At 71.9% G+C, this 56,862-nt stretch carries 51 protein-coding genes and 1 pseudogene (2 of these 52 running past the window's edge); 24 read left to right on the top strand and 28 right to left on the bottom strand.

Annotated features, from left to right (window positions below; translation table 11 throughout):
• From BOSE127_RS01900 to BOSE127_RS01890, 3 genes are all read left to right on the top strand, one after another.
• On the top strand, positions 1–76 hold the 3' end of the coding sequence (locus BOSE127_RS01900; protein WP_159556088.1) for a DMT family transporter. 830 nt of this gene lie to the left of the window's left edge; the window shows 76 of its 906 coding nt (coding positions 831–906); its start codon lies off the left edge, out of view; it ends in the stop codon at positions 74–76.
• Positions 77–196: 120 nt separating this feature from the next.
• Positions 197–1,783 (top strand): long-chain-fatty-acid--CoA ligase, encoded by a 1,587-nt coding sequence (locus BOSE127_RS01895; protein ID WP_140448815.1) that lies wholly within the window; start codon positions 197–199, stop codon positions 1,781–1,783.
• Positions 1,784–1,825: 42 nt separating this feature from the next.
• Positions 1,826–2,695, top strand: a complete 870-nt coding sequence (locus tag BOSE127_RS01890) for a UbiA family prenyltransferase (RefSeq protein ID WP_159556087.1) — start codon at positions 1,826–1,828, stop codon at positions 2,693–2,695.
• Between the two features lie 9 nt (positions 2,696–2,704).
• Here BOSE127_RS01890 and BOSE127_RS01885 read toward each other — a convergent pair whose 3' ends face one another.
• The 5 genes from BOSE127_RS01885 to BOSE127_RS01865 all read right to left on the bottom strand — a co-directional run bounded on the left by BOSE127_RS01885 (position 2,705) and on the right by BOSE127_RS01865 (position 8,010).
• Positions 2,705–3,898 carry an FAD-dependent oxidoreductase gene (locus BOSE127_RS01885; protein WP_159556086.1) on the bottom strand — a complete coding sequence of 398 codons (1,194 nt, stop codon included), beginning with the start codon at positions 3,896–3,898 and terminating at the stop codon, positions 2,705–2,707.
• 57 nt (positions 3,899–3,955) lie between these two features.
• Positions 3,956–5,230 (bottom strand): acyltransferase family protein, encoded by a 1,275-nt coding sequence (locus BOSE127_RS01880; protein WP_159556085.1) that lies wholly within the window; start codon positions 5,228–5,230, stop codon positions 3,956–3,958.
• Positions 5,231–5,597: 367 nt separating this feature from the next.
• Positions 5,598–6,896, bottom strand: coding sequence for an NAD(P)/FAD-dependent oxidoreductase (locus BOSE127_RS01875; RefSeq protein WP_017886975.1), 1,299 nt, complete (start codon positions 6,894–6,896; stop codon positions 5,598–5,600).
• A gap of 103 nt (positions 6,897–6,999) precedes the next feature.
• A complete protein-coding gene (locus BOSE127_RS01870) occupies positions 7,000–7,548 on the bottom strand; it encodes a dihydrofolate reductase family protein (RefSeq protein ID WP_017886974.1) in 549 nt (182 codons plus the stop codon).
• 21 nt (positions 7,549–7,569) lie between these two features.
• Positions 7,570–8,010 carry a hypothetical protein gene (locus tag BOSE127_RS01865; RefSeq protein ID WP_159556084.1) on the bottom strand — a complete coding sequence of 147 codons (441 nt, stop codon included), beginning with the start codon at positions 8,008–8,010 and terminating at the stop codon, positions 7,570–7,572.
• Positions 8,011–8,092: 82 nt separating this feature from the next.
• Here BOSE127_RS01865 and BOSE127_RS01860 point away from each other — a divergent pair, with 82 nt between their 5' ends.
• Together BOSE127_RS01860 and BOSE127_RS01855 are read left to right on the top strand one after the other, a co-directional pair.
• Positions 8,093–8,866, top strand: a complete 774-nt coding sequence (locus tag BOSE127_RS01860; protein ID WP_159556083.1) for an alpha/beta fold hydrolase — start codon at positions 8,093–8,095, stop codon at positions 8,864–8,866.
• Complete coding sequence (locus BOSE127_RS01855; RefSeq protein WP_228499901.1) at positions 8,863–9,618, top strand: esterase/lipase family protein; 756 nt, start codon at positions 8,863–8,865, stop codon at positions 9,616–9,618. Before BOSE127_RS01860 ends, BOSE127_RS01855 begins: the two co-directional genes overlap by 4 nt.
• A gap of 63 nt (positions 9,619–9,681) precedes the next feature.
• On the opposite strand, the gene BOSE127_RS01850 is transcribed toward BOSE127_RS01855, so the two are convergent.
• The 4 genes from BOSE127_RS01850 to BOSE127_RS01835 all read right to left on the bottom strand — a co-directional run bounded on the left by BOSE127_RS01850 (position 9,682) and on the right by BOSE127_RS01835 (position 13,505).
• Complete coding sequence (locus BOSE127_RS01850) at positions 9,682–10,689, bottom strand: LacI family DNA-binding transcriptional regulator (RefSeq protein WP_159556082.1); 1,008 nt, start codon at positions 10,687–10,689, stop codon at positions 9,682–9,684.
• 75 nt (positions 10,690–10,764) lie between these two features.
• Positions 10,765–11,793, bottom strand: coding sequence for a Gfo/Idh/MocA family protein (locus BOSE127_RS01845; protein WP_017886970.1), 1,029 nt, complete (start codon positions 11,791–11,793; stop codon positions 10,765–10,767).
• Entirely contained in the window at positions 11,790–12,812 is a 1,023-nt protein-coding gene (locus BOSE127_RS01840; RefSeq protein ID WP_159556081.1) for a Gfo/Idh/MocA family protein, read from the bottom strand. The genes BOSE127_RS01845 and BOSE127_RS01840 overlap by 4 nt, the downstream gene beginning before the upstream one ends.
• Before the next feature lie 39 nt (positions 12,813–12,851).
• On the bottom strand, positions 12,852–13,505 hold the full coding sequence (locus BOSE127_RS01835) for a CatA-like O-acetyltransferase (RefSeq protein WP_159556080.1): 654 nt from the start codon (positions 13,503–13,505) through the stop codon (positions 12,852–12,854).
• A gap of 41 nt (positions 13,506–13,546) precedes the next feature.
• Here BOSE127_RS01835 and BOSE127_RS01830 point away from each other — a divergent pair, with 41 nt between their 5' ends.
• Complete coding sequence (locus BOSE127_RS01830) at positions 13,547–14,104, top strand: YbaK/EbsC family protein (protein ID WP_071250695.1); 558 nt, start codon at positions 13,547–13,549, stop codon at positions 14,102–14,104.
• Here BOSE127_RS01830 and BOSE127_RS01825 read toward each other — a convergent pair.
• The 7 genes from BOSE127_RS01825 to BOSE127_RS01795 form a co-directional block, all read right to left on the bottom strand.
• Positions 14,085–14,453: a VOC family protein gene (locus tag BOSE127_RS01825; RefSeq protein WP_056071006.1), complete on the bottom strand. Its 369-nt coding sequence runs from the start codon at positions 14,451–14,453 to the stop codon at positions 14,085–14,087. The two genes, BOSE127_RS01830 and BOSE127_RS01825, sit on opposite strands and share 20 nt — an antisense overlap.
• Before the next feature lie 19 nt (positions 14,454–14,472).
• The gene (gene hrpA / locus BOSE127_RS01820) at positions 14,473–18,324 is read right to left on the bottom strand and encodes an ATP-dependent RNA helicase HrpA (RefSeq protein WP_071250693.1); all 3,852 of its coding nucleotides are present in this window, start codon (positions 18,322–18,324) and stop codon (positions 14,473–14,475) included.
• A 39-nt stretch (positions 18,325–18,363) separates the two neighbouring features.
• Positions 18,364–20,196, bottom strand: coding sequence for a thioredoxin domain-containing protein (locus tag BOSE127_RS01815; RefSeq protein WP_159556079.1), 1,833 nt, complete (start codon positions 20,194–20,196; stop codon positions 18,364–18,366).
• Positions 20,197–20,287: 91 nt separating this feature from the next.
• Entirely contained in the window at positions 20,288–20,818 is a 531-nt protein-coding gene (locus tag BOSE127_RS01810) for an AAA family ATPase (protein ID WP_017886963.1), read from the bottom strand.
• Positions 20,819–20,822: 4 nt separating this feature from the next.
• Positions 20,823–21,890 (bottom strand): NAD-dependent epimerase/dehydratase family protein, encoded by a 1,068-nt coding sequence (locus BOSE127_RS01805; RefSeq protein ID WP_159556078.1) that lies wholly within the window; start codon positions 21,888–21,890, stop codon positions 20,823–20,825.
• 105 nt (positions 21,891–21,995) lie between these two features.
• Positions 21,996–22,856 (bottom strand): sulfurtransferase, encoded by an 861-nt coding sequence (locus BOSE127_RS01800; RefSeq protein WP_159556077.1) that lies wholly within the window; start codon positions 22,854–22,856, stop codon positions 21,996–21,998.
• A gap of 274 nt (positions 22,857–23,130) precedes the next feature.
• Positions 23,131–24,672: an MFS transporter gene (locus BOSE127_RS01795; RefSeq protein WP_159556076.1), complete on the bottom strand. Its 1,542-nt coding sequence runs from the start codon at positions 24,670–24,672 to the stop codon at positions 23,131–23,133.
• A gap of 170 nt (positions 24,673–24,842) precedes the next feature.
• On the opposite strand from BOSE127_RS01795, the gene BOSE127_RS01790 reads away from it, so the two are divergent.
• Positions 24,843–25,505 carry a TetR/AcrR family transcriptional regulator gene (locus BOSE127_RS01790; protein WP_017886959.1) on the top strand — a complete coding sequence of 221 codons (663 nt, stop codon included), beginning with the start codon at positions 24,843–24,845 and terminating at the stop codon, positions 25,503–25,505.
• A 112-nt stretch (positions 25,506–25,617) separates the two neighbouring features.
• Here the strand turns inward: BOSE127_RS01790 and BOSE127_RS01785 are convergent, their stop codons facing one another.
• The gene (locus BOSE127_RS01785) at positions 25,618–27,249 is read right to left on the bottom strand and encodes a dolichyl-phosphate-mannose--protein mannosyltransferase (protein ID WP_159556075.1); all 1,632 of its coding nucleotides are present in this window, start codon (positions 27,247–27,249) and stop codon (positions 25,618–25,620) included.
• A 131-nt stretch (positions 27,250–27,380) separates the two neighbouring features.
• Here BOSE127_RS01785 and rsmI point away from each other — a divergent pair, with 131 nt between their 5' ends.
• The 4 genes from rsmI to rsmA all read left to right on the top strand — a co-directional run bounded on the left by rsmI (position 27,381) and on the right by rsmA (position 31,688).
• Positions 27,381–28,202, top strand: a complete 822-nt coding sequence (rsmI, locus tag BOSE127_RS01780; protein WP_017886957.1) for a 16S rRNA (cytidine(1402)-2'-O)-methyltransferase — start codon at positions 27,381–27,383, stop codon at positions 28,200–28,202.
• 134 nt (positions 28,203–28,336) lie between these two features.
• On the top strand, positions 28,337–29,905 hold the full coding sequence (gene metG / locus BOSE127_RS01775) for a methionine--tRNA ligase (protein WP_042541212.1): 1,569 nt from the start codon (positions 28,337–28,339) through the stop codon (positions 29,903–29,905).
• Positions 29,902–30,834 carry a TatD family hydrolase gene (locus tag BOSE127_RS01770; protein WP_017886955.1) on the top strand — a complete coding sequence of 311 codons (933 nt, stop codon included), beginning with the start codon at positions 29,902–29,904 and terminating at the stop codon, positions 30,832–30,834. The genes metG and BOSE127_RS01770 overlap by 4 nt, the downstream gene beginning before the upstream one ends.
• Positions 30,835–30,836: 2 nt before the next feature.
• Entirely contained in the window at positions 30,837–31,688 is an 852-nt protein-coding gene (rsmA, locus tag BOSE127_RS01765) for a 16S rRNA (adenine(1518)-N(6)/adenine(1519)-N(6))-dimethyltransferase RsmA (protein ID WP_017886954.1), read from the top strand.
• 137 nt (positions 31,689–31,825) lie between these two features.
• Here the strand turns inward: rsmA and BOSE127_RS01760 are convergent, their stop codons facing one another.
• A complete protein-coding gene (locus BOSE127_RS01760; protein ID WP_159556074.1) occupies positions 31,826–32,566 on the bottom strand; it encodes an SDR family oxidoreductase in 741 nt (246 codons plus the stop codon).
• A gap of 101 nt (positions 32,567–32,667) precedes the next feature.
• Here BOSE127_RS01760 and BOSE127_RS01755 point away from each other — a divergent pair, with 101 nt between their 5' ends.
• The 3 genes from BOSE127_RS01755 (at position 32,668) to BOSE127_RS01745 (ending at position 35,667) form a co-directional block, all read left to right on the top strand.
• Complete coding sequence (locus tag BOSE127_RS01755) at positions 32,668–33,510, top strand: helix-turn-helix transcriptional regulator (protein WP_071250668.1); 843 nt, start codon at positions 32,668–32,670, stop codon at positions 33,508–33,510.
• A gap of 120 nt (positions 33,511–33,630) precedes the next feature.
• Positions 33,631–34,941, top strand: a 1,311-nt coding sequence (locus BOSE127_RS01750; RefSeq protein ID WP_159556204.1) for a carboxylesterase family protein, incomplete at its 5' end; no start/stop codon positions are given.
• A gap of 285 nt (positions 34,942–35,226) precedes the next feature.
• The gene (locus BOSE127_RS01745) at positions 35,227–35,667 is read left to right on the top strand and encodes an NUDIX hydrolase (RefSeq protein ID WP_017887763.1); all 441 of its coding nucleotides are present in this window, start codon (positions 35,227–35,229) and stop codon (positions 35,665–35,667) included.
• A 9-nt stretch (positions 35,668–35,676) separates the two neighbouring features.
• Here BOSE127_RS01745 and BOSE127_RS01740 read toward each other — a convergent pair whose 3' ends face one another.
• The 3 genes from BOSE127_RS01740 to BOSE127_RS01730 form a co-directional block, all read right to left on the bottom strand.
• Positions 35,677–36,393: a hypothetical protein gene (locus BOSE127_RS01740; protein WP_071249937.1), complete on the bottom strand. Its 717-nt coding sequence runs from the start codon at positions 36,391–36,393 to the stop codon at positions 35,677–35,679.
• Positions 36,390–36,569 (bottom strand): hypothetical protein, encoded by a 180-nt coding sequence (locus BOSE127_RS01735; RefSeq protein ID WP_159556073.1) that lies wholly within the window; start codon positions 36,567–36,569, stop codon positions 36,390–36,392. The genes BOSE127_RS01740 and BOSE127_RS01735 overlap by 4 nt, the downstream gene beginning before the upstream one ends.
• A gap of 82 nt (positions 36,570–36,651) precedes the next feature.
• Positions 36,652–37,020: a VOC family protein gene (locus tag BOSE127_RS01730; RefSeq protein ID WP_031260093.1), complete on the bottom strand. Its 369-nt coding sequence runs from the start codon at positions 37,018–37,020 to the stop codon at positions 36,652–36,654.
• A 54-nt stretch (positions 37,021–37,074) separates the two neighbouring features.
• Here BOSE127_RS01730 and BOSE127_RS01725 point away from each other — a divergent pair, with 54 nt between their 5' ends.
• Both BOSE127_RS01725 and BOSE127_RS01720 read left to right on the top strand, forming a co-directional pair.
• Positions 37,075–37,716, top strand: coding sequence for a nucleoside/nucleotide kinase family protein (locus BOSE127_RS01725; RefSeq protein ID WP_159556072.1), 642 nt, complete (start codon positions 37,075–37,077; stop codon positions 37,714–37,716).
• A gap of 94 nt (positions 37,717–37,810) precedes the next feature.
• Positions 37,811–38,644: an SDR family oxidoreductase gene (locus BOSE127_RS01720; protein WP_082046845.1), complete on the top strand. Its 834-nt coding sequence runs from the start codon at positions 37,811–37,813 to the stop codon at positions 38,642–38,644.
• A 1,392-nt stretch (positions 38,645–40,036) separates the two neighbouring features.
• Here the strand turns inward: BOSE127_RS01720 and BOSE127_RS17275 are convergent.
• From BOSE127_RS17275 to BOSE127_RS01695, 6 genes and pseudogenes are all read right to left on the bottom strand, one after another.
• A pseudogene (locus tag BOSE127_RS17275) lies at positions 40,037–40,582 on the bottom strand (ArnT family glycosyltransferase); the annotation flags it as partial.
• A 361-nt stretch (positions 40,583–40,943) separates the two neighbouring features.
• Complete coding sequence (locus BOSE127_RS01715) at positions 40,944–42,221, bottom strand: MFS transporter (protein WP_159556070.1); 1,278 nt, start codon at positions 42,219–42,221, stop codon at positions 40,944–40,946.
• Positions 42,218–42,892, bottom strand: a complete 675-nt coding sequence (locus BOSE127_RS01710) for an HAD hydrolase-like protein (protein ID WP_159556069.1) — start codon at positions 42,890–42,892, stop codon at positions 42,218–42,220. Before BOSE127_RS01710 ends, BOSE127_RS01715 begins: the two co-directional genes overlap by 4 nt.
• 101 nt (positions 42,893–42,993) lie before the next feature.
• On the bottom strand, positions 42,994–43,689 hold the full coding sequence (nucS, locus tag BOSE127_RS01705; RefSeq protein WP_017887754.1) for an endonuclease NucS: 696 nt from the start codon (positions 43,687–43,689) through the stop codon (positions 42,994–42,996).
• A 46-nt stretch (positions 43,690–43,735) separates the two neighbouring features.
• Positions 43,736–43,927, bottom strand: coding sequence for a hypothetical protein (locus BOSE127_RS01700; RefSeq protein WP_071249931.1), 192 nt, complete (start codon positions 43,925–43,927; stop codon positions 43,736–43,738).
• 25 nt (positions 43,928–43,952) lie between these two features.
• Positions 43,953–44,603 (bottom strand): hypothetical protein, encoded by a 651-nt coding sequence (locus BOSE127_RS01695; protein ID WP_159556068.1) that lies wholly within the window; start codon positions 44,601–44,603, stop codon positions 43,953–43,955.
• Positions 44,604–44,834: 231 nt separating this feature from the next.
• On the opposite strand from BOSE127_RS01695, the gene BOSE127_RS01690 reads away from it, so the two are divergent.
• The 6 genes from BOSE127_RS01690 (at position 44,835) to BOSE127_RS01665 (ending at position 52,877) form a co-directional block, all read left to right on the top strand.
• The gene (locus BOSE127_RS01690) at positions 44,835–46,199 is read left to right on the top strand and encodes a purine-cytosine permease family protein (RefSeq protein ID WP_042538008.1); all 1,365 of its coding nucleotides are present in this window, start codon (positions 44,835–44,837) and stop codon (positions 46,197–46,199) included.
• A gap of 142 nt (positions 46,200–46,341) precedes the next feature.
• The gene (locus BOSE127_RS01685) at positions 46,342–47,898 is read left to right on the top strand and encodes a hydantoinase/oxoprolinase N-terminal domain-containing protein (protein WP_159556067.1); all 1,557 of its coding nucleotides are present in this window, start codon (positions 46,342–46,344) and stop codon (positions 47,896–47,898) included.
• A complete protein-coding gene (locus BOSE127_RS01680) occupies positions 47,895–49,076 on the top strand; it encodes a DUF917 domain-containing protein (RefSeq protein WP_236559479.1) in 1,182 nt (393 codons plus the stop codon). The genes BOSE127_RS01685 and BOSE127_RS01680 overlap by 4 nt, the downstream gene beginning before the upstream one ends.
• Positions 49,073–50,197: a DUF917 domain-containing protein gene (locus BOSE127_RS01675; RefSeq protein ID WP_071248827.1), complete on the top strand. Its 1,125-nt coding sequence runs from the start codon at positions 49,073–49,075 to the stop codon at positions 50,195–50,197. The genes BOSE127_RS01680 and BOSE127_RS01675 overlap by 4 nt, the downstream gene beginning before the upstream one ends.
• 65 nt (positions 50,198–50,262) lie before the next feature.
• On the top strand, positions 50,263–51,357 hold the full coding sequence (locus BOSE127_RS01670; RefSeq protein ID WP_052481693.1) for a DUF917 domain-containing protein: 1,095 nt from the start codon (positions 50,263–50,265) through the stop codon (positions 51,355–51,357).
• A complete protein-coding gene (locus tag BOSE127_RS01665) occupies positions 51,354–52,877 on the top strand; it encodes a helix-turn-helix domain-containing protein (RefSeq protein WP_159556066.1) in 1,524 nt (507 codons plus the stop codon). The genes BOSE127_RS01670 and BOSE127_RS01665 overlap by 4 nt, the downstream gene beginning before the upstream one ends.
• Positions 52,878–52,889: 12 nt before the next feature.
• On the opposite strand, the gene BOSE127_RS01660 is transcribed toward BOSE127_RS01665, so the two are convergent.
• Entirely contained in the window at positions 52,890–54,140 is a 1,251-nt protein-coding gene (locus BOSE127_RS01660; protein WP_159556065.1) for an MFS transporter, read from the bottom strand.
• Between the two features lie 105 nt (positions 54,141–54,245).
• On the opposite strand from BOSE127_RS01660, the gene BOSE127_RS01655 reads away from it, so the two are divergent.
• On the top strand, positions 54,246–55,385 hold the full coding sequence (locus BOSE127_RS01655) for a substrate-binding domain-containing protein (RefSeq protein WP_159556064.1): 1,140 nt from the start codon (positions 54,246–54,248) through the stop codon (positions 55,383–55,385).
• A 284-nt stretch (positions 55,386–55,669) separates the two neighbouring features.
• Positions 55,670–56,862 carry the 5' portion of a KAP family P-loop NTPase fold protein gene (locus tag BOSE127_RS01650; RefSeq protein WP_159556063.1) on the top strand. It continues 871 nt past the right edge of the window, so the window shows 1,193 of its 2,064 coding nt (coding positions 1–1,193); its start codon is at positions 55,670–55,672; its stop codon lies beyond the right edge, outside the window.

The following is a 56,862-nucleotide window of genomic DNA, read 5'->3' as shown; positions in this document are numbered from 1 at the left end:
CGTCGTGCTGCTCGGGATCGCCCTGGCGTCCGGGGTCCTGGTGTGCCGGAAGGTCCCCGCGCCGACCGCTGCCTGACCGGACACCCGTGTGGCGACCGCCCCGGACGGGTGTCGTCGGGGCACGCGCGACGCGGCAGGACGAGCCGTAGGATCGGCTGCGACGACGACGAGGTCGTCGACGACGACGGAGACCGGCATGCACGACACCCACACCACCCGCGCGACCGCATCGGTCGCAGCGATCCTCGCCGAGTCGGCGGCACGGTACCCCGACGACGTCGCCGTCATCGTCGGCGACGTCCGCACCACCTACGCCGAGCTGTGGGCCCAGACCCTGTCCTACGCCGGAGCGCTCCGTGCGCGGGGCGTCACCGAGGGGTCGAAGGTCGCGATGCTCGTGCCGAACGTCGCGGACTTCCCCCGCGTCTACTACGCCACCCTCGCCCTCGGCGCGGTGGCCGTGCCCGTGCACGCCCTGCTGAAACGCCGCGAGATCGAGTACGTCCTGCGCGACAGCGGGGCCACGTTGCTCGTCTGCGCCGCACCGCTGCTCGGCGAAGGTGCTGCCGGCGCCGAGCTGGCCGGGGTCGACGTGGTGACCGTGCTCGCCCCGGCGCCAACCGGCGACCAGTCCGCGGCCGGCCCCGACCGGCTCGAGGCCCTGGCCGCGCAGAGCGAACCGCTCGACACCTACGTCCCCAGGCACCCGTTCGACACCGCGACCATCCTGTACACGAGCGGCACCACCGGCCAGCCCAAGGGCGCCGAGGGGTCGCACTTCGCACTGCTCGAACAGGTCAACACCAACCTGATGACCACGTTCGACATGCACCGCGGCGACGTCCTGCTCGGCGCGCTGCCGCTGTTCCACACGTTCGGGCAGACCTGCACGATGAACACCGGGTTCCGCGCCGGCGCGACGCTGGTCATGCTGCCGAAGTTCGACGGCGACTCGGCGCTCGCCGCGATGGTCGAGCACGGCTGCGGCATCTTCATGGGCGTCCCGACGATGTACATGGCGCTGCTCGACGCCGCGACCCGGTCCGAGGCCCGTCCGACGCTCCGGTACGCGATCTCCGGTGGTGCCTCGCTGCCGCTGGCGGTGCTCGAGCGGTTCGAGCAGGTCTTCGACGCCCCGATCCACGAGGGGTACGGCCTGACCGAGACCTCGCCGGTCGCCACCTTCAACCACGTCGGACAGCCGCCGCGGCCCGGCACGATCGGCACGCCGGTGTGGGGCGTCGACGTCGAGATCGCCGACCCCGAGGTCCGCGACGCGATCGTCATGCTGCCGCACGGTGCGATCGGCGAGCTCGTGATCCGCGGCCACAACCTGATGAACGGGTACCTCGACCGGCCCGAGGACACCGCAGAGGCCATCGTCGACGGGTGGTTCCGCACCGGCGACCTGGGCACGAAGGACGACGACGGCTACCTGACGATCGTCGACCGCACCAAGGACATGATCATCCGCAACGGCTACAACGTGTACCCCCGCCAGGTCGAGGAGGTGCTCGCCACCCACCCCGACGTGGCGATGGCCGCGGTGTTCGGCGTGCCGCACGCGGTGCACGGGCAGGAGATCGAGGCGGCGGTGGTGCTGCGCTCCGGCGCGACCGTCGAGCCGCAGGTCCTGGTCGACTTCGTCGCCGCCGAGATCGCCGCGTACAAGTACCCCCGGGTCGTGCACGTCCTCGACGCGCTGCCGCTCGGCCCGAGCGGCAAGGTGCTCAAGCGCGAGCTCGTCGACCGCTTCGGCGTCGAGGTGACCGCGGTCCCGTGACCGGCCCCACGACCGCGCAGGAGCGATCCGTACGCTGACCGGGTGACCGCCAGCAGCGCCCCGTCGACCGCACGACTGCTCTTCGCGTCGTCGCACCCCGGGCCGACCGTCACCGTGACCGTCCTCGCCGCGGTGGTCGCCGCCGCCGTCGGACACCCGGTGTGGCTCGTGGCCCTGGTGGCGCTGACGGTCGTCGCCGGGCAGCTGTCCATCGGGCTGGCGAACGACTGGATCGACGCGGACCGCGACCGGGCCGTCGGACGGCGCGACAAGCCCGTGGCCCGCGGCCTCATCGCCGTCGGCACCGTCCGTACCGCCGCGTACGCCAGCGCCGGGATCGCCGTGGTGCTCTCGCTGTTCCTCGGGCCGGTCGCCGCGGTCGCGCACCTCGTGCTGGTCGCCGCCGGGTGGGCCTACGACGCCGGCCTGAAGCGTTCGGTGTGGTCGGTGGCGCCGTTCATCGTCGCCTTCGGGCTGTTGCCCGTCGTGTCCGTCGCGGCCGGGCCCGAGGGACAGTGGCCGACGTGGTGGGCGATCGCGACGGGGGCCGTCTTCGGCATCGCGATCCACTGCACCAACGTGCTGCCCGACCTGGTCGACGACGCCGCCACCGGTGTCCGGGGGTTCCCGCACCGGCTCGGGCTCCGCGGCGCGGGGATCGTCGCGTTCGCCTCGCTCGTCGTCGCGGCCGCCCTGGTGCTCGGCGGACAGGTGCTCGGTGACGACCCGGTGCGGGGCGTCGGGGTCGTGCTCGCGGTCCTCGGTGCCGTCGTGGTGCTCGTCCTCGCCGTCGTCGGCGTGCGGCTGGTGCTCGCGGGACGGGCGTCGCGCACCCTGTTCCGGCTGGTCATCGCGTCGTCGCTCGTGCTCGTCGTCGAGCTCGGCTTCGCGGGCGCGCGACTCGTCGCCTGACGTGAGCCGTCAGGCCCAGCGCATCGCGTAGAGCCGGGCCAAGCCGTGCGCGGTCGGCAGCGACAGGGCGGTCCGGAGCAGCGCCTCCCGTCCGGTCGTGCTGACGGGGCCGAGCGGACGACCGAGCGCCATGTTCGCCTCGGCCTGGCGAGCCGCACGACGGGCGGCTGCCTGGCGGCGGGCGGCGTAGCCCGGCCACGGCCCGGCCGTGCCGGTGCGGACCGCTCCGGCGAGCAGCGGCGCCAACTCGGCGGCGTCGAGCCACCCGAGGTTCATGCCCTGCCCGCCGATCGGGCTGATCTCGTGTGCGGCGTCCCCGACGAGCACGACCCGGCCGGCACCGACGCGGTCGGCCGTGCGGCGACGCACCCGGAAGCCGCTGGTCATCGAGCAGGTCGCCGGGTCGGGGACGACACCGGTGCGCTCCGCGACGAGTGCCGCGAGACGGGCGACGAGCGCGGGGTCCGGGTCGCCCGTCGCGCCGCGTTCCGCTGCGGCGAACGCTGCGTCGTCCGGCACCAGTGCCACGTACCGGCGACGCGCGCCCGGCAGCGGGAAGGACTCGACCACGCCGTCCGGGCCCACGTCGACCAGCGCGGCGGACCGGGCCGACGGAGCCTCGGGGTCGGCGAAGTCGCCCATCACGTAGCGGTCCGGGTACTCGCGTCCGGTCGTTCCGATGCCGAGCAGGTCACGGACGACGCTCCGAGCGCCGTCCGCACCGACGACGAAGGCCGCACGGACCGTCACCACGTCGCCGTCCGGCCCGGTCCCGGTGGCATCGACGTGGTCGGTGTGCCGGGTCAGGGCGGTCAGGGCGGTCCCGGTACGCAGGGCCTCCGGCGCACCGGTGTGGAGCCGGTCGCGGAGCAGGGACTCGGTGCGGTGCTGGTCGAGGGTCGCCACGTACGGGTGGGTCGGCGAAGCCCGGTCGAAGCGCAGCGTGCCGAGGGTCCGACCGCGGCTCCTGGCCACCCCTGCACGGACGAGCGACGCCTCGGCGAGCACCGCGGTGTCCAGGCCGATCGCGGCGAACGCGTCGAGGGACGGCGGGTGGATGCCGATGGCCCGCGAACCGGTCGGCGGCTCCGCGCGGCGTTCCCACACCCGGACGTCGACGCCCCGCGCCGCGAGGAGCGCCGCCACGAACAGCCCGACGGGTCCGCCGCCGACGACGAGGACGTCCGTCCGTTCCGAGTGCACGGGGGCGAGCCTACGGTCGGCGTGCGCCGGGGCACTCAGTGAGCAGAAGACGTCGGGTCAGCGCGCCGTACCCGGCGTCTTCTGCTCACTCGACGGCGCGGGCGCGGGCGCACGCACAGGTGCGGCCGCAGGCATCGGCGCGGATGCGCTGCGTGCCGCACGAGCCCGCGCGCGGAACCGCTCGACGGGCACCTCGACGGCGTACGCGGCACCGATCGACACGATCACCACGGCGCCGACCAGGCCGACCGTGCCCCAGGGGCCGATCGCGAAGGTGCCGAGCAGCGCGATCACCAGCGGGTGCCAGAGGTACGCCGAGTACGACACCCGGCGGCCGAACCACGACACCGGCGTCCACCCCAGGGCCGCGGACACGGGGGACCGGACCGAGACCAGGCCGCCGATCGCCACCGCCGAGACCAGTCCGGTCGCCGGCAGCACGATCCCGAACGTCGACGCGTGCTCGGTCCAGTCGTCGTCGATGCCGAGCAGCACCGCGACCAGCAGCACGAGGCCGACCCAGGTCGCCAGGTGCCCCAGGACCCCGGCGGCCCGCACCCGCACGCGTTCGTCGTCGAGCAGCAGGGCGAGTCCGCAGCCGATCGCGAGCGGCACCACCCCGAGCACGGGCGAGAAGTAGACGTCGGGCGTGGTCCCGCCGCTCGGGGTCCGGTAGCTCGCCCACGACACCGCCGACGCCCCGACGACCAGGACGCCGAGCCCCGCGAGGAGCCAGCGACGCCGCACCCTGAGCGCGGCCAGCAGCACCAGGACCGGAGGCCACACCAGGTAGAACTGCTCCTCCATCGACAGGCTCCACGTGTGCGCGAAGACGCCCTGCGAGGTGTCCCAGAAGGCGCGGAACAGGTTGCCCGTGTAGGTCAGCGCGATGAACGCCGCTTCGCCGGAGTGCAGTGACGCGCCCTTGTAGTCACCGGCCCAGTTCCAGAGCAGCAGCCCGACCACGACGAGCGCCAGCAGCGCCGGGTACAGGCGCAGCAGCCGCTTCACCCAGAACGAGCCGAGGCGCACCCGCCCGGTGCGGCGCCGTTCGCCGAGCAGCAGCGTCGTGATGAGGAACCCGGAGAGCACGAAGAAGACCGTGACCCCGATGAAGCCGCCCTCGAACTGCGGCACGTGCAGGTGGTACAGGACGACGACCAGGATGGCGAGCGTCCGGAGTCCGTCGAGCGCGGGCGCACGGTGCGTCAGCGGGGGCGGCGGAGCCTCGGGCGCACCGGTTCCGGCGCGTGCCGGGGCGGCCGTGCGGTGCTGCGGTCGCGCCGATGTCGGCGCGTCCGTCGGCGCGTGCGTCAGCGTCGTCGTCGCCATGGTCCCTCCGCGCGCTGCTCGGTTGCGTGTCGCCGACCAGGGTGCCTCTCGCGGGTAAGAGGAGGCTCAACGAGCGGGGTGTACCAGGCTCGTCAGTGTCGACGCCGAACGTGCGGACCGTCGCGCTGCGCGCACAGCGACCATGTCGCTGTCGTACGACGGCGACATGGTCGTTCCGCGTCGGCGCCAGCCCCGCGCACCACGCGTCGGCCGGGAGGCCCGTGGCCAGCCCGCACCGCGCCTCCAGACCGTCGCGCCCAGCGTCCACCGCACGCACACCGTGAGCAGGAACGGTCGGGTCCGACGTGCGGACCCGACCGTTCCTGCTCACGAAGCGAGCGCGCGAGCGCGCGAGTGGACTCGGCGGCTACTCGGCCTTCTGCAGCTGCCAGGGGTCCGGCTCGCGGTCGCCGTTCGGGCGCACCGGGCGGACGTCGCCGACGATCGGGATCGAGCGCTTCCGCATGAACCACACGTAGCGGACGAAGAAGTGCGTCAGGGTCGACATCCGGTTGCCGGCGCCGAGCAGGCTCGTGATGTGCACGAACACCCAGGCGAGCCAGGCGACCGGGCCGACCATCGTGATCCCGCCGCGCAGCTGGGCGACCGCGGCGTTCGTGCCGATCGTCGCCATGGTGCCCTTGTCGAAGTACTTGAAGCGCTCGGTGGCCTTGCCCTCGAGCAGGCGCACGATCTGCCGAGCCGAGTGCCGGCCGCCCTGCAGTGCGGGCTGGGCGAGCTGGGCGAGGGCGTCGTCCTGCGCGGCGATGTCGCCGGCGGAGAAGATGCGCTCGGCGCCCTTCACGCTCAGGTCGTCGTTCACCTGGATGCGGCCCCCGTGGGTCTGCGGCAGGCCCCAGCCGGAGACCTCCTTGTGGGCGGCGACACCGGTCGCCCAGACGACCTGCGACGCGGGGATGAACTCGCCGTCCGCGGTCATCACGCCGTCGGGCTTGACCTCGGAGACGCCCGTGTTCAGCCGGAGCACGACACCGCGCTTCCGCAGCACCTTGGCGGCGTAGCGACGCAGGCGCGGGGCGAACGGCTTGAGCAGCTCACCACTGCGGTGCACGAGCGTGATGGAGATGTTGCCCCGCTCGATCTCCGGGTACGCGCCGACGAGGGCCTGGTCGCGGAGCTCGGCGAGCGCGCCGGCCATCTCGACGCCGGTCGCGCCGCCGCCGACGATGACGATGCGGATCTCGTCGGGGCCCTGGTTCGCCGCCGCCTCTTCGAGTCGGGTGAACAGCTCGTCGCGGATGCGGAGCGCCTGCGAGCGGGAGTACATCGAGTACGCGTACTCGTACGCGCCGGGGGTGCCGAAGTAGCTCGTGTTCACGCCGTTGGCGAGGATCAGGTAGTCGTAGTGCAGGTGTTCGCCGTCGGACATCTCGGCGATGCGCTCGTCGGTGCGGATGCCGGTGAGCAGGCCGTGGCGGAACTCCGCGTTCGACTGCCGGGCACGGAGCGAGCGCAGGAAGTACGTCACGTCGCCGGCGTTCAGGCCGCCCGTCGCCACCTGGTACATCAGGGGCTGGAACATGTTGTAGACGTGGCGGTCGACCAGGGTCACCCGGACCGGCGCGTCGGCGAGCTCCCGCATGGCGGCCACACCGGCGAATCCACCGCCGACGATGACGACGTGCGGGCGGGTGTCCTGGGTCATGCTTGCTCCGGTGTTCCTCGGGTGCGTGTGGTCACCCACGAGGGTACGCGCGGTTCGGCAGGGCGCATGACGGGCAGGGGCCGGGAGGCCCGTGGTGGGTCCGTCAGGCGTCGAACCGCCCGTAGGTGTTCAGCACGTTCCCCTTGCTCGTCACGGTGCTGTCGACCAGACGCAGGCGCGTGGGCGGGTCGGTCGGCTCGAAGAGCCGCCGGCCACGGCCGGCGATCGCCGGGTGGATCATGAGCTGCAGTTCGTCGAGGACCCCGGCGAACAGCAGGCTGCGGACGAGCGTGACACTGCCGCACACGGCGATGTCGGCTCCGTCGCGCTGCTGCAGGTCGCGGACGAACGCGGGGACGTCGCCCGGGATCCGGGTGCTGTTCTGCCAGGTCAGGTCGTCGCCGAGCGTGGTGGAGGCCACGTGCTTCTCGATCGGGTTGATCCACTGCCCGAAGGGGTCCTCCGGGTGGGCTGGCCACCACTCGGACCACTCGAGGTAGCTGTTCCGGCCGAGCAGCACGGTGTCGGTGCGGGCCGTGAAGGCACCCATCGCGGCACCGAGCTCGGCGTCGAAGCTGTCGTACTGGAACTCGTAGGGGTCCTGCACGACGCCGTCGACCGACGTGAACAGACCGGCAGTGGTCTTCCGCATGGTCCGGATCGTACCCGCCGGTCAGCTCCCGGTGCCGTTGCCCGGGAACCGGTCCGTGCCCGGCACCCGGGTCGTGGACTGTGACCGATCGGCGCCGATCGCGTGGCCGACGGCGAACCCGACGCCGCCACCGACGAGCAGCGCTGCGAGTGCGACGACGGCGGCGAGCACCGGCCAGAACCACGGGGGCTTCGGGCCGGTGCTCCGGCGGTCGCCCGTGGTTCCGGCTCCGTACCAGGGGGTGGTGCCGTTCGGGGCGCCGGGGTTCCAGGCTCCGGTGTCGGCGCGGTACGGCTGCTGCTGCTGCGGCTGCTGCTGCGGCGGCTGTTGTTGCGCGAGCGCGGGCCCGTCGAGCGTGGCGGTCGACGTCGGGGTGGCGTCCCAGCCGGTCGGCGTCGTCGCCCGGTTCGCCGGGACGGAGCCGTCCGGTTCGTGGCCGTGGGTGGGAGTGGTGTCGCTCATGCCAGCACTCCACACGGCCCGGCTGTGGGCAGCCGATGACCAGGCTGACCCGGTGCTGCGAACCGCCGCGTAGCCTCGGCTCGTGCGCGCTGCTGTGGAGACCGTCCGGATCGACGGGCTGCCCGTGCGCCTGCACACCATGCCGTCGCGCGGGCCGCTCCGCGACGAGGCCGACCCCACCGTCGTGTTCGTCCACGGCATCGGGATGTCACACCGGTCCTTCGCCCGGTCGCAGCGCGCCGTCGCCGCCGAGCACCACACGATCAGCGTCGACCTGCCGGGGTTCGGCTGGTTGCCCGCGGCCGGTCGGCGGCTGTCGATCGAAGAGCTCGGCGACGTGGTGGTGCGGGCCGTCCGACACCTGGTCGACGATGACCTGGTGCTCGTCGGGCAGTCGATGGGCACGCAGGTCGTCATCGAGTCCGCCCGCCGTCACCCCGACGCCGTCACGGCGATCGTGCTCGTCGGTCCGGTGATCGACGCCGAGCGGCGATCGCTCCCGATGCAGGCGCTCGACCTGGGCCGCGACGGCTTCGTCGAGGGGGTCCGGATGAACACGGTCCTGGTCACCGACTACCTCCGGAGCATGCGCCAGTACCTGCGCGAGCTCGGGCCGATGCTCCGCTACCCGACCGAGCAGACGATCACCGAGGTCACGCAGCCCGTCCTCGTCGTCCGCGGCACCCAGGACCCCATCGCGCGGCACGACTGGTCGGCCCGGCTCGCGGCCGCTGCGCCGGACGGCACCTTCGTGGAACTGGCGGGGCCGCACCACGTGCAGGAACGGCAGCCGGACGCGCTCGCACGACTCCTCGAGACGTTCCGCAGCGCCGAGCGCCTGGAGGGACTCCGATGACCCGGCCGGCCACGTCGGGGACCGAGGCGGCGCGGACGACGCGATCCGGGCCTCCAGGCCGTGTCCCGCTGGTTCGGCGTGCCTGCTGGGCCGCACTCGACTGGGGGTACGCGGCCCGGTGGCAGGTCCGGAGCCTCGGCCCGACCACCGCGGACGACTACCGGACCGGCGACGGGCAGCCCGTCGTCGTGGTCCCCGGCGTCTACGAGACCTGGCACTTCATGCGGCCGCTGATGGACGCGCTCCACGACCGGGGACACCCGGTGCACGTGCTGCCGGTCCTGCGGCACAACCTGCGACCCGTGCCGGACTCGGCGCGTGCGGTGATGGCGTACCTGCAGGAACAGGACCTGCGGAACGTGCTCGTGCTCGCGCACAGCAAGGGCGGGTTGATCGGCAAGTACGCGATGACGCAGCTCGACCAGCACGAGCGGATCGACCGGATGGTCGCGGTGTCGACGCCCTTCGCGGGGTCGGTCTACGCGCGGTTGGCGCCGGTGCCGCACCTGCGGGCGTTCCGGGCGGCGGACCCGGTGCTGGCGGGACTGGCGCGGGAACTCGATGCCAACGCGCGGATCACGTCGGTGTACGGGGTGTTCGACACGCTCATCCCGGAGGGCAGCGAACTGCAGGGCGCGACGAACGTGCGGTTGCCGGTGGGCGGGCACTTCCGGATCCTCGGCGATGCGCGGACGCGGTCAGCGGTGCTGGCGGCTGCGGCTGACGGCTGTTCCGGCCGAGACTCGGCCTGACGGACAGTTCTCGCTGTTCCGACGGCGCCGACTGTCCGCCGGGCCGAGACTCGGCCGACGCGCTCAGCGGGCAGCGACGCTCGCGCGCTCGACGATCCGGTGCGGCACCACGACGGTCTCCGGCGCGGCACTGCGGTCCGCGATCCGCCGGGTCAGCAGGTCGAGTGCCGCCGTCGCGAAGGCCCGACGGTCGAACGACACCGTGCTGAGCGACGGGATCGCGTACGCGGCAGCCTCGACGTCGTCGAACCCGATGACGCTGACCTGCTCGGGCACCCGGACCCCGCGGGCGGCGAGCACGTGCAGCACCCCGAACGCGATCGAGTCGGTGAAGGCGAAGACGGCGTCGGGCAGGGGGTGCTCGTCGAGCCAGGCCGCGAAGGTCGTCGCCGCGGCGCTCGTGGTCCACGCCGGCAGCGGGACGCGGAGCGACGGGTCGGGTGTGATGCCCGCTGCGGTGAGCGCTGCGGTGTACCCGCGTTCGCGGAGCTCGCTCGTCGCCGTCGCAGCACCGTCGGGAGACGCGCCGACGATCGCGATGCGCCGGTGCCCGTGGGCGATGAGGTGTGCGGTGACCTGCTCGGCCGCCGCACGGCTGTCGACGTGCACCTGGTCGACGTGCTCGGGCTCGACCTCGCCGATGACGACGGTCGGCGGCAGCCCCTCGGTCGAGGCCAGGACACTCGCGCTGAGCGACACCGGGTTGAGGATCAGCCCGTCCACCAGGTGTGCGCGGGCGCGGGACACCAGTTCGCGTTCGAGAGTCGGGTCGTTGCCGGTCTGCTCGAGCTGCACGACCCAGCCGCGTTCGCGGGCGACTTCCACGAACGACTGCGCGAGTTCGGCCGAGTAGGCGCTGCCCATCTCCGGCAGCGTCAGCGCGATCGCTCCCGAGCGGCCGTTCCGCAGCCCGCGGGCGGACAGGTTCGGCACGTAGTCGAGCTCGGCGACCGCGCGCTCGACGCGTTCACGGGTCTCCGGGCGCACGACGACGCCGCCGTTGACGACGTTGGAGACGGTCTTCGGCGACACCCCGGCGAGGGCGGCCACGTCCCGCACGGTTGCGCGCATCGGGACGAGCGTAGCGCGGGGGCGGGCAGGGGTGGGGCGGCGTGCGGCGACGGTGTGGCGCGGTGTGGTGCGGGGCTAGCCCGCGGCCTGCACCGCGACCGTCCGGCGCGTCCGCACCGACTCCTGCGCCGCCAGCACGATCGACAGCGTCCGCAGGCCGACCCCGACGTCCGGCTGCGGCTGCTCCCCGGACGCCACGGCCGCCAGGAACGTCCGGAGCATCGGCACGTCGTGGTCGGGCCCGTACCGGAGCTCGATCGGCCGGCCGCCCACGGCGTCGAGCCCGCGAGCAGCCGCCCCGAAGAAGTCCACCGACACCGTGCCGCCCGTCCCGGCGACGTCGAGCGTCAAGCCGCCCCACACCGGCGACGTGTCCGGTCGGCTCCACGAGCAGTCGATCGCCGCGATGGTGCCGTCGTCGTACGTGATGGTCACCAGGCCCGCGGTCTCGGCGTTCGCTCGGTCGGCGTGCAGCACCTGGTTCGCGACGGCGGTGACGGACACCGGCGTCGCTCCGGTCAGCCCGTCGATCAGGTCGGCGACGTGCACGACGTGGTCGACGAGGGCGCCGCCTCCGCTCAGCCGGACGTCGGTGAACCAGTCGCGGGCGAGCGGCAGCATGCCGTTGTTCGCGCCCCGCACCGAGAACACCGTGCCGAGTGCGCCCGAGTCCCGCGTCGCCCGCAGCCGGTCGAACGCCGAGGCGAACCGCACCGGGAACGCCATCATCAGCAGCACTCCGGCGCGGTCCACGGCATCGCGGATGGCGAGGCCGTCCTGCCACGAGGTCGCGATCGGCTTCTCGCAGAGCACGTCTGCCCCCGCTGCCGCCGCGAGCTCGACGAACTCGCGGTGCCGGGCGTTCTCGCTCGTGACGATCACCGCGTCCGGGCCCCAGGCGAGCAGTTCGTCGACGGAGTCCGCGTACCCGGCGCCGAGCGCGCGTGCCAGTTCGGCTCCGCGCAGGTCGCCGAGTTCCGTCCCCGTGGACACCCCGCCCGGGTCCGTGCCGCGCACCTCGACGTCGGGCATGGCCGCCAGGGCGCCGAGGTAGCTGATGGCGTGCGTGTGGGCGAACGAGAGCACACCGATCCGGAGCGTCACCGTGCGACCTCGACCGGCTGGCCGGACTCGATCGACTCGATCGCCGCGTTCGCGATCCGCACCGCGGCGACGCCGTCGTCGACGGTGACCCGGGGTGGCCGACCGCCGTCGAACGCGGCGAGGAAGTCGGTGAGCTCCAGCGCGTACGGGTCGGCGGCCGGGTCCACCGGCGGCAGGAAACCGTCGACGGACGCCGGCGCCGCCAGGTCGCTCCGGGTGTCCTCCTCGGCCCGGGAGGAGTGCGACAGGCTGCCGAGCGTCCCCGTCACCGAGTACTCCGTCGTGAAGGCCAGGTGCTGCGGCCCCCACAGCCCGGCGACGTGGCTGATCGCGCCCGACTCGTGCGTGAGCAGGACGTGCGCCGCCTCGACCGGCTCCGCCTCGGACCCCGCGCGGACGCTCACCGCCGACACCCGGGTCACCTCGCCCGCCACCCAGCGGGCGATGTCCAGGTCGTGGATCATCTGGTCCATCACGATCCCGCCCGACAGCGCGCGGTCGCCGAACCAGGGGACGTGGGTGGGGAAGGCGCCGGACCGCGAGAACCGCAACACCGCCAGGTCGCCCAGGAGGCCCGTGGTCGCGGCCTCGTGCAGGCGCGTGTACGCGGGGAACCAGCGCACCACCTGGGCCGGGTAGAGCTGGACGCCTGCGTCCGCAGCGCGGGCCGCCAGGTCCGCCGCGTCCGCGTCGGTCCGGGCCAGGGGCTTCTCGGAGACGACGTCCTTGCCGGCGGCGATCGCCGCGCGGACCACCTCGGCGTGGGCGTGTGTCGGGACCACGACGTCGACGACGTCGACCGCGGCGAGGAGCTCGTCGAGGCTGTCGGCGACGGTGATCGTGCTGCCCTCGGCACGGGCGGTGTCGGCGAAGGCGTCGACGAGTTCGTGGGCGCCCTCGCGAGCGTGCACCACCACATCGCCCAGGCGGAGCAGCCCGGGCAGGTGCGCGACGGAGATGCCGCCCGCGCCGACGAGCCCGATGCGTTTCCGGGCGAGGGGCTCCGACTGTGGCGTCATGGGGTCAGCGTAGGAGATGCGGTCCGAGGACGGGCAGGGTCAGCCGAGCCAGCCAGGGTCGGTGAAGAGCTCCTCGAGCTCGCGCAGCAGCCGGGTCGTGTGGAAGCCGTCGGCGGCGGCGTGGTCGACGTGCAGCGCCAGGGGGAGCAGCGTCCGGTCACCAGCGGTCCGGTACCCGCCGAGCGTGATGATCGGCAGCAGGTGGTCCCAGCCGTCACGCACCTGCAACGAGAACCCGGTGAACGACGCCCCCGGCAGGGTCGACACGTCGAACACGTTGCCGGGGCGGTCGTCCTGCGGGAACATCCGGGTGTCGTCGCGGTACCGCTCGATCGTCGACACCGCGGCATCGTGGAAGGTGCCGAAGTCGTCGTCGTACGGCACGACCAGGGCGGAGAACGTCTCGGTGTCCGGGTGGAACACGGTGAACATCGGGTGGACGCGGTCCCACACGGCGGGGGAGCCGTCGTCCAGCAGCTGCATCCGGAACTCGTCGTGCCGGTTCACCACGGTCGCGATGGCCCAGAGCTGTGACGCGTAGGTCCGTCGGCCGGTCGAACGGACGCGTTCGACGAAGGCGGTGACGTCGAGCTCGACGGTCACCTCGTACGCGCACGGCACCCGCTGCCGGTAGTGCTTGAAGTGCTCGCGGCGGGCCCACTGGTCGACGTCGATCGCCCGGAGTTCGGTCATGGCTCCACCCTCGTGCGGGATCGCTTCCCTACGGTGGAGCCATGCCGACGCTCGAACGTGTTCCCGCCCTGGTCGCCACCGGATTCCTCGCGATCCCCGTCGCTGAAGCCCTCGTCGCGTTGCCGAGCGACGTCCTGACGAAGATCGAGGGCGCACCGATCGACGCCGACCTGGCCGACACCGCCGCGTTCTCGGAGGCGTACGGCTACCCGCTGGCCGGCGGCGCCAACTGCATCGTCGTCGCGGGGAAGCGCGGCGACGAGGTCCGCTACGCCGCCTGCGTCGTCCTGGCATCGACGAAGCTCGACGTCAACCGCGTCGTGAAGCAGCTGCTCGACGTCCGCAAGGCGAGCTTCGCCCCGATGGACGAAGCGGTCGAGCTGACCGGCATGGAGTACGGCGGCATCACGCCGATCGGATTACCGTCGTCGTGGCCGCTCTACATCGACGCACGCGTCCTCGACGCCCCCGAGATCGTCATCGGCGCCGGGCGCCGCGCCGCGAAGCTGTTCCTGCCCGGCGCCGCACTCACCGCGCTGCCGAACGTCACCGTGGTCGAGGGCCTGGCGACCGAACCGGTCAGTCCGACGGCCGGATGAGGCAGAACGGGTGGCCCGCGGGGTCGAGGTAGACGCGGAACGTCTCCGTGCCTGACCCCGTGGCCGTCGCGCCGATCGCGAGCACCGCGGCCTCGCCGTCGTCCAGGTCGTCGACCTTCACGTCGAGGTGGCTCTGCTGCGGGACCGTCTGCCCGGGCCATTCCGGCGGCTGGTAGTCGTCGACCTGCTGGAACGCCAGGATCGGACGGTGGTCGGTGAACGGGAGGGCGAGCTCCGCCCAGTCCTCGTCGAAGCCGACGATCTCCCCGCCGAGCAGCTCGGCGTAGAAGCGGGCGAGGGCGCGGGTGTCCGGGCAGTCCAGGACCACGACGTCGAGTGTGCCGATCATGGCCGACACGGTAGCCCCATCAGCGCGCGGCGGTCAGGGCCTTCGTGATCCGCTGCAACGAGACGGTCTCGGCGGTCCCGAGTTCCTGCGCGAACAGGCTGAGCCGGAACTCCTCGAGCATCCACCGCGCGTGCACGAGCTCCGGGTGCGCCCCGACCGCGGGCGGGAAGACACCGCCGGCGTCGGTGTAGCGGTCGGTCGCCACGGTGACCTCGCGCATCCACGTCGCGTCGCGCCCGGGGTTCTGCAACAGCTTCTGCACGCGTGCCTCGATGCCCTGCAGGTACACGCGGATCCGACGCAGGCGGTCGAGCCCCGCGACGGCGACGAACCCGGGGAACACCAGGCGCTCCATCTGCTGCCGCATGTCGCTCAGGGCGGCGAGCAGCGACATCGAGTTCGCCTGCTTGAGCGCTCGTTCGGCGGAGCGTTGCGCGGCGAGCACCGCCGCGACCTCGGACACCGCGGTGAACATCGTGTCGACGACGGTGGCCGACACGGCATCGCGGACGGCCTCGAACCCGGCCTTCGTGAAGACCATGCCGTCCGGGTGGGCCCGACGGATGCCGGCGTCGACCACGGCGGCCAGGACGTCGTCGAACAACGCCGCTGTCGAGGGGTAGGGGCTGGCCGCGAGCGCGAGCTTCTCCTGGGCGGTCAGGTGCGACTGGATGTACGACACGGGCGACGGCACCGCGTGCATCACCAGACGGCGGACGCCGGCGGGCATCCGGACGACGCGGTCGGACGGGGTGGCGAGCAGTTGCACGCCGACGGTCGCCTTCGGACCGGTGCCTTCCTCGACCAGGGACGGGTACGCGCGGATGACGCCGCCCGCCTGCTTGGTGTCGAGGGTCTGCGGCAGGTCCTGGTCGGGCCAGGCGGTGAGTCCGGACTGTTCCAGCGGACGACCGGCACCGGCGGACGCGACGCGAGCCGCGCCTCCTGACCGTCCCGTGCCCTTCGCCGTGGCGGAGGCGACGCTCTGCTGGGTCCGGTCCTTGAGCTTGGTCTGCAGGGCCCCCAGGTCCTTGCCGGTCTCGACCCGGCGACCGCGCTCGTCGACCACCGCCCATGTCGGGAGCAGGTGTGCGGGGACGCGGGTCAGGTCGAAGTCGGACTCGGAGACCGGCACGTAGGTCATGCGCTGGATCGCCCTGGCGAGGGTGGCGCGGAACGACTCCGTCGGCTCGGTCGGGGCGTCGTCGGGCAGTTCGGCGACGATCTTCTCGGCCCAGTCGGCCGCCGGCACCACGTTCTTGCGGATCTGCTTCGGCAGCGACTTGATGAGCGCGGTGACGAGTTCTCTCCGGAGGCCACGGACCTGCCAGTCGAAGCCCTCCTCGCGCATCCGGGGCAGGAGCGCGAGGGGGACCTGCACGCTCACGCCGTCGTCCTGGGCGCCGGGCTCGAAGCGGTACTGGATGGCGAGGCGCTGGTCGCCGCTGTGCCACTGGGTCGGGTACTCGACGTCGTCCTCGGCTGCTTCGGCTGCGGATTCGTCCAGCAGGTCCGACCGGCGCATCGTGAGCAGGTCCGGCTGCTCGCGGCGGGTGGTCCGCCACCACCCCTCGAAGTCGCGGGTCGTCGCGACGTCGGCCGGGATGCGGGCGTCGTAGAACTCGTAGACGTTCTCGTCGTCGAGCAGGATGTCGCGGCGACGGGTGCGCTCCTCGAGCTGCTCGAGTTCCTTGCGGAGCTTCCGGTTGGCGCGGTCGAAGGCCTGCTGCGATTCCCACTCGCCCTCGACCAGGGCGTGCCGGATGAACAGCTCGCGGGAGTGTTCCGGGTCGATCCGCGAGTACTGCACGCGGCGGCGCTGCACGATCGGGACGCCGAACAGGGTCACGCGCTCGTAGGCGACGACCGCGCCCTGCTTCTTCTCCCAGTGCGGCTCCCCGTAGGTGCGCTTGAGCAGGTCACCGGCGAGCGGCTCCACCCACGCGGGGTCGATCCGGCCGACGGTGCGGGCGAAGAGCCGGCTCGTCTCGACGAGCTCGGCGGCCATCACCGCGTCGGGCTGCTTCTTCGCGAGCACACTGCCCGGGAACACCACGAACCGGGTGTTCCGGGAGCCGAGGTAGTCGCGCTTCTCGCGGTCGCGCAACCCGATCTGGCTGAGGAGTCCGGAGAGCAGGGCCCGGTGCACGGCGTCGCCGTCCTCGGAGCGTGCCTGCCCGACACGGACGTCGACCTGCTTCGCGGCGCGGGACAGCTGCCGGTACAGGTCCTGCCACTCGCGGATGCGCAGGTAGTTGAGGAACTCGGCCTTGCACAGCCGCCGGAACGCGCTCGACGACAGTTCCTCCTGCTGCTCCTCGATGTGGTTCCAGAGGTTCAGCAGGGTCAGGAAGTCACTCGTCGGGTCGGCGAAGCGGGCGTGCAGCTGGTCGGCGTGCGCACGCTTCTCGAGGGGGCGCTCGCGGGGGTCCTGGATGCTCAGGGCGCTGACGATGGCGATGACCTCGCGCCCGACGCCCTGGCGCCCGGCTTCGAGCACCATGCGACCGAGGCGGGGGTCGATCGGCAGCCGGGTCAGCTGCCGCCCGGACTTCGTGATGCGGCCGTCCTTGTCGACGGCGCGGAGTTCGCGCAGCAGGTCGAGGCCGTCCTTCACGCCCCGGCTGTCCGGCGGCTGCAGGAACGGGAACGACTCGATGTCCCCGAAGCCGAGCGAGATCATCTGCAGGATCACCGCGGCCAGGTTCGTGCGGAGGATCTCGGGGTCGGTGTACTCGGGGCGACGGCCGAAGTCGTCCTCCGAGTAGAGCCGGATCGCGATGCCGGCACTCGTGCGGCCCGCTCGGCCGGAGCGCTGGCTGGCGCTGGCCTGCGAGATCGCCTCGATCGGCAGACGCTGCACCTTGGCTCGCGGGGAGTACCGCGAGATGCGCGCCGTCCCGGTGTCGATGACGTACTTGATGCCGGGCACGGTGAGCGAGGTCTCGGCGACGTTCGTGGCGAGGACGACACGACGGCGGATGCCCGGGGTGTGCCGGCGCTCGAAGACGCGGTGCTGGTCGGCGGCGGACAGGCGGCCGTACAGCGGCAGGACCTCGGTGCCCGGGTAGCGCTTGCCCTCGATCGCGTCCTGCGCGTCGCGGATCTCGTTCTCGCCGGACAGGAACACGAGCACGTCGCCCGGGTCCTCCTGCGCCAGCTCGTCGAGGGCGTCGGTGATGCCCTGCAGGGTGTCGCGGTCGTCGGCAGCGTTGCCGCTGTCACCGGTGCGGGAGTCCGACTCGTCGTCGGCGGCGTCGTCCTGGTCTTCGGCGACGAGGGGGCGGTACCGGATCTCGACCGGGTAGGTGCGGCCGGACACCTCGATGATGGGGGCGTCGTCGAAGTGCTTCGAGAACGACTCCGGGTCGATGGTCGCACTCGTGATGATGAGCTTCAGGTCGGGGCGCCGGGGGAGCAGCCGCTTCAGGTAGCCGAGCAGGAAGTCGATCGTCAGGGACCGCTCGTGCGCCTCGTCGATGATGATCGTGTCGTACCGCTTGAGGTCGCGGTCGAAGTGGATCTCGTTCAGCAGGATGCCGTCGGTCATCAGCTTCACGCGGGTCTCGGAGCTGACCTTGTCGGTGAACCGGACCTGGTAGCCCACGAGTCCGCCGAGTTCGCCGCCGCCCAGTTCTTCCGCCACACGCTCCGCGATGGTCCGGGCTGCGATCCGACGGGGCTGAGTGTGCCCGATGTGCTCCCGACCGAGCTCGAGGCAGATCTTCGGCAGCTGGGTCGTCTTGCCCGAGCCGGTGGCCCCGGCGACGATGACCACCTGGTTGTCACGGATGGCAGCCGCGATGTCGTCCCGCCGCTGCGAGACCGGCAGTTCGGGCGGGTACGTGATGACGGGCAGCGGAGAAGACATGAGCATTCCAGGATACAGGCGCGCCGGGCGGGAGGGGCGTCAGACGATCTGCCCGGCCAGCGCGTCCGCCGACCGGGACGGCAGGTCACACACCCGGTCGTGGCAGACGTACGCAGCGGGGTCGAGCACATCGCGTCCCTCGAACAACGAGAACCCCGCCGCGGCCCAGTCGCGGGCCTGATCCGGCGTGGTGGTGGCGACGACCGTGCCGGGGCGCCGAGCACGGTGTGCAACGGCCTGCATCGGATCGTCGGTGCTGCTCGTGACGACGACGATCTCCCGTGACGGCCGCTGCAGGGCGAGGGCGACACCGAGGGCGTCCGCGTGGCCCAGGGGGCGTTCGGTCCCGGTGCGGGCCCGGTCGGCGACGAGTCGTGCCGCGGCGGTCCGCAGTTCCTGGTCGCCCGTCAGCGCCCCGAGTGTCGCGGCGGCCGATGCCAGCGCCACCGTGCCGGACCGCATCGCGGTCTGCGGCTGTTCGCCGGTGGCCGTCCCCGCAGCGGCAAGCACCGGGTCGACGTCGAAGCGCTCGGCCAGACCGTCGTCGACGAGCGAGCGTGCGACGGTCGCGTAGGAGACCTCGCCCGTGACCAGGGCCAGTTCGAGCAGCCCTTCGGCCAGCAGTCCGACGTCCTCGACGGTGGCCGGTGCCGAGGACACCCCGCGCGGTGTGCTGGACCGCACCGACACGTGGCCGTCCTGCACGTGGGCGGCGAGGACCGCGTCGGCCGCACCCCGGGCGAGCGCGACGAGTTCCGGATCACCGTGCCGTGCGCCGGCGATCGCGAGCCCCCGGATCGCCAGGCCGTTCCACCCCGTGAGCACCTGGTCGTCCAGCGGTGGTGGGTCGAGCTGTGCGCGCTCGGCGATCGGTCGGCGGTACCACTCGCCCTCGACCCGACGGCCGTCGATGGTCGATTCGCTGTCCTGTGCGGCGACGAACGCCCCGTCGGCGCGGCGCAGGGTGTCCCGCAGGAAGTCGGCGATGCCACGGGCCTGCTCGGCACCGGCGACCGCGAGCAGCCCCGCGTTGTCGGAGAGCATCCGTTCGTAGTGCGGCACGCTCCAGTCGCGCCTGGTGGCGTACCGGAAGACACCGCCGTCGGCGTCGGTCAGCTCGGACGCGCGGATCGCGTGCAACGAGCGGTCGAGCAGCCCGTCGGCGTCGGCGTCGCCGTCGGCCGCCGCGTCGGCGAGGAACTCGAGCAACGGCGTGCTCGGGAACTTCGGCGCGCCGCCGAAACCACCGTAGGTGGTGTCCTCTGCTTGCAACAGCTGGCTCGTGACGGCCCGGATGGTGTCGACGGACGGGAGGCCCGGGTCGGCTCCGGCACCGCTCTCGCCCGAGCGGGCGGTCGCGTCCGCCACGGCACCCTGCCGGATCGCCGTCGCGATGGCCGAGGCGTTCGCGTCGACCTCGTGCCGACGTTCGGTCCAGGCGTCGAGCACCGCTGCCAGGATCTGCCGGAAAGCCGGGACCTGCCCGACGGGAGTGGGTGGGAAGTACGTCCCCGCGAAGAAGACGTGGCCGTCGGGCGTCAGGAACGTCGTCAGCGGCCAGCCGAGCTGCTGCGTGAACGCACTCGCCGAGGCCATCAGGCTCGCGTCCACGTCAGGGCGCTCTTCGCGGTCGACCTTGACCGACACGAAGTCCCGCCGGAGCAGCTCGCCGATCTCCGGGTCGGCGAAGCTCTCGCGCGCCATGACGTGGCACCAGTGGCACGTGGCGTACCCCACGGACACCAGCACCGGGACCCCGCGCTCGCGTGCTTCGGCGAAGGCTTCGGGGCCCCATTCGCGCCAGTCGACCGGGTTGTCGGCGTGCAGCCGCAGGTAGGGGCTGACCGAGGTGCCGAGGCGGTTGTCGTTCATGGCTCCAGCGTGCCCCCGGGCGACTGGACGGACCACCGCTCGGGGGGATCTGTGGACGAGCTGCGCGCTGTGCACAGGCTGCGCAGGGGGATCAGCGCGGGAGCCATCCCGTGAGCGACGCGAGCCGTGCGGCCACCTGGGCGGGGCTCTGGCCGTCCGTGTCCACCCGGGTGACGGTGTCCGCGGTGGCCGAGTCGAGCCTCCCGGCCGTCCGCGTGCTGTGCGCGAGCTGCGCCTGCGGGACCGCGCCACCCGCCCGTCGTGCGAGCCGTTCGGCGGTCGTGTCGTCCGCGGCGCGGAGCAGGACGACACGCACCAGCGGGTCGTCGCCCATCGCCGCAGCGAGGCGCTCGTGTTCGAGCACGGACACGGTGTTCGTGTAGACGAGCCGGTGGTGTCCGATCGCCCGGTAGCCGGCCCAGAGCGCGGCGAGGTTCCGCTCCGTCAGGTGCGCCTCGGGGTGTTCGACGTGCGGTGCCGGGTGGGCCAGGTCGAGCAGGTCGCCCTCGATCACCGCGTGCCGGACGTCCGCCGCGACGAGCAGGTCGTGCAGCGCCTCGGCCGCCGTCGACTTGCCCACGCCGGAGCGTCCGCCGATGAACAGGACCTCCGACCGGAACACGGTGTCAGCCCAGGTCGAGGGAGAGGAGTGCGAGTGCGGCGTCCTCGGGACCGTAGTCGAACAGGTGCTCCCAGAAGGGGTCGTCGGCCCACGGCACGTCGCCGTCCACAGGGGTGGCGCGGGCGGTCTCGACGAGCCAGTCGAGTTCGGGGAGGACGGCGGTCGCGAACTCCGGCGGTTCCCATCCCAGTGCGCGTGCCGCCGTGGTGTCGAGGACGAACGGCGGTCGTGACGACCACGGCGTGCCGCCGACGAAGGCGGGCGCGTCCTCGTCGAGCAGGACCTCGTCGAACCGGTGGTCCAGGTGCCCGCCGATGGTCCGGACGATCTCGAGCGCGGTCGGGGCCGAGGCGTCCGCGACGTTGAGGATCCGGCGGTCCGGCGCGTCCGCGACCACACGGACGAGCGAGCCGATGCCGCTCGCCGCCGTCGTGTGGTCGACGCCGCGGCCGTGGTCGGCGAGCAGGACGCGTTCCCGGCCGTCGAGCACACGGCGGACGGCGAACCACTCCCGTGGGCGGCCGATGCCGACGCCGTACACCTTGGACGGGCGGAGCACCGTGACCGGGGCACCGTGGTCGAGCAGGACCTGCTCGGCCGCCACCTTCGCGGCGCCGTAGCCGTCACGACTCGTCGGGTCGCCGTCGCCGGCGGTGACCGTGGGCTGGATCTCGGTGACCGCGCCGCCGAACACCGGCTTGTCGAGCGAGTTCGCGTGCCGCCCCTGCTCGTCGGCGTACACCGACCTGGACGACACGAAGACCGTCGAGCCGACGTCGTCGAGGAACGGCAGGAGCTGCTGGGCGTCGTCACGGGTCAGGCCGACGGTGTCGACGAGCAGGTCGGCTCCCGGGCGCAGCAGGTCGCGCAGGACGGACCGGTCGCGGCGGTCGCCGGACGTGAACGTGGCGCCGGAGGCGGTCAGGGCGTCCGCTGCGGGGCCGCCCCGGCGGGCCAGGACGTCCACCTGCCAGTCGTCGCCGCCCCGGCCGGACGCGTCGAGGAGCTCGCGTGCGACCGCCGAACCGATGCCGCCGGTGCCGCCGAGGATGACCGCGCGTCTGGTGCTCATGGTGCAACGGTAGTGCGGCGCGGCCGTCGGCCGGCGGCAGTCAGCCGGCCGCAGTCAGTCGGCGGCCGCCGGCCAGGTGCGGCCGTCGTTCCGCGATCGGATCGGTCAGGACGCCAGTTGCTCGTGCCGCCACCAGTCGGCCAGCGAGCCGTCGTAGACCTGCACCCGGTCGTGCCCGAGCACCGTCAGGGCCAGGGCGTCGACGCACGCGGCGCTGCCCACCCCGCAGTAGGTGACGATCTCGTCGGCGCCGATCACCGCGGCGAAGGCCCGCTCGAGTTCGGCCCCGCGCAGGTACGCGTTGGTCTCGGGGTCCACCAGCGAGTCCGCCGTGATCGGGGTGCTGCCCGGCACGATCGGCGGGTGGTCGTCGCCCAGGGCAGCCCACGAGGCGGCGAACACCAGGGACGCCGGCTCTTCACCGGAGACGGCACGGGTCACGCGGTCGTGGTCGGCCCAGAGCGCGCGTTCTTCGCCGGCCAGGAACGCGCCGGCGTCTGGGCCGGACGGCGCCGCCGGCGCGCGGAGTGCACCCACGCGGACCGGCCGGCCTTCGTCGCGCCACTTCGTGAAGCCGCCGTCGAGCACCGCGACCGAGTCGAAACCGAACGAGCGGAAGATCCACCACAGGCGCGCCGACCACTCACCGACGCTGTCGTCGTAGATGACCACGGTCGACGTGTTCGTCACGCCGAGCTGCCCCGCGGCGGCCTCGAAGCGCTCGGCACCGGGGCGGGTGAAGGGGACGTCGGCGTCGGCGGCCGAGAAGGCGTCGATCAGGTCGGCGAAGCGGGCGCCGGGCACGTGGCCGCGCTGTTCGTGGGCGTCGCGTCCGGGCAGCCAGGTGGTGTCGAACCCGGCCCCGACCGTGTGCACCGAGGCGTCGAGCACGACGAGCTCGTCAGCACCGAGGTGGTCTGCGAGCCACTGCGTCGACACGAGTGGTGAGGTCAGGACGGGGGCCATGCGGGCCACCATAATCCGCACCCCTGACGTGGGCCAGAGTCGTGGACACACGGCGCAACCGGGGGTGCGTGTGTGGGCGGTGACCGACGGTCCACCAGTCGTTCGACGAGTGGTCCGTCGGAACATGCGCGGGCACCGAGTGCGTGCGCATCCGTCGACGATGCACGCGTTGTTCGACAGGTGGATCGTCGTGAAACGGGTGTCGCCGCAGCCCCCCCCCCGCACAACGGCCCACCCCGGCAGTACCGGAGCGGGCCGCAGCGCAGCGCGAGCGTCAGTGCGCGGCGGCGGGGATGCTCCCGGTCGTCGCGGACCCGGCGCGGGCGAGCCGCTCGAGCCGGACCGACTGCCGGTTGATGAGCAGTCCGCCGGCCAGGGCGACGAGCACGAGCACGCCGGCCGAGATGCCGAACGCCACGTGGTACCCGTCGAGCGTGGCCTGGGCCTGCTGCAGCTTCGTCGGGGCGGCGGACAGCCCGGACAGGCTGTTCGACACCACGTCGGCGAAGATCGTCGACAGCAGGGCCGTGCCGATCGAGCCACCGATCTGCTGCATGGTGTTGACGGTTGCCGAGGCCACACCGGCGTCGGCCCGGGCGACCCCGGTGGTCGCGGTGTTCATGGCGGACGAGAAGATCGTGCCCATGCCGAGACCGATGACGATCAGCGCCGGCAGGACGGTGCCCGCGTAGGAGCTGTCCAGGTCGGTGCGGAGCAGCAGGAGCAGTCCGGTCGCGGCGACCAGGCCACCGGCGAAGATGAGGATCTTCGGCCCGACGCGCGGCAGCAGGCGGCCACCGATCTGCGTCGCCGAGATCATGATCGACAGCGGCATCGGCAGGAACGCGAGACCGGTCTGCAGCGAGCTGAAGCCCAGGGTCTGCTCCAGGTAGTAGGTCAGGAACAGGAAGATGCCGAACATGCCGATCGCGACGAGGCCGATCGCGATGAACGAGCCGCCGCGGTCACGGTCGAGCACGACGCGCAGGGGCAGCAGCGGGTGGGCGACGCGGGTCTCGATGAACACGAACGCGGCGATCAGCACGACACCACCGGCGAGCATGGCGATCGTGACGGGGGAGTCCCAACCGTTCGTCTCGGCGTTCGAGAAGCCGTAGACGACGCCGACCAGACCGAGCGTGATGGTGATGACGCCGAGCACGTCGATGCGCGGACGCTCGACCATCGGCGGCTTCTCCATGAAGACGAGGGCGCCGATCACGCCGAGCACGGCGAAGACGACGTTGACGTAGAGGCACCAGCGCCAGGACGCGTACTCGGTCAGCACGCCGCCGAGCAGCAGGCCGATGGCCGCGCCGGAGCCGGCGATGGAGCCGAAGATGCCGAACGCGCGGCCACGTTCCTTGGGGTCGCGGAACGTGGTGGTCAGCATGCCGAGTGCGGACGGGGCGAGCAGCGCGCCGAAGACGCCCTGCAGTGCGCGGGCCGCGACGAGCAGGCCGAACGAGTCGGCCAGGCCACCGAGCACCGAGGCGACGGCGAAGCCGACGAGCCCGATGATGAAGGTGTTCTTGCGTCCGAACAGGTCGCCGAGGCGCCCGCCGAGCAGCAGCAGCGAACCGAAGGCCAGCGAGTACGCGGTGACGATCCACTGTCGCTGGTCGGTGCCGAAGTCCAGGTCGGCCTGGGCCGAGGGCAGGGCGATGTTCACGATGGTCGCGTCGAGCACGACCATCAGCTGTGCGAGGGCGATGACCGCCAGGGCGATCCAACGGTGGTTGCTCTTGGCGGGGGTGGTGCCCGGAGCCGTGGGTGCTGTCCCGGTGGGGGTCGGCACGGTGTGTTCTGCCGTCACGGCAGCCTCCTCGAGAAGGTTGGAGGGTGAGGTGGAGGTGCGCGCCGTCGGGCACTCCGGTGGTGTGGTGGTGACGAAACCGGATGCGAGGCATCCGTTTGTGGCCAGTGTAGACCGAAACGGAAGGATGGCATCCACTTGTTCCCAGAAAGTGCAACTACGGTCAGATCGTGAGCACCACCGAGTCCGCGTCCGACCTCGAGCGACCGCTGCGCGCCGACGCTGCGCGCAACCGCGAGCTGATCCTGCAGACGGCACGCAAGTGCTTCGCGGAACGCGGGCTCTCCGTCACGCTGAACGACATCGCGCACGAGGCCGGTGTCGGCGTCGGCACCGTCTACCGCCGGTTCGCCGACAAGGACTCCCTGATCGAGGCGCTGCTCGCCACCAAGTTCGAGGCCATGAACGACGCCGCAGCGCGCGCCGCGGACGTGTCCGACCCGCGTGAGGCACTCCGGGTCTACCTGATGGGCGTCTTCGCGTTCCGCGCCCGCGACCGTGCCCTCGCCGACGCCATCGTCCGTGCCGGCAAGGCCCGCCCGTCCATCGTGCAGGAGCGCGATCGGCTCGAACGTCAGGTCGCCGCGATCATCGGCCGTGCCGAGACCGCCGGCGTCGTCCGGACGGGCTTCGACTACCGCGACCTGCCGATGCTCACGGCGATGGTCGGCGCGGTCGCCGACGCCACTCGCGAGCACGACCCGGACGCGTGGCGCCGCTACGCGGAGCTCCTGATCCAGGGGGTCCTGCCGGGCACGGACGACACCGCGCCGATGCTCGGCGACCCGCTGGACCGCGAGTCGATCGAACGCGCGCTGCACGCGCAGTCCTGACCACTGCGGACTGGAGGCCCGTGGCGGCGCCGCCACGGGCCTCCAGACCGGCGGTGGTCGCCACCAGCGCGCCCACCGCGACGGGCGCGGCCGGACCGGCCGGACCTGCCGGCTAGAGCCAGCTGGGGATCCAGTAGTGCGACCGGACGAAGTCCCACGGCACCTGCATCGCCGTCCACATCGGGTACCAGTAGACCGAGGCCAGCACGACGACGCCCAGGTACACGCCGACCCACAGGATCGCCCGCGACCGGCGTGACCGTTCGTCGCTCCGTCTGCCGAGCACCAACCCGATCGCGGCGGCCAGCGCCATCAGCATGTAGGGCTCGAAGGCGATCGTGTAGAACTGGAACACCGTCCGGTCGACGTACATCAGCCAGGGCAGGTACCCCGCCGCGACGCCGAGCAGGACGAAGCCGTACTCCCACTTCCGGCGCAGGACCCAGAGCACGAGCAGCGCCACCGTCGCGATGACCGAGGCGTACCAGATGAACGGGTTCGCGATGCCGGTGATCGCCTCGCCGCAGCGGTCCGCCCAGCAGCCGTCCTGCCCGGCGTCCGTGCCGACGTAGAACATCGACGTGGGGCGCTGCATCACGAGCCAGAGCAGCGGGTTCGCCTGGTACGAGTGCGGGGTGTGCAGCCCGATGTTGAAGGCGTAGATCTCCGACTGGTAGTGCCACCAGTTCTGCAGGCTGTCCGGCACCCAGGCGAGGAGCCCCGTCCACCGTTCGCCGCCCGACGACAGCCAGTTGCGGTCCCAGCCGTCCTTCGACACGAACCATCCGGTCCACGACGCCACGTAGGTCACCGCGGCGATCGGCACGGTCAGCAGGAACGACACCGGTGCCTGCTGCAGCAGCGCGCTCGACGACCAGAACTCCACCCCGGCCCGGCGGCGCATCATCATGTCGCTCAGCACCGAGTACACGGCGAAGAACGCCAGGAAGTACATCCCCGACCACTTCGTCGCCGCCGCCAGCCCGAGGGCCAGGCCCATCGCGAACAACCACGGTCGCCACCAGAGCACCGGCCCCCACAGGGTGGTCCGGCCGGCGGCGGCGCGGGCGGCGACCCACGCGTCGAGCCGTCGTTGGCTGTGCCGCCGGTCGAGCAACAGCGCGCCGAAGCCCAGGATCACGAAGAACGTCAGGATGCCGTCGAGCAGCGTCACCCGCGACATCACGATGGCCTGCCCGTCGATCGCGAGCAGGAAGCCGGCGAGCGTGCCGATCATCGTCGAGCGGAACAGCGACCGGGCGATCACCGCGGTGAGGAACACCGTCGCGATGCCGAGCACGGCCACCGTGAAGCGCCAGCCGAACGAGTTGTCCGCCCCGAACAGCAGCATCCCGAGGCCGATCAGGTACTTGCCGAGCGGCGGGTGCGCGATGAACTCAGCGGCACTCGTGAAGACGTCCGTCTCGCCGCGGACGAACCGGTCGTCGGTCGTCGGGGCGCCGTCACCGCTCGGGTTCGCGGGCCAGGTGCCCTCGTACCCCAGGTGCACGATCGACCAGCCGTCCTTGACGTAGTACGTCTCGTCGAACACGAGCGAGTGCGGGTTGCCGAGGTTCACCAGCCGCAGCACGGCGGCGAGGAGCGTCACGGCGAGCGGACCCGTCCACCGCCACACGGCGACCCGCTGCGACGTGGAGAGCACCCGCCCCCACCAGTCGTCCAGGCGCGAGCCGACCGGCCCGTCGGGCACGGCCGTGCGGTCGTCGGTCAGCTCGCTGGTCATCGCTGAGCATCCTACGGATCGACCTCTGTCCCCGCTGCGACGGGCGTGCACGCGCCGCGGGGCCGCGCTGGACGACGCCGGTGTGGCTGCGCCGGGCCGCGCCGGCGTCGCCGTGCGGGGACAATGGGTGCGTGATCGTCCTCGCAGCAACCCCCATCGGCAACCTCGGGGACGCCTCGCGCCGTCTCGTCGAGACCCTCTCCAACGCCACGGTCGTCGCGGCGGAGGACACCAGGACCGCCATCCACCTGATGCGCGCCCTGGGCATCGAGAACCGTCCGCGGCTCATCGCCCTGCACGAGCACAACGAGCGGGCGAAGGCGTCCGAGGTCGTCGAGCTCGCCCGTGACGAGGACGTCGTCGTCCTCACCGACGCCGGCATGCCCGCGATCAGCGACCCGGGCTTCCCGCTCGTCGAGGCCGCAGCCGCAGCCGGGGTCACCGTCACCGCGCTGCCCGGGCCGTCGGCCGTGCTGATGGCGCTCGCCGTGTCCGGGCTGCCGACGGACCGCTTCACGTTCGAGGGGTTCCCCACCCGCAAGGCCGGGGAACGCCGTCGCGTGTTCCAGGCACTGGCGGGGGAGCAGCGGACCATGGTGTTCTTCGAGTCGCCGCACCGGCTGGCCGAGACCCTGGCCGACATGGCCGTCGGGTTCGGGGGCGACCGCCGCGCCGCGGTCTGCCGCGAGCTCACCAAGCTCTACGAAGAGGTCCGCCGCGGGCCGCTCGACGAACTCGTCACGTGGGCGTCCGAGGGCGTGCGGGGCGAGATCTGCATCGTCGTCGCCGGGGCCGCCGAGGCCACCGAAGAGGCAACGCTCGACGACGGGGTGCGCCTGGTGCTCGAGCGGGTGGCCGCCGGCATGCGCATGAAGGAGGCCGCCGCGGCGGTCGCGGACGCGACCGGGCTGTCGAAGCGCGACCTGTACGAAGGGGCGCTCGCGGCGCGCTGAGCGGGGCTCATCACGTTCGCGTCCGCCGGTCTGGAGGCGCGGGGCGGGCCCGCCACGGGCCTCCCGGACCCGGTTCTCCACAGTCCACCGCAGCACGCGTCATCAGCGTTCGGAGCGCCCGTAGGATGGTCCGCATGTCCGCCGGGTCCTCGTTCAGCATCACCACGCCGATCTTCTACGTGAACGACGTGCCCCACATCGGGCACGCCTACACCGAGGTCGCCGCGGACTTCCTCGCGCGCTGGCACCGGCAGCGTGGTGACGACACCTGGCTGCTCACCGGCACCGACGAGCACGGGCAGAAGATCCTGCGCACCGCCTCGGCGAACGACGTCTCGCCCAAGGAATGGGCCGACCGCCTGGTCAACGACGCCTGGAAGCCACTGCTCGACACGGTCGACGTGGCGAACGACGACTTCATCCGCACCACCGACGAGCGCCACGAGCGTGGCGTGACGGCGTTCCTGCAGAAGCTCTACGACGACGGCTTCATCTACGCCGGTGAGTTCGAGGGCTTCTACTGCGTGGGTTGCGAAGAGTACAAGCAGCCGAGCGACCTGGTGGCCGGCACCGGTGCGTACGAGGGCCAGCAGGTCTGTGCGATCCACTCGATCCCGGTCGAGGTCCTGGCCGAGCGCAACTACTTCTTCCGGATGTCCGACTTCGAGCAGCGCCTGCTCGACCTGTACGAGTCGAACCCGCTGTTCATCCAGCCCGAGAGCGTCCGCAACGAGATCATCTCGTTCGTCAAGCAGGGGCTGCGCGACCTGTCGATCTCGCGCTCCAGCTTCGACTGGGGCATCACGATCCCCTGGGACAGCGACCACGTGCTCTACGTGTGGTTCGACGCCCTGCTCAACTACGTCACGGCGCTCGGCTACGGCACCGACGACGACGAGGCCTTCCAGCGCCTCTGGCCGAGCGTGCACATCGTCGGCAAGGACATCGCCCGGTTCCACGCCGTCATCTGGCCGGCGATGCTCATGGCCGCGGGGTTGCCCGTGCCGGAGCGCGTCTTCGGCCACGGCTGGCTGCTCGTCGGCGGCGAGAAGATGTCCAAGTCGAAGCTGACCGGCATCGCGCCGTCCGAGATCACCGACACGTTCGGGTCCGACGCGTTCCGCTACTACTTCCTGCGCGCCATCACCTTCGGGCAGGACGGCAACTTCAGCTGGGAAGACATCTCGGCGCGCTACCAGGCCGAACTCGCGAACGGCTACGGCAACCTGGCGTCCCGGCTGGTCGCGATGCTGCAGAAGTACTTCGACGGCGAGGTCCCGGCGCGCGCCGAACTGACCGAGTCCGACCAGGTGATCGATGCCCTGGCCGTCTCGGTCACCGAGCGTGCCGACGCCGCGATCGCCGCCTTCGCCCCGCACGAGGCGATCGCCAGCGTCTGGGAGCTCGTCGACGCCCTGAACGGCTACATCACCGAGCAGGCGCCGTGGGCCCTGGCGAAGGACGACGCCGAGCGCGAGCGCCTCGGCACCGTCCTGACCACCGCGCTCCGCGGCCTCGGCACCGTCACCGTCCTGCTGTCCCCGGTCATGCCGAAGGCGACCGAGAAGCTCTGGGCCTCGATCGGCGCCGGCGGGTCCGTCGCCGAGCAGCGGGTCGACCGCGCGTACGAGTGGCAGGGTGCGTCGCACGTGGTGCCACTGGAGAGCGGGCTGTTCCCCCGGATCGAGCAGGTCTCCGAGTGACCGACGCCGAGTCGCACGTCCGGTCCCGCAGTGACGGGGCGTCCGGGGCCTCGAAGCGCGACCTGACGTACCCGCCGCTGCCCCAGGCGCTCGTCGTACCGGTGTACGACAACCACACCCACATGGAGATCGCCGACGGTGTCGGTGACGGGGGTGACGGTCCGCTCGAGTACCGCGAGCACCTCGACCGTGCTTCCAGCGTCGGCGTCCGCGGTGTCGTGCAGGTCGGCACGGACCTCGCCACCTCGGAGTGGTCCGCGTCGATCGCCGCTCGGGAGCCCCGGGTCCTGGCGGCCGTCGCGCTGCACCCGAACGAAGCGCCCGTACTGCAGGAACAGGGGCTGCTCGACGAGCACCTCGCCGGCATCGAACGGCTCGCTGCGCTGCCGCGGGTCCGGGCCATCGGTGAGACCGGTCTCGACTTCTTCCGCACCGGCGAGGACGGCCGCGACGCCCAGGTCCGTTCGTTCGAGGAGCACATCCGCATCGCGAAGGAGCACGACCTCGCGCTGACGATCCACGACCGCGATGCGCACGACGCCGTGGTCGAGGTCCTCGACCGCGTGGGTGCCCCGGAACGCACCGTCTTCCACTGCTTCTCCGGCGGCCCGGACCTGGCCCGGCTCTGCGCCGAGCGCGGCTGGTACATGTCCTTCGCCGGCACCGTGACGTTCAAGAACGCCGCACTGTTGCGTGAAGCCCTGGTCGTTGCCCCGCGGCACCTGATCATGGTCGAGACCGACGCGCCGTTCCTGACGCCCACCCCGTTCCGTGGTCGTCCGAACGCGCCGTACCTCATCCCGCTCACCCTGCGGTCGATGGCAGACACCCTGGGCACCGATGCCTCGATGCTCGCGGCCCAGATCGCCTCGAACACCGAGCTCGTCTACGGTGCGTGGGACGCCGAGCCCGTGACGGTGGACGAGTAGTCGTGGGTGCCCTGCTCGGCCCGGCAGAGATCCGGGAACTCGCGGCCGAACTCGACGTCACCCCGACGAAGAAGCTCGGCCAGAACTTCGTGCACGACGCCAACACCGTGCGGCGCATCGTGTCCGTCGCCGGCGTCACCCCCTCGGCGCAGGTGCTCGAGATCGGCCCGGGGCTCGGGTCGCTGACACTCGGGTTGACCGAGACCGGCGCACCCGTCACCGCGGTCGAGATCGACAAGCGCCTGTCCGCCAAGCTGCCGTCGACGGTGTCGTCGATGCAGCCGGACGCCAGACTGACGGTCGTGCAGCAGGACGCCATGACCGTCGCGGCGTCGGACCTCGACGTCGAGCCGACGCACCTCGTCGCGAACCTGCCGTACAACATCTCGGTGCCCGTGCTCCTGCACTTGCTCGCGACCTTCCCGTCGATCGAGCGGTCGCTCGTGATGGTGCAGGCCGAGGTCGGGTACCGGCTCGCCGCCGGCCCCGGCAGCAAGGTCTACGGTTCGCCGAGCGTCAAGGCCGCCTGGTACGGGTCGTGGAGCACCGCCGGGCTGGTCAGCCGGCAGGTCTTCTGGCCGGTGCCGAACGTCGACAGCGTCCTGGTGGCCTTCGACCGGCACGAGCCCCCGGGTGACGAGCGTCTGCGGTCGCGGGTGTTCACGCTGGTGGACGCCGCGTTCCAGCAGCGGCGCAAGATGCTGCGGCAGAGCCTGTCCGGGGTGCTCGGCGGCAGTGCGCACGCGTCCGAGGTGCTGACGGCGGCGGGCATCGACCCGACCGCCCGGGGCGAGGCGATCGGTGTGGACGACTTCGTGCGGCTCGGGCGGACGGTCCTGGCGGCTGCGGAGTAGTCCGTCCCTCGCCCGGTGACCGCCCCGCCGCGACGCCTGCGTACCAGCTGACCGCGATGGTGCGAGGTTCTGTGGTCCGTGCGAGCCGAAGTGGCTCGCACCGACCACAGAACCTCGCACCATTCGAGGCACCCGGGTCAGTGCTCGCGGGACGCCATCATCTCGAGGATCTGCTGGTGGTTGCCGTTCCGCTCGGCGAAGCGCAGCGGGTGCACGTTCTGCACCAGGATCTCCGGTGCAGCACCGGACTCGATGAGCGCCATGACCTCGTCGGCGAAGGCGTCGAGCGGCATCCCACCGAAGTCGGCGCCGCCCATCAGGTCGGTCATGACGGCCGGCGGGGCGAGCTCGAGCACCTCGAGCGACGACCCGACGAGCTGCTGGCGCAGGGCCTGCGTGTAGGCGTGCACACCGGCCTTCGTCGCGCTGTACGTCGGTGACGCGGTGAGCGGGACGAACGCGAGACCGGACGTCACGGTCATCAGGGTGGCCGAGGGCTGGGCGAGCAGGTGCGGCAGGAACGCGTCGATGAGCCGGATCGTGCCGACCAGGTTCGTCTGGACGAGTTCGAGGGCATCGTGGATGTGCCCGGGGTCGCGGAGGTCTTCGTCGCGCATGATCCCCGACATGGTGATCAGGGCATCGAGCGACGGGTAGGCCTCGAGCACCGAGGTGGCAGCGGCTTCGATCGACGGCGCATCGGCGACGTCGATCTGCACGGTGCCGAAGCCGTGCTCGGCGGCGAGGGAGTCGAGGAGGGCCTGGCGACGGCCGCCGATGACGACGGTGCTGCCGGCGGCCTGCAGGCGCTGGGCGAGCGCGAGACCGATGCCCGAGGTCGCGCCGGGGATGAAGACGGTGGAGTTCGTGATGTCCATGACCACCACGATGCTCCGCGGACGGGGTCACAACCAGAGCGCAGTCATCGGGGGATCGGCGATCCCTGGCACCTCGCCACGAACCGGACCATGATCGACCCATGGACCGTGCCGCACTCGCCGACTTCCTCCGCCGTCGCCGCGAGCTGCTGCGCCCCGAGGACGTCGGCCTCGGGCAGGGCCCGCGACGCAGGACTCCGGGGCTCCGCCGTGAAGAGGTCGCTGCCCTCGCCGGCATGTCCGTGGACTACTACACGCGACTCGAGCAGCAGCGTGGCCCGCAGCCGTCCGAGCAGATGATCGCCGCGATCGCCCGCGCCCTGCGGTGCAGCCTCGACGAGCGCGACCACCTGTTCCACCTGGCCGGGCAGAACGCCCCGACCCGGATGCACCGCGCCGACCACGTCGACCCGGCGATCCTGCGGGTGCTCGACCGGCTCGAGGACACCCCGGCGATCGTCGTCAGCCATCTGGGCGAGACCCTGGTCGAGAACCGGCTCGCGGCGGCACTGCTCGGGTCGTCCGTCAGCCTGCCCGGCAACGAGCGCTACCAGGCGTGGCGGTGGTTCGTGACTGGGAAGGAGCTCGCGAAGTACGCGCCGGAGCAACACGAGCGACTGGCCCGGGTCGTGGTGGCGTCGCTGCGGGCGGCGGTGGGGCTCGCGGGCCCGGGCGATCGTCGGGCGACCGAACTCGTCGCCGAGTTGCAGACGCGCAGCCCCGAGTTCCGCGACCTCTGGGCCAAGCACGAGGTGGCCACCCGCTGGTCGGACAACAAGACCATCGTGCAGCCGGAGCTCGGGCGCATCACCGTTGACTGCCAGGTGCTGCACACCGACGACCAGGCGCAGGCACTGCTGTTGTTCACCGCGCCTCCAGGATCAGAGGACGCGCAGAAGCTCGAGCTCCTCGGCGTCGTCGGACAGCAGACCTTCGCCGGCTGACGACCTCGCACGGTGCGCGTTCGCTCGGCTCGTGCGAGTTTGGTCGACCCCGCACGGTGCCAGGTTGGTGAGCCCGTGCATCGTCGACCGCTTGGTGCCGCCTTACAGTCCGCCACCGANGCCCCAGCCCCGTTCGACACCCCCGCCGGCCGCATCATCGGGACGGTCGACGGGGACGTGGTGCGGGTGCTCGGGATCCCGTACGCGCAGGCCGAACGGTTCGCCCCGCCGCAGCCGATGCCACCGGTCGAGGGCGAGCTGCACGCGTCCACCCCGTCGCCGGTCGCGCCGCAGCCGCACGAGGAGTTCGTCGACCTGCTGCTCAACCCGATCCAGGGCATCGAGGTCGACGAGCACTGCCAGCGACTCTCCATCACGCTGCCCGCCGACGTCCGTCCGGGCGAGCAGCTGCCGGTGATGGTCTGGATCCACGGCGGCTCGTACGTCATCGGCGGCGGCGACCTGCCGATCTACGACGCCCGCGACCTGGTGACCGAGCAGCGCGTGATCGTGGTGTCGGTCACGTTCCGGCTCGGCGTGCTCGGGTTCCTCGGTGACGGCGAGACGATCCCGGCGAACCTCGGGCTCCTCGACCTGGTCGAGTCGCTCCGCTGGGTGCGCGCGAACATCGCTTCGTTCGGCGGCGACCCCGACCAGGTCACCGTCTTCGGGCAGTCGGCCGGCGGGGACGCGGCCGCGCACCTGATGATCAGCGCCGGCGCCGAGGGGCTGTTCCGCCGCGCGATCATCCAGAGCGCACCGCTCGGGCTGTCCCGTCGTCGTGCGCGGATGAACCGGGCGATGGTCCGGGCGGTGGGCAGCGTGCACGCCGACACCCCGCTCGACGACCTGCTCGACCGTCAGGCGCTCGGAACCCGGGCCGCCGCACCCTACGGTCTGGCCGCCGGCATGCCCTTCGGCACCCAGTACGGGTTCGCCCCGCTGCCCGCCGAGCGTGACCTGGACGCCGCGTGGAGCCGCGTCGCACCCGACGTCGACGTGCTGATCGGGTCCGGCTCGGACGAGGCCGGCATGTACGTGCCGCTCGTGCCCGGGCTGCGCCGGGTGACCCGCTCGCGCGTGCTGCGGTCGGCCCTGCGGTGGTGGGTCGTGCGCCCGCTGTCCGACGTCATCTACGGGCGCGATGCCCGACGGTTCACCGAGCGGCACCGACGTGCGGGTGGCCGCGCGACCTCGTACCGACTGCACCGCGGGGTGACGAGCGCCCCGACCGGAGCCGTGCACATGAGCGACCTGCCGCTGCTGCTCGGCGGGCGCGAGGCCTGGGCCGGCACCCGCTTCGTCCCCGAGCGCGACTGGCCCGAGGTCGAGCGCCGCGGCCGGGCCTTCCGGGCGATCTGGGCCGACTTCGCCCGCACCGGCGAGGTCCGTGCGCCCGACGACGAGACCCTGACCTTCGACCGCGGCTGACCCGCGGGCACGGCCCGTGGCGGCGGCGACTCGCGCCTCCCGGCCCGCGGGGTGGTCGCGACACACCGCACGGGGTGCGTCGCGTGGTCACGTTCCGTCGTTTGCGCGCGGCGGGGCCGACGGTCTGTGACCGCCCGGCGTGCGGACCGCGGGGGGTCGTGACCGGTCGGCGGGCTGGTGGAGCGTCCGCCGGACCCCGGACCCCGGACCCCGGACCCCGGTCCACGGCTTGGAGGCCCGGCGCGGCTGGCCGACGTCGGTGCACCCACCTGGCATGGTCGGCCCATGGAGTACACGGACTACGACACCCGGCTCGCCGCCTACGGCGTGATCACGGACGGTGACCGCGTGCTCCTGGCGAAGCTGCGCCAGCCCGACGCGGGCACGTGGACGCTGCCGGGCGGCGGGGTCGAGTTCGACGAGACCGTCGAGCAGGCCGTCGTGCGCGAGATCCGCGAGGAGACCGGCTACGAGGCCCAGGTCGGTGCCCTGCTCGGGGTCCGACACCACATCGTCCCCGCAGAGCGCCGCATCCACGCCAACGGCCGGCCGATGAAGGCCGTGCAGGTCGTGTTCCGGGCGACCATCACCGGGGGAGCCCTGCGGCACGAGCTCGACGGTTCGACCGACGAGTCGCGGTGGATCCCCGTCGCCGAGCTCCCGCACCACCGCCACGGCCTGCTCGTGCCGATCGCCCTCGGCTGGGCGGGTGCCCTGTCCCGCTGACGGCTGGCGTCATCCCACGCGCAGCACCGCGAACTGCGGTGGGACCGCGGTGGGTTCAGGGGGCTGGACACCCCACCCGAGGTTGCGGAGCGACTGCGCGGTCTCTGCCGGGAACTGCCGAGCGGTTGCCTCGGCTTCTGCGCGGCGCCAACGACTGCGGAACCCCTGCACCGCGTCCCGCCACGTCGGCAGAGCGTCCACGCCGCACTCGACGATGACGAACTCGACCACGTCGGCGAGGCTCGGCCGGAAGTGCGGGCCGCCGAGCGGGAAGTGCAACGAGGACAACCGTGCCGCATCCCGTCGGCCCGAGCCATGATCGCGCGCTCGGGCGAGCAGAGAACTGAACGCTCCGCGCTCGGCGTGCAAGTGCCAGTGCGACCGGGGCGTGGCCGTCAACGCCTCCTGGAACTCGAAGCGGACGAGTGGTTGCCGTTCGTCCGCGAGCAGAACGGCGTACCTGCTCTCGCTGACCACGAGAGCATCGAGGTGATCGACCCATCGGAACCGCATCCACGGGGCCAGGTCCGCGGTGTGCACATCGCCCACGGTCAAACGGACCGGGGTACCCTTTCCGGTCGCGGCGACTGACTGCATGATGAAGGTTCCGCTGCGCTCGTCGAGGGCGTAGTCGATCGACGCACCGTGCTCGGGCAGGGCTCCGTCCAGGAGCGCTTGCGCGATCGTCGCCTGGTGCCGCGCCGCCGACGCGGCCTGCTCGTTCATCGCTCACCCAGCAGGGCGGAGATGCTGTCGAGCCAGTTCTGCGTCAGGTACTCGTCGGTGAACAGGTCGCGCCACTGCTCGGTCGCCGCGAACTCCCGCTCGTCCAGGTTCCACTCTGCGCGGACTCGTTCGCGCTCGGCGAGGAGTTCCTCGCGGGTCCACTGCCGTCCCAGCACCTTCGTCCTACCGTCCTCTCGTTGGTGAGAGGACGGTAGGACGATCAGCAGCGCCGACGCGAGCTTTCGGAATGGAACATGTTCACTCCTCGATGACGCTGAGGACGTTGCCCGACGGGTCGGTGAACCAGGCGATGAGCGGCCCGCCCTGCCGGTTCACACCCCGGTCGTCGGTCATCCCCTCGTACTGCAGGAACACGACACCCTTCGCGGTGAGCTCGTCGACCGCGGCGTCGATGTCCGGCACCGGGAAGTTGAGCACCGTGAAGGCCGCCGGTTCGTGACCCGGACCCTTCGGGTAGACGAGCACCTGGTGGCCCCCGCCGAGCTGCAGGAAGAGCATGCCGTGGTCCTCGGTGACCTCGATCCCCAGGACGTCCTCGTAGAACGCCTTCGCCTCGGGCACGTCGCGCACCGAGTACCCGCTGAACGCCGTCGTCGCATCGACCATGCGGCAAGTGAACCACCGCGGTCCGGCGTCGGTGCGCTCTGCGAGGATGAAGCCGTGAGCGACTCCGGCACGACCGTCGACCAAGCCGTCGAGCGCGCGGTCGAGCTGGCCGCGGGCAGCGACCGCACCGTGCTCGGCATCGCCGGCGCACCGGGTGCCGGCAAGTCCACGCTCGCCCGCCGCATCGTCACCGCCGTCGACGAACGCCTGGGTGCGGGCACGGCGGTGCAGGTCCCGATGGACGGCTTCCACCTGTCGAACGTGGCGCTCGACGCCCTCGGCCGGCACGACCGCAAGGGCGCGGCGGACACCTTCGACGCCGACGGCTACGTCGCACTCGTCCGCCGGCTCGTCGCCGCCGACGAGGACGTGGTGTGGGCACCGGACTTCGACCGCCGCGTGGACGAACCCGTCGCGGGCAGCATCGCGGTACCCCGCGCCACCCGGCTCGTGGTGTCCGAGGGCAACTACCTGCTCGACGACACCGCTCCGTGGTCGGCGCTGCCTGCACTCTTCACCGAGACCTGGTTCTGCGCCGTCGCCGACGACGTCCGGCTCGACCGCCTGGTCGGACGGCACATGCGGCACGGCCGCGACCACGACGCCGCGCGCGCGTGGGCGGTCCAGGTGGACGGCGTGAACGCCGCGAGGGTCGCGCCCACGGTGATCCGGGCCTCCAGGACGGTGTGGACGTGACCACCGACCGACGTGACCGTCGACGACCACCAGGCCACCCCGACCACCACGTGACCCGGACCACCACCACGCGACACCGACACGAGGAGCGACCATGACCATCGCCATCACCGGAGCCACCGGCAACATCGGGGGCGCCGTGAGCGCGGCGCTCGCCGCGGACGGCGTGCCGTTCCGGATGCTCGTGCGCGACGCCGCGCGTGCGCCGGAGCTGCCCGGCACCGAGGTCGCGGTCGCGACCTTCGCCGACGTCGACGCGAGCCGGACGGCGCTCCAGGGCGTCGACGTGCTGCTCATGGTGTCCGCCGCCGAGGCCCAGGACCGCCTCGACCAGCACCGGGCGTTCGTCACCGCGGCGGCCGACGCCGGCGTGCGGCACGTCGTCTACACGTCGTTCCTCGGCGCGGCTCCCGACGCGACCTTCACGCTCGGACGCGACCACTGGGCGACGGAGCAGGCGATCCGCGAGAGCGGGATGGCGTTCACGTTCCTGCGGGACAGCTTCTACCTGGACTTCGTCGAGGACCTGGTCGGCGAGGACGGCGTGATCCGCGGCCCGGCCGGCGACGGCGCCATGGCGGCGGTCGCCCGGGCCGACGTGGCCCGCGTCGCGACCGCGGTGCTGCACGACCCGGACGCGCACCGCGACCAGACGTACGAGCTGACCGGCCCCGAGGCGATCACCCTGGCCCAGGCGGCCGCGATCGTGTCCGAAGTCCGCGGCCGCACGGTCAGCTACCACCCCGAGACCCTCGACGAGGCGTACGCATCACGTGCGCAGTGGAACCCGGAGCCGTGGCAGGCCGACGCCTGGGTGAGCACCTACACGGCCATCGCCGAGGGTGCGCTCGCCCACGTGTCCGGCGACGTCGAACGCATCACGGGACGCACGCCGATGTCCCTGCGCGAGGTGCTCGCCGCCCGCTGACGCGTGGTGGCCGCGGTGGCCGTGGTGCACTCCGGGTCCGACGGACGGGCCGGGCAGCCCGCAGTGCCACACCGTCCAGGTGATGCCGTTCGCCCGGCGCGGCTGCATCGGCAGGCGTGCGTGCCGGGTGCCGTGGGACAGTGCTCGGCAGCCGCCGGCCAGCGCGGCACGCAGGACCGGGTCGGTGCGGGGCGCGTGGGCCTCGACGACGAGCACACGCAGCCCGTCGGCGATCCTGCGACGGATCTGGTGCGTCGTGAAGACGGGCACGGTGCCCGAGAACCCGCCGTCCGTCAGCACCGGCAGCCCGGTCGCGTCGATCACGGGCGCGGAGATGTGCCACGTGTCCGTCAGGAACAGCGGTTCGTCGTGCCGGTACCCCTCCAGGCGTCGCGCGGTCGCGACGAGCCGACTGAGGGCACGCGGGTACGGGGTCGATCCGCCCCACGGGTCCGGGCTCGACACGTGGAACACGTCCGGGGTGCCGGCCGGGATCGGCCAGCGCGCGGGCCACGGCCCGACGGATGCGTCGACGCCGCTGCCGTCGCGTGTTGCGTCGAGCGCCTGCAGTGAGAACGCGGCCGGTCCGGCGACCAGCGCGAGCCCGGCTGCGAGCGCGATGGTCGTCCGGGAGGCCCGGTGCCAGCCCGGCCCGCGGGTCGCCTCCCAGCGGGGTCGCCAGCACAGCACCACGACGCCGGCGACGACGGCGACCGTCGCGACGGTGATCGCGGGCCCGGCGAGCACGCGTGGCATCGCGGTGCCCTGGGCGAGGAACACCACCCAGCCGAGCTGCGCCACGGCGAGGACGACGGGGAGCGCCCGGAGTACCCGGGACTGCGCCCGGACCAGGCCGACCGCACCGCGCCACCCGAGGGCCGCGAGCAGGGCGAGCTGGACGCCGATCGCCGCGACGTAGGCGGTGTGCGGCACCGCGGCCACCGACAGCACGAGCGCCGCGGTACCGAGCCAGACGACCAGGACGGCCAGGGTGGCGGCTCCGGCACGGGTGTCGAACGCGTGCCCGAAAGAGGTGCCGGCGGTGTCGTGGGCTGTGCGTGTCGACGCTCGCGTGATCCTCCGCGCTCGCCGTCGGACCAGCACCACGGCCGCGACCACCACGCCGAACATCGCCGCGGGCAGGAGCCAGGCCACCTGCGACGCCAGGTGCGGTTCGAGCAGCTTGCCGAACCCGGCCGCACCACCGCGCCAGGTGTGCGGGCCGAACGGCACCGTGAACGACCGGACGGACCCGGGCACCGCGCCGGGCAGGAACCGGTCGATGCCGTTGTACCCGAACACCATCGCGAGCGGACTGTCGGTCGTCGAGCCGTCCGCCCACGGCCGCGAACCCGACGGCGTGAGTGCCAGCGCGGTCACCCACGACACCGATGCCAGGACCGCGACGACCCCGAGCACTCCGGCGCGGACGACCCGGGTGCCGAAGCGGAAGGGACGGCCGTCGTGCCGGGCCGAGGCCAGCAGCGTGCCGAGCAGCAGCGCCGGCAGGACGAACCAGGCCTGCACCATCTTCGCCTGGAACCCGACGCCGACCGCCAGGCCCGCGGTGACGAGCGGCCACCACCGCCCGGTCAGTGCCGCGTGCTGCCAGCACAGCAGGGCGACCGCCAGCGCGGCGGTGACCATGCCGTCCTCCATCGGGTGCGCGAACATCGACACGAAGATCGGCGTCGACCCGGCTGCCGCGGCGGCGACGAGGCCCGTCCCGACACCGGCCCAGCGGAGTCCGACCAGGGAGCAGGCCCACAGCGTGACGAGCCCCTCGATGACCTGGGGGAACGCGAGCGCTGCGGTGGAGTGCCCGAACAACCGGAGGCTCAGCGCCTGCGGCACCGCGAAGCCGCTGAGCTTGTCGAGCGTCACCGTCGCCGAGGGGTCGAACGCGCCGGAGAAGAGCGCCGGCCACGACTCGGACATCGACCGCGCCGACGCCTGGTAGAAGCCGAAGTCCCCACCACGGCCCAGGTTCCAGGCGAGCAGCACGGTCATGCCGCCCGCGATCACGAGCAGGGTGAGCCGTGCCGCGAGCGGCTGGTCCCGCCACCGGGCGGGTCGTCGGATGTCCACTCTCCGGACCTTGGCCGTCCGGGATGACGATGGGCCGGGACCGTGCCGCCAGCTGGCCGCGAAGCCGGTCCGCGCGCTGAGGGGTCGTGCGGGTGCGGCCCCCGTCGGTCAGCGCCTCGGGGGTCGAGCCGGAGCGGGGTCTCAGCCGGCGCTCGGGTTCGGGGTCAGGGCGCCGGGCGGCGGGCGGGCGGGACGGCGGGCGGTTCCGCGCTCAGGAGACCCGTCGCGCGGCGAACGTCCCGACGACACCCAGGGTCAGCACCGCGACGAGCACGACGAGGAGCGGTGCGGTCCAGGTACCCGTCGCACCGTGCAGCGCCCCGGCGAGCAGCGGCCCCGCGGACCCGATCAGGTAGCCGCCGCCCTGCACGAACGCGGACATCCGGCGTGCGTCGGCGTCGCTGGAGACGATCCGCACGATGACGATGAAGATCACGGTGATGCCACCGCCCTGGGCCGCGCCGCCGAGCACGGACCACAGCAACCAGAGCTGCGGGGCGAACAGCAGCCCGAGCGGCATCGCCAGCCACAGGGTGCCGACCAGGGCGATGATCGCCGCCGGACGCCACCGGGTCGCGAGCAGCGGGACGCCGAGCGCCCCGACGACGGCCAGGATCTGGAACACCGACGAGCTCGCGCCCGACGACGCCTTCGAGAAGCCGATCTCGTCGTGCAGCAGGGTCGGGATCCACGCGGTGAGGGCGTAGTACGAGAACGCCTGGCCGCCGAACGCCAGCGTCAGGCCCCAGGTGATGAGCCGTCGTGCCGGCCGGATCGGTTCGGCGGCGGCGACCCGTGCGGCCTCGGCGGCGCGCGCGGTGCGGATCGCCCCGGTGTCGAGCACCTGGTCGATCGGACCGGTGATCGGCAGTGGTCCGTCGTGGTCGGACGGCACCGGGCGTCGCCAGGCGGCCCGAGCACCGACCGCGTAGGTCCAGGCAGCGGCGGCGATGAGCGCGAAGACCGCCCAGATCGCGATGGCGACCGGCCAGCCCCACAGGGCCGCCAGGGGAGCGGTGCCGAGCGACGTGATCATCGACCCGACGTTGAGCGCCGACGTGTAGACGCCGGTGACCAGGCCGACGCGCTCCGGCGAGGTGTCCCGCCGGATGACCACCGGGATCACCACGTTGCCGATCGTGATGCCGATGCCGATGACCGCGGTGCCGATCAGCAGCGCCGCCGACGAGGGCATCGAGCGCACGACGGTGCCGGCGAGCACGATGACGAGCGACAGGGACACCGCGCGCTCGGGGTCGGCCTTCGCGATGACCCAGCTGGCGAACGGCGTCGCGAGGGCGAAGCAGAGCACCGGGATCGTCGTCAGCAGCCCGGCGATCGTCGCGGTCAGGCCGAGGTCGGCTCGGACGTCACCGATGACCGGGGCCGTCGCGACGATCGGGCCACGGAAGTTCAGGGCGATGAGGACGATGGCAGCGGGCAGCAGCCAGGCGGCGCGGCGCAGGCCCCGACGTGCGACGTCGTTCATGCGGACGGCGTCGCGGACGGCAGCAGGATCGTCAGCAGGTCGAGCGGGGTCGCAGCCGTGGCGATGGTGCCCTCGGCCTCGTCGGGGGAGCCGTAGCCCCACTCGGCGAAGACGACCGGGACACCGTGCACGGTCGCGCCCTCGACGTCGTGCTTCCGGTCGCCGATCAGCACCGGGCGGCTGGTGTCGAAGCCGTGGGCCTCGAGTCGGCGCAGTGCTTCTTCGACGACGTCGGCCTTGCTCGACCGGACCTCGTCGTCGCTCGCGCCGGTGATGATGTCGATGTCCCCGGTGAGCCCGTAGTGCTCGAGGATGTAGGTCGCCGGGGTCTCCGGCTTGCTCGTCGCCGTCGAGATCGGCAGCCCTGCCTGGTGCAGGGTGCGCAGGACGACGTCGATGTCCGGGAACATCGCCGAGTCGAGCGCCCCGTGCGAGAAGTAGTGCTCGCGGTAGACGGCCAGCGTGCGGTCGGCCAGTTCGTCGTCCATGCCCATCGCGATCCGGAACGTGTCCATGATGGGCGGGCCCACGAACGACATCAGGGTGTCGCGGTCCGGCACCGGGACGCCGACGGTGCGGAAGGTGTGCGTCAGGCTCTCGAGGATGCCCGGCGCGGAGTCGCTGATGGTGCCGTCGAGGTCGAACAGGATGGCGGAGAACGGGCTGGTCATGTCCTGCCCACCCTAGCCGGGCGGTGGCGGCGACCATCCGGGTTCCGTCGGCGGCGGGGCGGGGGTGCGCCGTGCCTCCAGGCCGGACGGGCCGACGCGGCTCAGAACAGGCGGGTGTGCCCGCCCTCGATGCCGCGCATCGCGTCGTAGTCGAGCACGAGGACGCGGATGCCGCGGTCCTCGGCGAGGGTGCGTGCCTGCGGTGCCACCGTCTGCGCCGCCAGCACGCCCTGCACCGGACGCAGGTGCGGATCGCGGTTCATGAGCTCGAGGTAGCGGGTGAGCTGCTCCACCGCGTCGATGTTGGCGTTGCGCTTCATCTCGACGGCGACGCTCGCCCCGGCGTCGTCGCGCGCCAGGATGTCGACGGGCCCGATGGCCGTCATGTACTCGCGGCGGACCAGGGTGTGGCCGTCCCCGAGCAGCTCGATCTGCTCGGCCAGGAGCTGCTGCAGGTGCGCCTCGACCCCGTCCTTCACCAGGCCCGGGTCGACGCCCAGGTCGTGGGTCTCGTCGGACACGACCTCGTACAGGGAGACGATGAGCTTGTCCTGCGTCTTCTTCTGCGTCACCGTCCACACCTGGGTGATGCCGGCGACCGACTGCTCCTCGTCCGGCTCGGTGATCTCGATCGAGCAGGGCGGGCTCATCCAGTTCAGCGGCTTGTAGCTGCCGCCGTCGGAGTGCACGAGCAGGGAGCCGTCCGCCTTGAGCATGAGCAGGCGGGTCGCGAGCGGCAGGTGGGCTGAGAGCCGGCCCGCGTAGTCGACGGAGCACCGGGCGATGACGAGACGCACCCCGGAAGCCTAACCGGGCGGAGGGCTCGCCGCCGCCGCTGTCTCGTCATCGCTGGTGCGCACGTCGGCCCTTGCGTCGTTCCTTCACGTACTTCGCGCCCAGCCCAGCGCCGATCACGATGACGGGGGTGCCGATGACGAACACGCCCGACGAAGCAGCTGGCAACCAGTTGGCGATCAGCAGGACTGCCACGAGGGCAGCGATGACGATCGTGATGTACAGGAGCCATGACCGCATGCTGTCGTCCTTCCCCGTCCTCGGCTCAGAACGGTGCCGATGACCGGCAACCGACGGTCGAGCCACCCTTGACGTCGTACCACCACAGTTTCCGCCCGCCGCTGCAGATGCCGTGCTGGAACACGTAGGTGGTTGCAACGCTGACGACGACACCGATCACGGCGCAGGCTGCCCAGCCGACGCCCGGGATGAGACAGATGGCGGCACCGACGGCTGCGCCACCACCCGCGGCGAGAGCCTGTTGGTCGACCGTGTTGAACCCGATCGCTGTCTTGATCCCCGAGAAGCGAGCCTCGAGGAACGGCGAGATCGTGCCGGCCGATCCGGTCTCGTCTGCCTCCTCGATGGCCGCCCTGACGTCGGCGGCACTCGGGAGCGTGAGCGTTCCTTCGTCGACGATGTACCGGTACGAGGTGAGGCCGGCTTCGGTGACCGCCTGGCGGCGGACGGACGACGCTTCGAGCTCCTCGAGCCCTTCGAGGAAGACGGCCGGATCGAGTGCTGCGCTGCCGCTCGGAGCCAGTTCGTCGAGATCCGTTGCGGAGAAGAAGGTCGACTCGTCCGGATCAGCTTCCGCTGCGTTGGCGGGGCTGCCGACCAGCGCCGAGGCGCTGATCGCTGCGGCTGCGATCGCGACCAGGGCGATGCGGACGGGGTGGACGGTGCAGAGCTTCATGGGTTCTCCTGTCGAGCGTCGTTGCCGGATGGTGAAACTCTGCACCTGATACTTCACGACTGCAAGGGGTAATTCCTGTCCAATTCCTCGCCGCGGAGACTCGAACTGTGCAGCACGCACGGATTCACATGCCGGTAACGACGTTGTGCACATGTACCGCAATCCCATGCCGCCCTACCGTGGCTGACACCCCGATCGGCCCACGCCGACACCCCTCCCCGAGGAGCCACGATGGCCAGCGAGACCGCAGTGTCAGCACCACGAACCCCCCGTTCCGAGTCGGTCGCCGTCGACGACTACTCGCTCAGCCGGGTCCCGATGTCCGCACGCTACGGCTGGTTCCAGGTCGCCGTGCAGCGCTTCGGGCAGATCTCGGCCCTGTCCCAGTTCCTGCTCGGTGCGACGCTCGGCTTCGGCATGAGCTTCTGGGACGCCTTCTGGGCGATCACCCTCGGCGCCGTGATCCTGGAGATCGTCTCGGTCCTCGTCGGCGTCATCGGCGTGAAGGAGGGCCTGAACACCTCGGTCATCGCCCGCTGGACCGGGTTCGGCAAGGCCGGCTCGGCGCTGGTCGGGCTGGCGATCGGGCTGAGCCTGATCGGCTGGTTCGGCATCCAGTCGGGCGTCTCGGCGGCCGGCCTCGTCTCGATCCTGCCGATCCTGCCCGCCTGGGCGTGGTCGCTCGTGTTCGGGCTGCTCGTCACCGCGATCGTCCTGCGCGGGTTCCACTCGATGCAGTGGCTGGCGAACGTCACCGTGCCGCTGTTCCTGGTGCTCGTCGGCTGGGCGGTCATCGTCGAGCTGAGTCGGCACTCGATCGCCGAGCTCGCCGCGCGTGCCCCGGCCGGTCCGGAGCTGAGCTTCGTGGCCGGCACCACCCTGGTCGCCGGCGGGTTCATCGTCGGTGCGGTGATCACGCCGGACATGACCCGCTTCAACCGCTCGGTCGGCGACGTCGTGAAGCAGACGCTGCTCGGCGTGACGCTCGGCGAGTACGTCATCGGCCTGGCCGGTGTCCTGCTCGCCCACGCCGTCGGCTCCGCGGACATCACCCGCGTGATCACGTCGAGCGTCGGCTGGGTCGGCATCCTCGTGATCCTGCTCGGCACGTTCAAGATCAACGACTGGAACATCTACAGCTCGAGCCTCGGCGTCACGAACTTCATCGACGCGGTGTTCGGCAAGCAGGTGAACCGCGGGCTCGTGACGCTCGTGATGGGCGTCGTCGGCTCGGTGCTCGCCGCGGTCGGGTTCCTCGGGGCGCTGACGCCGTTCCTGTCCGTGCTCGGGGTCGTCTTCCCGCCGATCGCCGGGATCATGGTGGCGGAGTACTTCGTCGTGAAGCGCTGGCGCCGCGAGTTGAGCGACGCCGAGAACATCCCGGCGACCTCGCCCACGTGGGTGCCGGCCACCCTGGTGATCTGGGCGGTCGCCTCGCTCATCGGGTACTTCGTCGCCGTCGGGATCCCGTCGATCAACTCCGTGGTCATCGCCTTCGTGCTCTACGTGGTCGCCGGCAAGGCCGGGCTGATCCGCGGTGTCGGTGTGAGTCGGACCGAGGCTGCGCCCGCCGCACCGGCCGCCCCCGCCGCCTGACCCGGGCGGTCCCAGAACGGCCGGTCGCGTCGCCGCACCCCTGATCCGCGCGACGGCGCGGCCGGTCCCCACCAACCAGCAACACCCCTCGCGAAGACCCCGCACCCGCACCACCGCACCCGCACCACCGAAGGGAACCCCCATGCGCATCGGCATCGACGTCGGCGGCACCAACACGGACGCCGTCCTGATGGACGGCAGCTCCGTCCGTGCGGCGGTCAAGCGGTCCACCACCCCCGACGTCACCTCGGGCATCGTCGCCGCGCTCGACGGCCTGCGCGAACAGCACGCCTTCGGCCCCACGGACATCGACGGCGTGATGATCGGCACCACCCACTTCATCAACGCCCTGGTCGAGGCACGTGGCCTCGCCTCGACCGCCGCGGTCCGCCTGGGCCTGCCGGCGACGGCCTCGCTGCCGCCGTTCACGGACTGGCCCGCGCACCTGGTGTCGGCCGTGCACGCGCAGCCGTTCCTGGCCCACGGCGGCCACGAGTTCGACGGCCGGGTCATCTCGGAGCTCGACCCCGAGGAACTCAAGCGGCACGCCGGTGCCATCGCCGCCGCGGGCATCCGGTCCGTCGCGATCTCGTCGGTGTTCTCGCCGATCAACGACGAGTTCGAGCAGCGCGCGCAGGAGATCATGGCCGCCGAGCTCGGGCCGGACGTGGCGTTCTCGCTGTCGTCCGAGATCGGTCGGATCGGCCTGCTCGAGCGCGAGAACGCGACGATCATCAACGCGGCGCTCCGCGAGCTCGCCGACCGCATCGTCGACGGGCTGTCCGGGTCGGTCACGGGCAGCGGCATCGACGCACCGCTCTTCCTGAGCCAGAACGACGGCACGCTGATGGACGTCGAGTACGCCCGCCGCTACCCGGTCGCGACGTTCGCCTCGGGCCCGACCAACTCGATGCGCGGCGCCGCGGTGCTGTCCGGCTTCGACACCTGCGCGGTCGTCGACGTCGGCGGCACGACGAGTGACGTGGGCGTCCTGACCGCGGGCTTCCCGCGCGAGGCCACCGGCGAGGTCGCCGTCGCCGGCATCCGCACGAACTTCCGGATGCCCGACGTCCTGTCCGTCGGCATCGGCGGCGGTTCCCGCATCCGCGAGGACGGCAGCGTCGTCGGCCCGGACTCCGTCGGGTACCGCCTGACCGAGGAGGGTCTGGTCTTCGGCGGCACCACCCTGACCGCGACCGACGTGGCCGTCCGCGGTGGCCGTGGCGCGATCGGGGACCCGTCGCTCGTCGCCGGGGTGCCGGCCGAGGTCGCCGCCCGCGCGCTGGACGTCATCGCGGAGCGCGTGGCCGACATCGTGGAGCGGATGCGCACCTCGTCCGACCCGCTGCCCGTCGTGGCGGTCGGTGGCGGTTCGGTGCTGCTGCCGGACACCCTGCCCGGACTCGGCACCGTGCACCGCCCGGAGCACTACTCGGTCGCCAACGCCATCGGTGCGGCGATCGCGCAGGTCAGCGGTGAGGTCGACAAGGTCTATGCGATCAGCGACGGCCGACGGTCCGCCGTGGTCGACGAGGCGCGGCAAGAGGCCGTCGACCGCGCCATCGCGGCCGGCGCCGACCCCGGCTCGGTGGACATCGTCGACTTCGACGAGGTTCCGATCCCGTACCTGCCGGGCAACGCGACGCGGATCCGCGCCAAGGCCGTGGGCGACCTGGCACTCGGGGCGCTGGTCCGATGAGCGCCACCGAGACCGCGACCCCGCCCAGGACCACCTCCAACTCCCAGACCGCCGAGCAGTCCGCTGAGGTCCCCATCACCTCCATCGGCGCCGACTGCTCGGCCCTCGCCCGCGGCGCCGCGATCCTCGGCACCGGCGGCGGCGGTGACCCCTACATCGGACGCCTGCTCGCCGAGGCTGCCGTCCGCGCCCACGGCCCGGTCGAGATCGTCCAGGTCGAGGACCTACCCGACGACGCCGTGGTGCTCTCGGTCGCGATGATCGGTGCGCCCACCGTGATGGTCGAGAAGCTGCCGTCCGCCGGCCAGTTCGCCGAGGCCATCCGCAGCCTGTCGGCGTTCCTCAACGTGACCCCCACCCACCTGGCCTGCATCGAGGTCGGCGGCGTGAACTCGACGACGCCGATCGTCGCCGCTGCCGAGCTCGGCCTGCCCCTGGTCGACGGCGACGGCATGGGCCGTGCGTTCCCCGAGGTGCAGATGGTGCTGCCGACCCTGTCCGGGGTCAGTGCGACACCGATGGCCCTGGCCGACGAGAAGGGCAACACCGTGGTCTTCGACACGGTGGACAACCGGTGGGCGGAACGGCTCGCCCGCACGGCGACGGTCGAGATGGGCTGCTCCGCGATCACGGCGCAGTACGCCATGTCCGGCGCGCAGGTGAAGGAGTCGTTCGTCCGCGGCAGCCTGTCGCTGAGCGTCCGGCTCGGCGAGACGCTGGTGCGCGCACGCAGCGAGAACGCCGACCCCGTCACGGCGGTCACCGAGGTGCTCGGCGGCACGGTCGTGTTCCAGGGCAAGGTCGCCGACATCGAGCGCAAGACCGTCACCGGGTTCGCCCGTGGCACGGCCCGCATCGCCGGTTCCGGCAGCGACACCGGCCTGGAGGCGGTGCTCCGGTTCCAGAACGAGCACCTGCTGGTCGAGGTGGCCGGCCAGGTCCGCACCACGGCTCCCGACCTCATCATCACCCTGGACGCCGAGACCGGCGAACCGATCACCACCGAGGCCCTGCGCTTCGGCGCCCGCATCCGGATCGTCACCGCACCGGCCGACGAACGCTGGCACTCCCCGGACGGTCTGCGCCTGGCCGGCCCGCGGTACTTCGGCTACGACACCCCCGCGGTCCGCCACGACGGCACCACGAGCGCGGGCGAGAGCACGGAGGAAGCCCGATGAGCTGGATCCTCGACGTCGACGACCTGCCCGACCTGGCCCGCGGCGCCGCGCTGCTCGGCACCGGCGGCGGGGGCGACCCCACCATCGGGATGCTCCTGGTCCGTGCCGCGATCGAACAGCACGGCCCCGTCACGATCCTCGACCCGTCCGAGGTCCCCGACGACGCCCTCGTCATCCCCACCGCGCAGATGGGCGCACCGACCGTCGTGCTCGAACGCATCCCCGCCGGACCGGAACCCCTCGGCGCCCTCCGTCGGCTCGAAGCCCACCTGGGCCGGACGGCGACCGCGACGATGCCCATCGAGTGCGGCGGCATCAACTCGATGATCCCGCTGCTCGTCGGCGCCACCGGTGGCCTGCCCGTGGTCGACGCGGACGGCATGGGCCGTGCGTTCCCCGAGCTGCAGATGGAGACGTTCTCGGTCTACGGGGTCCCAGGCAGCCCGCTGGCGATCAGCGACGAGAACGGCCACGGCGTCATCATCGAGACCGGCACGGACAACAAGAAGATGGAGTGGCTCGCCCGCGGGGTCACCATCCGGCTCGGCGGCGTCGCCTACATCGCCGAGTACGCCATGTCCGGCCGCCAGGTGCAGGAGACCGCCGTCCCGCGCACGCTCTCCCTTGCACTCGCCGTCGGTCGGGCCATCCGGGTCGCCCGTGAAGCCCACCGCGACCCCATCGACGCGCTCGCCGAGGCCCTCGGCACGACGATCTACACGCACCTGCGCGAGCTGTTCGACGGCAAGGTCGTCGACGTCGAGCGCCGCACGGTCGACGGGTTCGCTCGCGGGCGCGCCACCGTGCAGGGGACCGACGGCTCCGAGCTCGAACTCCGGTTCCAGAACGAGAACCTGGTCGCCCGGCGTGACGGGCAGCTCGTCGCCGTCGTGCCCGACCTGATCTGCGTCCTCGACGCCGAGACCGCCGAACCGATCACCACCGAGCGCCTGCGGTTCGGGCAGCGCGTCCGGGTGATCGGCATCTCGACCCCCGACCTGATGCGGACCCCGGAGGCGCTCGCCGTGTTCGGGCCGTCGTGCTTCGGGCTCGACGAACCGTTCGTCCCGGTCGAGGACCTGCACGAGCACGTCCGCCCGGCCGCCCCGGCGGTCGGCTGACGAACGGTCCCGCGCCGACCCCGGGGCCCGGCCCCGGGACGCGACCACGGCAGCAGAATGGACCCATGGACCAGGGTGAGCGGCGGGGCGGCGGTGTGACGGGCCTCCAGGCCGACGACGCGACCGTCTTCGGACGCGGCACCGCCCTGCTCGGCTGCGGCGGTGGAGGCCGCGTCGACCACATGGTCAGCGCACTCCGCTTCGCGCTCGGCGACCGCAGTGTGCCGGTCGTCGACCTCGACGACCCCGCACTCGGCTCGGTGGTGGCCGTGGGGATCATCGGGTCGACCAACGTGCTCGAGGAGAAGATGCCGAGCGGCGAGGAGCTGCCGGCCGCGCTCGCGGCGGTCGAACGCTGGACGGGCGTCCGTGCCGACGCCGTCGTCGCCGCGCAGATCGGCGGCGTGACCGGACCGGCCGCGGCCCTCACCGCCCACGCCGCCGGACTGCCGCTCGTCGACGCGGACCTGGTCGGCCGTGCGGTCCCGCGCATCGACCAGCTGTCGGTCTTCGTCGGCCCGACCACGACGGTCACGGCGGCGGCTGCAACCACGAGCGGTCTGCGGATCGTCGTCGACGCCCGGCAGCCCCACGACGTCGAGACGGTCTGGCGCGAGGCCGTCTCGCACAGCGGCGGCTGGGCGGCCTTCGCGATCGGCCCGGTCCCGGTGGCGCTGCTGCGCGAGCGGGCCGTCGTCGGCAGCGTGCAGCGCGCCCTCCGGATCGGACGCGCAGCTGGTGGTGCACGCGACGCGGCGGAACTCGCCGCGCTCATCGGCGGCCGGGTCGTCGCGCAGGGCCGGGTCATCGACGTGCAGCGCGAGGGGGACGCGCTCGCGTTCGTCCGCAGCAGCCTGGCGATCCGCGACGCCGGCACGGGTGCGGTCGCCCGGGTCGAGGCGGGCAGCGAGTACGTGCACTGCCTGGTCGACGGCCTGCCCGTCGCCAGCACGCCGAGCGTCATCACGGTCGTCGACGCGCGCTCGCTCGCGCCGGTGGCGACCGACCGCACGCGGGTCGGCAACGAACTCGCCGTGCTCGTGCTGCCGTCGGCGCCGTGGTGGTGGGCGGACCCCGACCGCACCGCGCACATGGGACCGCGGGCGTTCGGCATCGACGCCGACGTCGTGCCCGAGGCCGTGCGCCAGGTGCTCGCGTGAACGCCGTCGGCGACCTGCTGCCGCTCCTGCCAGCAGGCACCCGCCTGCTCGTCGGCCCCGGCAGCACGGCGGTCCGGAGCGTCCGCGGTGTCGTGGGGACCCCCGACCAGGTCGGCCGGTCGCTCGCCCAGGGCGACGACGTCGTCGTGCTGCTCACCCCCGTCGACCGTGCGGACGCACGCTTCGACGTGCTGCTGCGCCGGGCCTCCGCGGCCGGCACCACCCTGCTCGTCGTCGACGGGGCACTGGAACTCGGCCCCGGCACCACGACGCTCGCCGACCGGCTCGGCGTCGCCGTGCTCGCCACCCCGGACCCGTGGGCGACCTCGGTCCGCCTGCACGAACTCATCGGCACCGGGATGGGGCCGGCGGCCCGGGCAGCCCTCGACGCCTCCCGCGTCGCGCTCGACGCCGGCCCCGAACTCGACGACCTGTTCGCCCGGCTCGACCGGTCGCTCGGCCACCCGGTGCGGTTCCTCGACGCGTCGGGCCTGGCACTCCGCGGAGCCGCCGTCGACGACACAGCCCGCGCCGTGCTCGTCCGCCGCGCCGGCACGAGCGACGTGCTGATCGCCGAGGGTGTCGACGAGACGCTCGTCGCGATCCCGGTCGGCACCGGCATCGGACCGCGCGCCTGGCTGGCCGTCGGTCTGTCCGTCCCGATCGCCGCCGAACAGCAGGTGGTCGCGAGCGCCCTGCAGGTCGCCGCCGTCGCCGTCGGGCACCGGCTGCTGCTCACCCGGCTCGACGACGAGCGCGACGCCCGCTACCGGATGGCGATGCTCGACGAACTCCGGGCGGCCGACGGGGCGCCCGCCCCGCAGCTCGTGCAGCGGACCATCGCCGCCGGGTGGCGGCTGGACGCCTGGCACGTCGGTGCGCGCGTGGTCGCGCGGCGGGGCGTCGACCTGGTCGCGCTCCGCCAGCAGGTCGACGCCGCGGTGCGCGCCGAGGGAGTCGACGCGGTCGTCGTCGAACAGGCGGACGGCTGGGTGCTGTGGCTGTCGGAACCCGACGAACCCGGCCGGGAGGCGGTGGCCGACATCGCGGGTCGGCTGCGGCGCGCGCAGAACACGCTCCGCACCACCGTGGAGACCAACGTGGGTGTCGGCAGTCTGCAGGCGGGCCCTGCCGGGCTGGTGCGGACGCTCGGCGAGGCGGGCGACGCCGCCCGTCTGGCCGCCAGCCGTCCGGAGTCGGGACACTTCGTGCACGTCGACCGGCTCGGGCTCGCGCAGCTGCTGCTCGCGTGGACGCAGACGGACACGTTCCTGCCGGCCTCTCGGCAGTTGCTCGCGCCGCTCGAACGCGGTGGCGGGGCGCTCCTGACGACGCTCGCCGCCTACCTGGACGCGGAGTCGTCGATCGCCGAGACCGCAGCGGTGCTCGGGGTGCACCGGAACACCGTGTCCGACCGCATCGCGCGGGTGGAGCGGCTGCTCGCGGTGGACCTGTCCGACCCCGAGACCCGCCTCGCCCTGCACCTGGCGACGCGGGCGCGGGCGGGGGATGGCGGCTGAGGGCGGGTTGTGTCAGCTGCGGTTGCCGGCCTGCTCGGTCTCGCGGGTGGGTCGGGCTGCTGCGCCGGTCTCGCGTGCTGCGCCGGAGGCCAGGCCGGCCGCGATGATGAACACGAAGACGATCAGCAGCGCCCCGAGCAGGCCGATCTGCTCGCCGAGGAACCCGATCAGCGGCGGCCCGGCCAGGAACGCCACGTAGCCGATCGTCGCGACGGCGCTGACCTTGGCGGCCGCGGTGCGGGGGTCGTCGGCCGCGGCGGACATGCCCATCGGGAAGCCGAGGCTGGCACCGAGGCCCCAGAGCACGACGCCCACGATCGCGAGCGGCACGTCGTCGATGAAGATGAGCATGCCGAGGCCGACCACCGCGACGGCGGCGCTGATGCGCAGGACCGGCACGCGGCCGAACTTGTCGATCAGCGGGCTGCCGGCGACGCGGCCGGCGGTCATCGCGGCGAGGAACACCGTCAGCACGGCAGCCCCGCCGGCGTTGTCGAGCCCGTGGCCGTCGATCATCGCGAGGGGCAGCCAGTCGTTCGCGGACCCCTCGGCCAGCGCCATGCCGAGCACGATCACGCCGATCAACAGCGTGGACGGCTGTGCCCAGACCTGCCAGCGGGTGAGCGGGGTCGCGACCGGGCTGGTGTCGGTGGACACCGGCTGCTCGAAGCGGTGCTCGTCCTGGAACTTCGCGACGGCGACGAGCATGGCGGCGCTCGTGATGACGACGAGCACGATGAAGTGCCACGACACCGGGATCTCGAGCTTCTCGGCCAGCGCGCCGAGGCCTGCACCCGCGAGCGTACCGAGGCTGAACGCGGCGTGGAACAGCGGCATGATCGTGCGTCCGCCGGCCTTCTCGGCGGCGGCGCCGGAGACGTTCATCGACACGTCGCACAGGCCGTTGCCGAAGCCGAACGCGATGAGCGCGATCCAGATGGCGGCGAAGCCCCACCCGAGCGTGACCGCGACCCCGGCGAAGACCATGCCGAGCGCCAGGCATGCCGCAGCCACCTGCACGCCCCGCCTCGCACCGAGCTTCGCGACGATGTGTCCGGCGAACGTCAGCCCACCGATGGAGCCGACCGCCATGCCGAGCACGAGCAGGCCCATCTCGAACGTGCTCGCCCCGAGGGAGTCGCGGACGCTCGGGATCCGGCCCAGCCACGTCGCGATGTCGAGCCCGGACAGGGTGAACACCACGAACACCGCGATGATCCAGGCCTTGGTGGTCGGGACGGTGCGGGTGGACGGCGTCGTCATGGTGGTTCCCATCGTGCTGCGACGCGCTCGGTGCTGCGCGTTCTGGTGCTGGTGTTGCGGTTGTCGAATCGATTCGACTGCTCGTTCCGGCTACGCTAACGGGCGATGGACGAACCGGCAACAGGACCCGGCGCGTCGCCTTCCCGCGGCGGCGCCACCCGTCCGTCGCGCCCGACGCTCGCCGCGGTCGCCCGTGCCGCCGGTGTCGCGCCGTCGACGGCATCGCTCGCGTTCAGCGGTCTCGGCCCGGTTTCCGAGGACGCCAAGGCCCGCGTGCTCGCCGCCGCCGCCGACCTCGGTTACGGCGGCCCCGACCCCCGTGCTCGTTCCCTGCGCCGAGGGCGCTCCGGCGTCATCGGCGTCGTGATGGACGAGCGCCTGAGCGATGCCTTCCGTGACCCGGTGAACGTCCTGACGCTCGACGGCATCGCCGAGGTAGCGGGCGCCGCGGGGGTGTCCCTGCTGCTCGTCCGGAGTCCGCTCGACGACGAGCAGGGCGCCGGCCCGCTGGTCGATGCCCCGATGGACGCCGTCGTGCTCGTCGGGTGCAACGTGCGGATCGACCCCGCCGTCGCCGTGCTGCGCCGTCGGCAGATCCCGGTCGTCGCGATCGAGGCGGCCGAGATCGAGGGCGCTGTCCCCGTCCAGCTCGACAACCGGGAGGCCTCACGCCGTGCTGCGGAGTACCTGCAGGGGCTCGGCCACCGGGACGTGACCGTCGTGACCCTGCCCCTCGATGCCGCACGTCGCCGTGGCCCGATCGACGCACCTCGGCAGGCCGAGGGCATCGCCTTCACCACGCTCGAACGCCTGCGTGGTGTGCGCCAGGTCTACCCGGAGGCCGTCGCGATCGAGACCGCCGGCAGCTCGGTCGAAGAGGGGCGTCTCGCCGGCACGGAGCTCTTCGCCCCGGACGGCCCCCGCCCCACCGCCGTCATCGCCCAGAGTGACCTGATCGCCGTCGGGGTGATCTCGGCCGCGCTCGACGCCGGACTCCGTGTCCCCGAGGATGTCAGCATCGTCGGCTTCGACGGCATCACGGTGGACGACAGCCTGCTCCACCGCACCCCGATCCGGCACCTGACCACCCTGGTGCAGCCGTTCGTGCAGAAGGGCCAAGCCGCCGCCCGTGCCGCTCTGGCCATGCTCGAGGGGGCGGAGCCGCAGCCGGCGTCGTTCATCTCGGAGTTGCGGGTGGGGGACACGACGGGGCCGCCGCCGGACACACGCACCTACCGACAGTAATACCGGCTCGGGTGAGTGTGTGGCATGGGGTCTAGACCTGCGCGCACTCCTGTGGTTGAACGTCCTAGCCCAACCTCAGAACAACGCATGCACGCGGCCGAGTCACTGTGGAGTTGGGGCATACCTCACAGCAACGCGGGGTGCGGGCGCTTCCGATGACTTGGCCAGATCAAACGCAAGCTCGAACGATGGTCCCGGAGGCTGGGCTGAGCTACCCTCAGTGAAAAGACGGGCCTATCTCGCTCGAGCTCACGTCCCGCCTGCGATCCGTGAAAGAGGTCACTATGTCTACTCCTGGTGCGCCGCTGGACAACCCGATCGGCTCGTCCGACGATGACACGCTTGGCCGGGCCCCGGTCGCTCGAGAATTTGCCGAGTCCGTCCGTCTCTTGGATGCGTCACGCGGAGCAGTCGTCGGGATCCTAGGTGCGTGGGGTTCGGGTAAAACTTCTTTCGTGAACATGATGAGGGAGGAGTTTCGGTCTGCGCCTGAGATGCCTGTCATTGAATTCAATCCATGGCTTTTTTCGGGCACTCAGCAGCTTAGTGAGGCTTTCTTTCGGGAGATTTCTGCAGCTCTGCGCGTATCGCCGAATGCAAAACTCGGTACCATCGCGGATAATTTGGAGAAATACGGCGACGTCCTGAGTCCGTTGGCTATGCTGCCGTATGTTGGAGCTTGGTACGATCGATCTTTCAAGGCCGCGAAGACAGCAACGAGGCTGATTGAGGACCGTAGGCGTGGAACCGGGTCCCTCAAGCAAGATGTAACTTCCGAGTTGAAAAAATTACCGCAACCCGTCGTTGTTGTAATTGACGATATCGACCGACTGACGACTCCCGAAATTCGTGATGTCTTCAAGCTTGTGCGATTGACTGCTAATTTCGCGAACGTCATCTATCTGCTTGCTTTTGATCGGCATCGGGTCGAGGCGGCGCTATCTGAAGATGGGATACCGGGCCGAGACTATCTGGAGAAGATTGTTCAAGTTAGCCTTGATCTACCAGCGGTTTCAGAAGGTCACTTGCGCTCACAGGTAAGTGAGCGACTTGGCGTCGTAGTTCAGGGTATTGAGAATCTGCGATTCTCCTCGGAGGAGTGGGCGGACGTCTACTTTGACATAGTTGAGCCGATGATTTCGAACCTGCGGGACGTCACTCGTTTCGTGTTGTCAGCCCAAGGCACGCTGCGCGCTCTCGGTGCCGATATTGAAGCGGTCGATCTACTGGCGCTCGAAGCGATTCGTGTATTTCGACCGGACATCTTCAGGCTTTTTGAGCAGTCGAGGAGAACTCTTACAACAGTGAGTGCGGGCTATGGTTCGCAGGATCTGTCCAAAGAAAAATTAGAGGTTTCACGCATACTCGAGGCGGCGGGTCCTGACGCTGATGCCGTGAACCAGCTCCTCACACGGCTCTTCCCGGCTGCTCAGCGCTACATGAGTGGTACACATTACGGTGCTGACTTTTCCGAAGT

The sequence above is a fragment of the Curtobacterium sp. 8I-2 genome, assembly GCF_902506155.1.
GTDB lineage: Bacteria > Actinomycetota > Actinomycetes > Actinomycetales > Microbacteriaceae > Curtobacterium > Curtobacterium poinsettiae.
The sequence above is the reverse complement of the archived record's forward strand: the minus strand, read 5'-3'. Positions and strand labels throughout refer to the sequence as shown.

What these genes read in the sequence shown, in the direction of transcription:
- BOSE127_RS01895 (WP_140448815.1), top strand. Translation starts at nt 197, where the DNA reads ATGCACGACACCCACACCACCCGCGCGACCGCATCGGTCGCAGCGATC.
- BOSE127_RS01880 (WP_159556085.1), bottom strand. Translation starts at nt 5,230, where the DNA reads ATGGCGACGACGACGCTGACGCACGCGCCGACGGACGCGCCGACATCG.
- BOSE127_RS01875 (WP_017886975.1), bottom strand. Translation starts at nt 6,896, where the DNA reads ATGACCCAGGACACCCGCCCGCACGTCGTCATCGTCGGCGGTGGATTC.
- BOSE127_RS01870 (WP_017886974.1), bottom strand. Translation starts at nt 7,548, where the DNA reads ATGCGGAAGACCACTGCCGGTCTGTTCACGTCGGTCGACGGCGTCGTG.
- BOSE127_RS01865 (WP_159556084.1), bottom strand. Translation starts at nt 8,010, where the DNA reads ATGAGCGACACCACTCCCACCCACGGCCACGAACCGGACGGCTCCGTC.
- BOSE127_RS01855 (WP_228499901.1), top strand. Translation starts at nt 8,863, where the DNA reads ATGACCCGGCCGGCCACGTCGGGGACCGAGGCGGCGCGGACGACGCGA.
- BOSE127_RS01850 (WP_159556082.1), bottom strand. Translation starts at nt 10,689, where the DNA reads ATGCGCGCAACCGTGCGGGACGTGGCCGCCCTCGCCGGGGTGTCGCCG.
- BOSE127_RS01840 (WP_159556081.1), bottom strand. Translation starts at nt 12,812, where the DNA reads ATGACGCCACAGTCGGAGCCCCTCGCCCGGAAACGCATCGGGCTCGTC.
- BOSE127_RS01835 (WP_159556080.1), bottom strand. Translation starts at nt 13,505, where the DNA reads ATGACCGAACTCCGGGCGATCGACGTCGACCAGTGGGCCCGCCGCGAG.
- BOSE127_RS01830 (WP_071250695.1), top strand. Translation starts at nt 13,547, where the DNA reads ATGCCGACGCTCGAACGTGTTCCCGCCCTGGTCGCCACCGGATTCCTC.
- BOSE127_RS01825 (WP_056071006.1), bottom strand. Translation starts at nt 14,453, where the DNA reads ATGATCGGCACACTCGACGTCGTGGTCCTGGACTGCCCGGACACCCGC.
- hrpA (WP_071250693.1), bottom strand. Translation starts at nt 18,324, where the DNA reads ATGTCTTCTCCGCTGCCCGTCATCACGTACCCGCCCGAACTGCCGGTC.
- BOSE127_RS01815 (WP_159556079.1), bottom strand. Translation starts at nt 20,196, where the DNA reads ATGAACGACAACCGCCTCGGCACCTCGGTCAGCCCCTACCTGCGGCTG.
- BOSE127_RS01805 (WP_159556078.1), bottom strand. Translation starts at nt 21,890, where the DNA reads ATGAGCACCAGACGCGCGGTCATCCTCGGCGGCACCGGCGGCATCGGT.
- BOSE127_RS01800 (WP_159556077.1), bottom strand. Translation starts at nt 22,856, where the DNA reads ATGGCCCCCGTCCTGACCTCACCACTCGTGTCGACGCAGTGGCTCGCA.
- BOSE127_RS01785 (WP_159556075.1), bottom strand. Translation starts at nt 27,249, where the DNA reads ATGACCAGCGAGCTGACCGACGACCGCACGGCCGTGCCCGACGGGCCG.
- metG (WP_042541212.1), top strand. Translation starts at nt 28,337, where the DNA reads ATGTCCGCCGGGTCCTCGTTCAGCATCACCACGCCGATCTTCTACGTG.
- BOSE127_RS01760 (WP_159556074.1), bottom strand. Translation starts at nt 32,566, where the DNA reads ATGGACATCACGAACTCCACCGTCTTCATCCCCGGCGCGACCTCGGGC.
- BOSE127_RS01755 (WP_071250668.1), top strand. Translation starts at nt 32,668, where the DNA reads ATGGACCGTGCCGCACTCGCCGACTTCCTCCGCCGTCGCCGCGAGCTG.
- BOSE127_RS01745 (WP_017887763.1), top strand. Translation starts at nt 35,227, where the DNA reads ATGGAGTACACGGACTACGACACCCGGCTCGCCGCCTACGGCGTGATC.
- BOSE127_RS01740 (WP_071249937.1), bottom strand. Translation starts at nt 36,393, where the DNA reads ATGAACGAGCAGGCCGCGTCGGCGGCGCGGCACCAGGCGACGATCGCG.
- BOSE127_RS01730 (WP_031260093.1), bottom strand. Translation starts at nt 37,020, where the DNA reads ATGGTCGATGCGACGACGGCGTTCAGCGGGTACTCGGTGCGCGACGTG.
- BOSE127_RS01720 (WP_082046845.1), top strand. Translation starts at nt 37,811, where the DNA reads ATGACCATCGCCATCACCGGAGCCACCGGCAACATCGGGGGCGCCGTG.
- BOSE127_RS01715 (WP_159556070.1), bottom strand. Translation starts at nt 42,221, where the DNA reads ATGAACGACGTCGCACGTCGGGGCCTGCGCCGCGCCGCCTGGCTGCTG.
- BOSE127_RS01710 (WP_159556069.1), bottom strand. Translation starts at nt 42,892, where the DNA reads ATGACCAGCCCGTTCTCCGCCATCCTGTTCGACCTCGACGGCACCATC.
- BOSE127_RS01700 (WP_071249931.1), bottom strand. Translation starts at nt 43,927, where the DNA reads ATGCGGTCATGGCTCCTGTACATCACGATCGTCATCGCTGCCCTCGTG.
- BOSE127_RS01695 (WP_159556068.1), bottom strand. Translation starts at nt 44,603, where the DNA reads ATGAAGCTCTGCACCGTCCACCCCGTCCGCATCGCCCTGGTCGCGATC.
- BOSE127_RS01690 (WP_042538008.1), top strand. Translation starts at nt 44,835, where the DNA reads ATGGCCAGCGAGACCGCAGTGTCAGCACCACGAACCCCCCGTTCCGAG.
- BOSE127_RS01685 (WP_159556067.1), top strand. Translation starts at nt 46,342, where the DNA reads ATGCGCATCGGCATCGACGTCGGCGGCACCAACACGGACGCCGTCCTG.
- BOSE127_RS01680 (WP_236559479.1), top strand. Translation starts at nt 47,895, where the DNA reads ATGAGCGCCACCGAGACCGCGACCCCGCCCAGGACCACCTCCAACTCC.
- BOSE127_RS01675 (WP_071248827.1), top strand. Translation starts at nt 49,073, where the DNA reads ATGAGCTGGATCCTCGACGTCGACGACCTGCCCGACCTGGCCCGCGGC.
- BOSE127_RS01670 (WP_052481693.1), top strand. Translation starts at nt 50,263, where the DNA reads ATGGACCAGGGTGAGCGGCGGGGCGGCGGTGTGACGGGCCTCCAGGCC.
- BOSE127_RS01660 (WP_159556065.1), bottom strand. Translation starts at nt 54,140, where the DNA reads ATGACGACGCCGTCCACCCGCACCGTCCCGACCACCAAGGCCTGGATC.
- BOSE127_RS01655 (WP_159556064.1), top strand. Translation starts at nt 54,246, where the DNA reads ATGGACGAACCGGCAACAGGACCCGGCGCGTCGCCTTCCCGCGGCGGC.